General features: G+C 59.7%; 57 protein-coding genes (1 of these 57 running past the window's edge). 9 read left to right on the forward strand and 48 right to left on the reverse strand.

The window, feature by feature from the left end; translation table 11 throughout:
* Positions 1–112 precede the first annotated feature (112 nt).
* Positions 113–883: a hypothetical protein gene (locus DW925_RS03690; protein ID WP_055250124.1), complete on the reverse strand. Its 771-nt coding sequence runs from the start codon at positions 881–883 to the stop codon at positions 113–115.
* Positions 880–1608 carry a lantibiotic protection ABC transporter ATP-binding protein gene (locus DW925_RS03695; protein WP_055250122.1) on the reverse strand — a complete coding sequence of 243 codons (729 nt, stop codon included), beginning with the start codon at positions 1606–1608 and terminating at the stop codon, positions 880–882. Before DW925_RS03695 ends, DW925_RS03690 begins: the two co-directional genes overlap by 4 nt.
* Before the next feature lie 396 nt (positions 1609–2004).
* On the opposite strand from DW925_RS03695, the gene DW925_RS03700 reads away from it, so the two are divergent.
* From DW925_RS03700 to DW925_RS03725, 6 genes are all read left to right on the forward strand, one after another.
* Positions 2005–2709 (forward strand): CDP-alcohol phosphatidyltransferase family protein, encoded by a 705-nt coding sequence (locus DW925_RS03700; protein WP_089573364.1) that lies wholly within the window; start codon positions 2005–2007, stop codon positions 2707–2709.
* A 66-nt stretch (positions 2710–2775) separates the two neighbouring features.
* Entirely contained in the window at positions 2776–3210 is a 435-nt protein-coding gene (locus DW925_RS03705; protein WP_006236002.1) for an FHA domain-containing protein, read from the forward strand.
* A gap of 3 nt (positions 3211–3213) precedes the next feature.
* Positions 3214–4092: a MerR family transcriptional regulator gene (locus tag DW925_RS03710; RefSeq protein ID WP_117790394.1), complete on the forward strand. Its 879-nt coding sequence runs from the start codon at positions 3214–3216 to the stop codon at positions 4090–4092.
* A 40-nt stretch (positions 4093–4132) separates the two neighbouring features.
* Positions 4133–4663: an adenine phosphoribosyltransferase gene (locus DW925_RS03715; RefSeq protein ID WP_117790395.1), complete on the forward strand. Its 531-nt coding sequence runs from the start codon at positions 4133–4135 to the stop codon at positions 4661–4663.
* Positions 4664–4695: 32 nt separating this feature from the next.
* Positions 4696–5808 (forward strand): NlpC/P60 family protein, encoded by a 1113-nt coding sequence (locus DW925_RS03720; RefSeq protein ID WP_199577032.1) that lies wholly within the window; start codon positions 4696–4698, stop codon positions 5806–5808.
* 165 nt (positions 5809–5973) lie between these two features.
* Positions 5974–6840: a DegV family protein gene (locus DW925_RS03725; RefSeq protein ID WP_117790396.1), complete on the forward strand. Its 867-nt coding sequence runs from the start codon at positions 5974–5976 to the stop codon at positions 6838–6840.
* Positions 6841–6913: 73 nt separating this feature from the next.
* Here DW925_RS03725 and DW925_RS03730 read toward each other — a convergent pair whose 3' ends face one another.
* The gene (locus tag DW925_RS03730) at positions 6914–7525 is read right to left on the reverse strand and encodes a DUF1836 domain-containing protein (protein WP_199577033.1); all 612 of its coding nucleotides are present in this window, start codon (positions 7523–7525) and stop codon (positions 6914–6916) included.
* Positions 7526–7679: 154 nt separating this feature from the next.
* On the reverse strand, positions 7680–8618 hold the full coding sequence (locus DW925_RS03735) for an NAD(P)/FAD-dependent oxidoreductase (RefSeq protein ID WP_117639856.1): 939 nt from the start codon (positions 8616–8618) through the stop codon (positions 7680–7682).
* Between the two features lie 118 nt (positions 8619–8736).
* Between DW925_RS03735 and DW925_RS03740 the strand changes: the two genes are divergently transcribed.
* A complete protein-coding gene (locus DW925_RS03740) occupies positions 8737–10038 on the forward strand; it encodes a glycosyltransferase (protein WP_117790397.1) in 1302 nt (433 codons plus the stop codon).
* A gap of 392 nt (positions 10039–10430) precedes the next feature.
* On the opposite strand, the gene dut is transcribed toward DW925_RS03740, so the two are convergent.
* Genes dut through DW925_RS03755 form a run of 3 tightly spaced genes read right to left on the reverse strand, consistent with a single transcriptional unit; the run spans position 10431 to position 11823 of the window.
* Positions 10431–10874 (reverse strand): dUTP diphosphatase, encoded by a 444-nt coding sequence (gene dut, locus DW925_RS03745; RefSeq protein ID WP_117766605.1) that lies wholly within the window; start codon positions 10872–10874, stop codon positions 10431–10433.
* 4 nt (positions 10875–10878) lie between these two features.
* On the reverse strand, positions 10879–11322 hold the full coding sequence (gene nrdR, locus DW925_RS03750) for a transcriptional regulator NrdR (RefSeq protein ID WP_022093781.1): 444 nt from the start codon (positions 11320–11322) through the stop codon (positions 10879–10881).
* 51 nt (positions 11323–11373) lie between these two features.
* The gene (locus DW925_RS03755; RefSeq protein WP_158565735.1) at positions 11374–11823 is read right to left on the reverse strand and encodes a LysM peptidoglycan-binding domain-containing protein; all 450 of its coding nucleotides are present in this window, start codon (positions 11821–11823) and stop codon (positions 11374–11376) included.
* A 163-nt stretch (positions 11824–11986) separates the two neighbouring features.
* Here DW925_RS03755 and lexA point away from each other — a divergent pair, with 163 nt between their 5' ends.
* Positions 11987–12631, forward strand: coding sequence for a transcriptional repressor LexA (lexA, locus tag DW925_RS03760; protein ID WP_040359862.1), 645 nt, complete (start codon positions 11987–11989; stop codon positions 12629–12631).
* Positions 12631–13335, forward strand: coding sequence for a heparan-alpha-glucosaminide N-acetyltransferase (locus tag DW925_RS03765; RefSeq protein WP_117790399.1), 705 nt, complete (start codon positions 12631–12633; stop codon positions 13333–13335). The genes lexA and DW925_RS03765 overlap by 1 nt, the downstream gene beginning before the upstream one ends.
* On the opposite strand, the gene hflX is transcribed toward DW925_RS03765, so the two are convergent.
* The 41 genes from hflX to DW925_RS03970 form a co-directional block, all read right to left on the reverse strand.
* The gene (gene hflX / locus DW925_RS03770) at positions 13320–14609 is read right to left on the reverse strand and encodes a GTPase HflX (RefSeq protein ID WP_117766609.1); all 1290 of its coding nucleotides are present in this window, start codon (positions 14607–14609) and stop codon (positions 13320–13322) included. The two genes, DW925_RS03765 and hflX, sit on opposite strands and share 16 nt — an antisense overlap.
* Entirely contained in the window at positions 14609–15547 is a 939-nt protein-coding gene (gene miaA / locus DW925_RS03775) for a tRNA (adenosine(37)-N6)-dimethylallyltransferase MiaA (RefSeq protein ID WP_117639866.1), read from the reverse strand. Before miaA ends, hflX begins: the two co-directional genes overlap by 1 nt.
* Complete coding sequence (gene miaB, locus DW925_RS03780; protein ID WP_117639868.1) at positions 15547–16917, reverse strand: tRNA (N6-isopentenyl adenosine(37)-C2)-methylthiotransferase MiaB; 1371 nt, start codon at positions 16915–16917, stop codon at positions 15547–15549. Before miaB ends, miaA begins: the two co-directional genes overlap by 1 nt.
* A gap of 45 nt (positions 16918–16962) precedes the next feature.
* Complete coding sequence (locus DW925_RS03785; RefSeq protein ID WP_006235982.1) at positions 16963–17280, reverse strand: stage V sporulation protein S; 318 nt, start codon at positions 17278–17280, stop codon at positions 16963–16965.
* A gap of 74 nt (positions 17281–17354) precedes the next feature.
* Positions 17355–18440, reverse strand: coding sequence for an ATP-binding protein (locus DW925_RS03790; protein ID WP_117639870.1), 1086 nt, complete (start codon positions 18438–18440; stop codon positions 17355–17357).
* A gap of 1 nt (position 18441) precedes the next feature.
* Entirely contained in the window at positions 18442–19992 is a 1551-nt protein-coding gene (gene rny, locus DW925_RS03795) for a ribonuclease Y (RefSeq protein WP_117629182.1), read from the reverse strand.
* 257 nt (positions 19993–20249) lie between these two features.
* On the reverse strand, positions 20250–20942 hold the full coding sequence (locus DW925_RS03800) for a regulatory protein RecX (RefSeq protein ID WP_117790400.1): 693 nt from the start codon (positions 20940–20942) through the stop codon (positions 20250–20252).
* 11 nt (positions 20943–20953) lie between these two features.
* Positions 20954–22102: a recombinase RecA gene (recA, locus tag DW925_RS03805; RefSeq protein ID WP_022094695.1), complete on the reverse strand. Its 1149-nt coding sequence runs from the start codon at positions 22100–22102 to the stop codon at positions 20954–20956.
* 257 nt (positions 22103–22359) lie between these two features.
* On the reverse strand, positions 22360–22890 hold the full coding sequence (locus DW925_RS03810; protein ID WP_117639874.1) for a CinA family protein: 531 nt from the start codon (positions 22888–22890) through the stop codon (positions 22360–22362).
* Between the two features lie 12 nt (positions 22891–22902).
* Positions 22903–23451 carry a CDP-diacylglycerol--glycerol-3-phosphate 3-phosphatidyltransferase gene (gene pgsA / locus DW925_RS03815; RefSeq protein WP_231500751.1) on the reverse strand — a complete coding sequence of 183 codons (549 nt, stop codon included), beginning with the start codon at positions 23449–23451 and terminating at the stop codon, positions 22903–22905.
* A 99-nt stretch (positions 23452–23550) separates the two neighbouring features.
* A complete protein-coding gene (gene rimO / locus DW925_RS03820; RefSeq protein ID WP_117639878.1) occupies positions 23551–24900 on the reverse strand; it encodes a 30S ribosomal protein S12 methylthiotransferase RimO in 1350 nt (449 codons plus the stop codon).
* A 27-nt stretch (positions 24901–24927) separates the two neighbouring features.
* Positions 24928–25425: a YajQ family cyclic di-GMP-binding protein gene (locus tag DW925_RS03825; protein ID WP_022094699.1), complete on the reverse strand. Its 498-nt coding sequence runs from the start codon at positions 25423–25425 to the stop codon at positions 24928–24930.
* A 26-nt stretch (positions 25426–25451) separates the two neighbouring features.
* Entirely contained in the window at positions 25452–26963 is a 1512-nt protein-coding gene (locus DW925_RS03830) for a RodZ family helix-turn-helix domain-containing protein (protein WP_117790401.1), read from the reverse strand.
* Positions 26963–29743 carry a DNA translocase FtsK gene (locus DW925_RS03835; protein WP_233540223.1) on the reverse strand — a complete coding sequence of 927 codons (2781 nt, stop codon included), beginning with the start codon at positions 29741–29743 and terminating at the stop codon, positions 26963–26965. Before DW925_RS03835 ends, DW925_RS03830 begins: the two co-directional genes overlap by 1 nt.
* Before the next feature lies 1 nt (position 29744).
* Positions 29745–31415 (reverse strand): ribonuclease J, encoded by a 1671-nt coding sequence (locus DW925_RS03840; protein ID WP_006235967.1) that lies wholly within the window; start codon positions 31413–31415, stop codon positions 29745–29747.
* Between the two features lie 639 nt (positions 31416–32054).
* On the reverse strand, positions 32055–34301 hold the full coding sequence (locus tag DW925_RS03845; protein WP_117583200.1) for a polyribonucleotide nucleotidyltransferase: 2247 nt from the start codon (positions 34299–34301) through the stop codon (positions 32055–32057).
* Positions 34302–34450: 149 nt separating this feature from the next.
* Positions 34451–34729: a 30S ribosomal protein S15 gene (rpsO, locus tag DW925_RS03850; protein WP_035138510.1), complete on the reverse strand. Its 279-nt coding sequence runs from the start codon at positions 34727–34729 to the stop codon at positions 34451–34453.
* 138 nt (positions 34730–34867) lie between these two features.
* On the reverse strand, positions 34868–35617 hold the full coding sequence (gene recO / locus DW925_RS03855) for a DNA repair protein RecO (protein ID WP_117629181.1): 750 nt from the start codon (positions 35615–35617) through the stop codon (positions 34868–34870).
* A gap of 15 nt (positions 35618–35632) precedes the next feature.
* Positions 35633–36700, reverse strand: coding sequence for a GTPase Era (era, locus tag DW925_RS03860; protein WP_187362360.1), 1068 nt, complete (start codon positions 36698–36700; stop codon positions 35633–35635).
* A gap of 12 nt (positions 36701–36712) precedes the next feature.
* Positions 36713–37090 carry a diacylglycerol kinase family protein gene (locus tag DW925_RS03865; protein WP_099431794.1) on the reverse strand — a complete coding sequence of 126 codons (378 nt, stop codon included), beginning with the start codon at positions 37088–37090 and terminating at the stop codon, positions 36713–36715.
* Between the two features lie 9 nt (positions 37091–37099).
* The gene (gene ybeY / locus DW925_RS03870; protein ID WP_117564282.1) at positions 37100–37609 is read right to left on the reverse strand and encodes an rRNA maturation RNase YbeY; all 510 of its coding nucleotides are present in this window, start codon (positions 37607–37609) and stop codon (positions 37100–37102) included.
* Positions 37606–38592 carry a PhoH family protein gene (locus tag DW925_RS03875; protein ID WP_117583203.1) on the reverse strand — a complete coding sequence of 329 codons (987 nt, stop codon included), beginning with the start codon at positions 38590–38592 and terminating at the stop codon, positions 37606–37608. The genes ybeY and DW925_RS03875 overlap by 4 nt, the downstream gene beginning before the upstream one ends.
* The gene (locus DW925_RS03880) at positions 38573–39865 is read right to left on the reverse strand and encodes a MiaB/RimO family radical SAM methylthiotransferase (protein WP_117583204.1); all 1293 of its coding nucleotides are present in this window, start codon (positions 39863–39865) and stop codon (positions 38573–38575) included. The genes DW925_RS03875 and DW925_RS03880 overlap by 20 nt, the downstream gene beginning before the upstream one ends.
* Before the next feature lie 9 nt (positions 39866–39874).
* Entirely contained in the window at positions 39875–41023 is a 1149-nt protein-coding gene (gene dnaJ / locus DW925_RS03885) for a molecular chaperone DnaJ (protein ID WP_117583205.1), read from the reverse strand.
* Positions 41024–41104: 81 nt separating this feature from the next.
* A complete protein-coding gene (locus DW925_RS03890; RefSeq protein ID WP_195239268.1) occupies positions 41105–42208 on the reverse strand; it encodes a DnaJ domain-containing protein in 1104 nt (367 codons plus the stop codon).
* 58 nt (positions 42209–42266) lie between these two features.
* Positions 42267–43499: a radical SAM family heme chaperone HemW gene (gene hemW, locus DW925_RS03895; RefSeq protein ID WP_117583206.1), complete on the reverse strand. Its 1233-nt coding sequence runs from the start codon at positions 43497–43499 to the stop codon at positions 42267–42269.
* 2 nt (positions 43500–43501) lie between these two features.
* The gene (dusB, locus tag DW925_RS03900; protein WP_117583207.1) at positions 43502–44545 is read right to left on the reverse strand and encodes a tRNA dihydrouridine synthase DusB; all 1044 of its coding nucleotides are present in this window, start codon (positions 44543–44545) and stop codon (positions 43502–43504) included.
* A gap of 4 nt (positions 44546–44549) precedes the next feature.
* A complete protein-coding gene (gene lepA, locus DW925_RS03905) occupies positions 44550–46361 on the reverse strand; it encodes a translation elongation factor 4 (RefSeq protein ID WP_117583208.1) in 1812 nt (603 codons plus the stop codon).
* Positions 46362–46457: 96 nt separating this feature from the next.
* Entirely contained in the window at positions 46458–46724 is a 267-nt protein-coding gene (gene rpsT / locus DW925_RS03910) for a 30S ribosomal protein S20 (protein WP_022094714.1), read from the reverse strand.
* A gap of 133 nt (positions 46725–46857) precedes the next feature.
* Entirely contained in the window at positions 46858–47820 is a 963-nt protein-coding gene (gene holA, locus DW925_RS03915; protein ID WP_117583209.1) for a DNA polymerase III subunit delta, read from the reverse strand.
* A 78-nt stretch (positions 47821–47898) separates the two neighbouring features.
* On the reverse strand, positions 47899–50202 hold the full coding sequence (locus DW925_RS03920) for a DNA internalization-related competence protein ComEC/Rec2 (RefSeq protein WP_117583210.1): 2304 nt from the start codon (positions 50200–50202) through the stop codon (positions 47899–47901).
* The gene (locus DW925_RS03925; RefSeq protein ID WP_233540224.1) at positions 50199–50876 is read right to left on the reverse strand and encodes a ComEA family DNA-binding protein; all 678 of its coding nucleotides are present in this window, start codon (positions 50874–50876) and stop codon (positions 50199–50201) included. The genes DW925_RS03920 and DW925_RS03925 overlap by 4 nt, the downstream gene beginning before the upstream one ends.
* 249 nt (positions 50877–51125) lie before the next feature.
* Positions 51126–52370 (reverse strand): tRNA uracil 4-sulfurtransferase ThiI, encoded by a 1245-nt coding sequence (thiI, locus tag DW925_RS03930; protein ID WP_117583212.1) that lies wholly within the window; start codon positions 52368–52370, stop codon positions 51126–51128.
* On the reverse strand, positions 52371–52652 hold the full coding sequence (locus tag DW925_RS03935; protein WP_035138532.1) for a DNA-directed RNA polymerase subunit omega: 282 nt from the start codon (positions 52650–52652) through the stop codon (positions 52371–52373).
* A 5-nt stretch (positions 52653–52657) separates the two neighbouring features.
* Complete coding sequence (gene gmk / locus DW925_RS03940) at positions 52658–53227, reverse strand: guanylate kinase (protein ID WP_099431806.1); 570 nt, start codon at positions 53225–53227, stop codon at positions 52658–52660.
* Entirely contained in the window at positions 53228–53536 is a 309-nt protein-coding gene (mihF, locus tag DW925_RS03945) for an integration host factor, actinobacterial type (RefSeq protein WP_006236130.1), read from the reverse strand.
* Between the two features lie 239 nt (positions 53537–53775).
* Positions 53776–54492: an orotidine-5'-phosphate decarboxylase gene (gene pyrF / locus DW925_RS03950; protein ID WP_117583213.1), complete on the reverse strand. Its 717-nt coding sequence runs from the start codon at positions 54490–54492 to the stop codon at positions 53776–53778.
* Complete coding sequence (locus DW925_RS03955; RefSeq protein WP_199408852.1) at positions 54486–55394, reverse strand: dihydroorotate dehydrogenase; 909 nt, start codon at positions 55392–55394, stop codon at positions 54486–54488. The genes pyrF and DW925_RS03955 overlap by 7 nt, the downstream gene beginning before the upstream one ends.
* 14 nt (positions 55395–55408) lie before the next feature.
* Positions 55409–56176: a dihydroorotate dehydrogenase electron transfer subunit gene (locus tag DW925_RS03960; RefSeq protein WP_117583280.1), complete on the reverse strand. Its 768-nt coding sequence runs from the start codon at positions 56174–56176 to the stop codon at positions 55409–55411.
* Between the two features lie 116 nt (positions 56177–56292).
* A complete protein-coding gene (locus DW925_RS03965; protein WP_117583215.1) occupies positions 56293–57582 on the reverse strand; it encodes a dihydroorotase in 1290 nt (429 codons plus the stop codon).
* Positions 57566–57671, reverse strand: the end of a protein-coding gene (locus tag DW925_RS03970; RefSeq protein WP_035138537.1) for an aspartate carbamoyltransferase catalytic subunit. Its footprint extends 839 nt past the window's final position; 106 of the gene's 945 nt are visible here — the last part of the coding sequence; its start codon lies off the right edge, out of view; its stop codon occupies positions 57566–57568. Before DW925_RS03970 ends, DW925_RS03965 begins: the two co-directional genes overlap by 17 nt.

Raw genomic sequence — 57671 nt, forward strand, 5'->3', positions numbered from 1 at the left:
CAGGCGAGGTGCACCGCCGAGAGCGGGGAGCGCGCCAGGCGCAGGGCCTCGGAAAGCAGGGCCCGCGGGAGAGTCATGCGCGGCGTCGGATCGGAGAGTCGTGTCATGGCCATCACCTCTCCTCGGAGTGCGCAAACCAGGCCGCGCCCGCCGCCGTGAGCGCGGCGAACGCGAGCGCACTGACCGCAAGGCCCGCCAGCGTGAGCATGCCGTCCGCCGTGAGCGCCCCGCCGAGCGCCATGTCCGCCGCGAGCGGCTCGCCGCTCGGCAGCACGGGAATGAAGCTCGTGGGGATGACCATGCTCGCCGACGGCGGAAAGAGCTGCGGCAGCGGCATCAGCGACCAGGCGAACCCACCCACGAGCTGCGCGGCGAGCGGGCAGAAGATGCCCGCGAGCATGCCGAGCCGCGCCGTGAGGAAGAGCCCTGCGGGGATCATCCACGCCGCGGTCACCGTGTTGGCGAGCGCGCAGAGGAGCATCGTGAGCGTGCCCGCGGCCGTGAGACCCTGCGAGGAGAACGCCGATCCCGCGAGGTAGATGCCGAAGACCACGAGGTTCGAGAGCGTGCAAAGAGCAAGGCACCAGAGCGCCTTGGCCCACCAGGCGCGCCCGAGCGGGAAGCCCAGGCCCAGAAGCCCCCGCATCCGCGTGCGAGCGTCCGCCCGTGCGACGCACGCCACCACGAGCGATAGAGACACGGGCAGGAAGAGCGCGTACCAGTAGTTCCACGCACTAAAGATCTGCACGCCCCGGTAGGGCATCGCGCCGAGCAGCGGCATCGGCAGCGCCATGAGCACGGCCAGGCGAACCGGTGCCGCGTGGCGCGACTTCAGGGCCTCGGCGCGCAGGCCCGCGAGCAGGCCGCCTTTCTCGCCCGTCATGCCGCCACCTCCCCGCGTGCTCGTCGCCCTTCCCGACAGAAGCTCATGAAGAGTTCCTCGAGGTCCTGCCCGGGCCGAAGCGCATCCTCGTAGGCGAGGCGCCCCCCGCAGATGATGCCGATGGTGTCCGCCATCTGCTGCACCTCGGAGAGGATGTGGCTCGAAACGATCACCGTCGTACCCGCCGCCGCGAAGCCGCGGATCTGGTCGCGCAGCTCCTCGATGCCGATGGGGTCGAGGCCGTTGGTGGGCTCGTCGAGCACGAGCAGGCGTGGCCGGGCGATCAGCGCCAGCGCGAGCCCCAGGCGCTGCCGCATGCCCATCGAGAAGCGCCCGGCGCGCTTCTTCCCGGTGTCCGCGAGGTCCACGGCGGCGAGCACCTCATCTATGCGGCTCTCGGGAAGGCCCAGCAGCGTGGTGCGCACGCGCAGGTTCTCGCGCGCGGTGAGGTTGGGGTAGAGCGGCGCCTCCTCGATGAGGCTGCCGATTGCGTAGAGGTCCTCGCGGCGCCAGGCGTGCCCGGCAAAGAGGATCTCCCCGGCCGTCGGCCGCAGCATCCCGCAGATCATCTTGAGCGTTGTCGACTTGCCGGCGCCGTTGGGACCGAGCAGCCCGTACACCTCGCCCTCGCGGATATGAAGGCTCACGTCGGCCACGGCGTCCTGCGCCTGGTCGCCGCGGCCGAAGCGCTTGGTGAGCCCGCGCGTCTCGAGCATGTAACCCATGGGTTTATCCTTTCTCTTCCGGGCGCGCGGGCCGAGCCACCGTGCCCGCACGCTTTACCTTTCGGGTTCACCATCCATGGTGGGGCGCGTTTCTAACGAAGCCGTAACGGCCGTTGGGTTCTTTTAGCGCCAACCCTTCTCGACCCGCACATCATGATTAATTCGCTTAAGGCAACAACTTTCCCGATCGATGTAATCACCGAATCAAAACGTGTACATCAGCCATCAAAGATGCCGAAAAATGTCATATTTGGAGGCTGATGTACACAAATGCAGAATCCCGCACAACCCAGTAGCATCCTCCATATGTCTGGACTCTCTATGCTTACGCTGGATAGACATCGCCGGAACGGGTATAGTATCGAAAGTTTTGTCGTTAACCAGCGGGGGAGTCCTGTGGGCATCAAAAAGAAGATCAAAAAGGAGCTTATCGGCACTTCCGATTACCCGTCGAATAAGATCTTTACGATCTCCAATTTCATCACCTTTACGCGCCTGATCCTCACCCTGGTATTTCTGTACCTGTTTGTGACGGATAACAACCGCGTCATCGCCATCGTTATCTACGCCGTTGCCGCCTCTACCGACTGGATGGACGGTCAGATCGCCCGCATGACCAAGACGGTCTCGTGGCTCGGCAAGGTCATGGATCCCATCTGCGACCGAGCGCTGCTGTTCACCGGCGTACTTGGGCTGGTGGTTCGCGGAGAGCTGCCAATCTGGGTCTGCGTGCTCATTATTGGCCGCGACATCTATCTGGGCATCGGCACGCTTATCGTTCGTCATTATCACCGTCGCCCCATCGATGTCGTCTTTCCCGGAAAGATTGCCACTGCACTGCTCATGACCGGCTTCTCGCTCATGCTGCTCGGGTTCCCCGTTATTGACGGCCTGCATCTTTTACCTTCAACCCTTACGGCCTTCCCGGGCCTCAACGGAAGCTCGGTGCCCCTCGGCATCTTCTTTGTGTACGGCGGCGTGATCTTCTCCATGCTCACGGCTGTCATCTATTCCATTAAGGGCGGAGTGGCCATTAAACAGGCTCTCGCGCATCCCGAGGACGAGGACATCGACTTTCTGAACCCTGAAATCGAAGACTGATTCGTTGGGGTATGATTACGTACGGTTCATTATTTGCGGCACGTCCGCGATAAGTTAGGGGTTGTCATGGACAACATGGTTAATAATATGCCTCAGAATGATAAGACTGCTGACGCTACCTGCGTATTCCGCGTGCCTTCAAGCGACGTCACCGTTCCCGACCTCATGGCCAACGTGCGCATCACCGCCCCCGTTCTGTCCATCGTCAAGGGTCCGCAGACTGGTGCCGCCTTTGAGCTCGAGGACGACGTGACCACCATCGGCCGCGATCCTGCAAACGGCATCTTCCTCAATGACATGACCGTTTCGCGTAGCCACGCGCGCATTATTCGCGAGGGCCTCGGCGCTCGCATTGAGGACCTGGGCTCGCTCAATGGCACCTGGGTCGACGGCGCCATTGTCAACGCGGCCCCGCTGCACGATGGTTCTTCCGTCCAGATCGGTACGTTTACGCTCATCTACCACGAGAGCACGCCGGAGCGCATCGAAACCGGTGAGTAGGGCATGGCCGAACGCAACTATCTGAGTATCGGCCAAGTCGTCAACCTTCTTCGAGGCGCATACCCCGATCTTTCGAACTCAAAAATTAGATTTCTAGAAGATGAGGGGCTCATTACCCCTCATCGTACGCCTAAGGGATACCGTCAGTACTCTAAGGAGGACGTTGATCGCCTGGAGGTCATCCTGCATTTGCAGAAGACCCGCTACATGCCTCTCAACGTGATTAAGCAGCGCTTGGAAAACGCCACGGACCTGTCAACGCTCGCTTACGAGGTGGGCTTGCTGTCCGATGTTCCGCTCAAGACGGAGCCCAAGGAGACTAAGCAAAAGCTGCATCCCATTGAGACCATTCCCGATATGCTGGGCGTCGAGATTTCGTTTATCCGCTCGCTCGCCGAGAACGACCTCATTCGCATCATCAAGAGTCCGCAGAATCGTGAGCTCGTCGATGGTCGCGATTTTCCAATCATCCGCTACTGCTCCGAGCTGTCACGCTTCCATATCGAGCCCCGCAACCTGCGTCAGTACGTGTCTTCCGCCAACCGCGAGTCCTCGATGTTTGAGCAGGTGCTCGTGAGCATGCTCGGAATGGATACCTCCGATGACGAGCGCGACGCCAAGCTCGAGCGTGCGTTTAAGAAGCTTCATGACCTGACCGAGGGTGTGCACACTGCGTTGCTCAAGAACCGCGTTTTTGAGTCGCTCAATGCCGTGGTCGAGGACGCCGACATCGATGCACTCGATGAGGAAATCACTCGCTCCGAGTCCACCAAAGCCAAAAACGAAGAGATAGCCACGCCGGCTTCGCACGAGGATTCTCTCGTAAAGCCGCTCAAGGTCGTCGCCCCTTCGCACTCCGGCACCGCCACGGAGGGCAAATAACCGCTGCCGCTTATCCGGCAACCCATTGAAAGGTCATGCAATGTACGACTTCGAATCTCAAATCGTCGACATCCCCGACTATCCCGAGCCCGGAGTCATCTTTAAAGACATCACGCCGCTCTTTGGCAATCCCGAGGCGCTCAAAGCCATGACCGATACCCTCGCCGAGCACTTTGCCGGCATGGGAATCACCAAGGTCGTGGGTCCCGAGGCTCGCGGCTTTATGGTTGGCGTACCGGTGGCTGTAGCCCTTGGCGCCGGCTTTGTTCCCGCACGTAAACCGGGCAAGCTGCCGCGCGAGACCGTAAGCCAGAGCTACGAGCTCGAGTACGGCACCGATTCAATTGAGATCCATGCCGACGCTATCAGCTCTAAAGATACCGTGTTGATTCTGGACGACTTGGTCGCGACGGGCGGAACCGTCGAGGCAACAGGTAAACTGGTGCGAGATATGGGCGCAAAGCTTATCGGTTACGGTTGTATACTTGAGCTTGCGTTTCTCAACCCGCGCGAGAAGCTCACGCCGTCTGATGACGATGTGGAGCTCTTTAGCCTGGTGACGGTAGGCTAGCCGTTACCCTTAGTTACTGGAAAGGAAGCTACATGCGCACAGCAAACACGCACAAAAATATGGCACGCTGCGCTGCTACGGCAACCCTCGCTTGTGTTTTGGGCTTGGGCCTCGCGGCTCCTGCCTACGCCGATACCGCATCCGACCTTGCCGCTGCTCGTACGAAACTCGAGCAGATCGGCACCCAAACCCAGCAGATTTACGATGAGCTTGCCACGCAGACGCAGGCGCTCGATCAGACTGCCGGCGAGATCACGCAAAAGCAGCAGGAGATCGCCGATGGTCAGGCCAAGCTCTCGACCTATGTCGCCGGCGAGTACAAAACCGGCGGTCTGAGCCTGCTTCAGGTTTTGACGGGTGTCGATGATCTGAGCGATATGCTCAACCGTCTGTTCTACTACGGCAAAGTTTCCGATAAGCAAGCTCAGACCATTCAAGAGGTCAAGGAGCTTAAGCAGCAGCTCACCGATAAGCAGGCCGAGCAGGAGAAGAACGTCGCCGCGACGCAAAAGAAGGTCGACGAGCTCAATGCCCAGCAGGCTGAGGCTCAGAGTGTCGTGAACTCCCTGGATTCGCAGCTGCAGGCCGAGCTCGCTGCCGAGGCCGAGGCCAACGCTGCGCTGCAGGCTGGCATTAATGCTAGCACCGCCGAAAAGGCCACGGTGAGCAACGACACCGCCGGTACGACCGAGAACACCAACAATGGCGGCCAGACCAACAATAACAACAACCAGGGCGGCAACACGCCGGCTCCCGCACCGCAGCCTGCCCCCACGCCCGCTCCGGCTCCCACGCCTTCGGCACCGAGTCAGTCTGTTGATGGTGGCTCCGTTGTTTCGCGCGCCTACAGCAAGCTCGGCTATGCGTATTCTTGGGGCGGCATTGGACCGAACAGCTTTGACTGCTCCGGTTTTGTAAGCTATTGCCTCACGGGACGCTACTGCCGTCTGGGCACCACGGTCGACTTCATGGGTTGGACCCGTGTGTCCGATCCGCAACCCGGCGATGTTGTGGTTAACTCCTACCATACCGGCATTTATATCGGTAATGGTCAGATGATCCATGCTTCCGACTACAAAACGGGCGTCATCATCAGCTCCGTTGCCGCCGGCATGAACAACAACTATATCTTCGTGCGCTACTAAGTCATCTTACACAGCGTGTGAATGTGGACCTCGTGGCTTAAAGTCGCGAGGTCTATTCTTTTGTCTCTAATCTTGTACGGCTATCTAGTATTCAAAACTAGATAGCCGTACATTCGGTTTGCAAGAAGGCTATAATTGTTGAGGAACAATTAGAAAGGACCCTCTATGAGCTGGGCACTTATCTCAGATTCAAGCTGTAACCTCCGCGATTGGCAACCGACCGCGCCCCATACCACCTTTGCATTTGCGCCCCTCAAAATTCGAGTGGGGGAGCGTGAATTCGTCGATGACCTTTCGCTTGATGTACATGAGCTCAACTGCGCTGTTCAGGCGGAGACGAACGCTTCTTCGAGCGCTTGTCCCAGCGTAGGGGAGTGGGCCGAGCTCTTCAAATTGGCCGACAAGACCATCTGCATGCCGATCTCTGAGGGCGTGTCGGGCAGCTACAACGCGGCAGCCACGGCTCGCGATATGGTTCTTGCCGAGGAGCCCGACCGACAGATTCATCTAGTCAATTCACGCGCAGCTGGCGGCAAAATGGATCTCATTTTCTTGCTGTTCGACCGCTATCTTGTAAGCAACCCGGATGTCTCATTCGAGGATGCTTGCGCATACTTCGATAGCCTTGAACAGAACAGCAAAATCCTCTTCAGTTTGTGCAATTACGAAAACCTCGCCAAAGCCGGACGTATCCCTAAGGCAGCCGGCGTCATTGCCAACAAGCTCAATATCCGCATTTTGGGCACGGCGAGCGAGGCCGGTAAAATCGAACTCGTCGGGCACACGCGTGGCGAAAAGAAGATGCTCAACAAGATCATCGACACCATGGAAGCCGAGGGTTTTACGGGCGGCGAGGTCATCATCGATCACGTTGAGAACGAAGCTGGAGCCCAGGCGCTTACTGACCGCATAGTCGAGCATTGGCCCGGCTCCAAGACCATCATCATGCCCTGCAACGGCCTGGATTCCTATTACGCCGAGATGCACGGCCTCATCATCGGCTACGGCATGGGCGTAGCTTCGGGCAAGTAAAGTCCAACCAAGCAAAAATATGGGCGGGACAAAGCGACAGATGGCTCTTTGCCCCGCCCGTTTTACACGTCGGCTAGCTATTAAACCCATTAAACTTTAGATAGCTCATCAGGTACGCCTTCGAAACGAAGGATGAAACTGCACTGCGCACAAGCAGCGACTCACGCGTTACCTGATGCGCCGTATCGGGAACCGGCGTCTGCTCAACGGAAAACGCCGAACGAATCGATGCCTCGAGCTGATCGACCACATAATCGAAGGCAGTCGGGGCATCGTAGCTCAAACGCTGAATGTTGAAGAGTGCCTGCACCGCAGCAATAGGTAGCACCTGTTTAAAGAGGCAGATAGCGATCAGGCGGGCAATCTGCTCGCGGCCATATTGCTTTTTGACCGGAGCAGGCACCAGGCCGACCTTAACGTAGTTATTGATCATCGATGGCGTAATGACAGGGTGCTCAACGCAAATGGACAGCGGCTCCATCCACAGCGCAACATACTCAATGACCTGGTCGCGGTAGAGCGTCACATTGGGCAACTGGTCATAGCGCGACAGACTCAACGTATTGAGTTTGCACACGATTTCGGACTGAATAAATGCATCGGGCAGCACAGTGGGCTGAATATCCTCAGGCTTAATACTGACCGACGAATCGGACATCGGAATAACGTGTTTAACGTGGTTCATAAAGGTCCTCCGTTCATTTTCTATATTGTATTCTAGGTTATCTAGTTTTGCATACCACATAGCCGGCAAGTAAAAGTGGTTGGACAACACATTGATGCATCGTCCAACCACTTTGTTTGAATATAGCAACCTTACATAAGATATATTATCGTACTTATCCACGGAGAAACGCGTATGCGCTCGTTGCCGCTATGGCTCCATCAGAAACGGCGGTCACAACCTGGCGTAAGCGCTTGGAACGGATGTCGCCAGCGGCAAATAGACCAGGTGTACGGGTGGCCATGGATTCATCAGTCAGAATGCCGCCATCAGGCGCCAGATCGACTAGATGCTCAACAAGCTCGGTATGGGGCTGCGTTCCGGTAAAAACAAAGATGCCAAACGAGCCGGGCTCAAATGACTCGGTATGAGTCTCGCCGGATGCATTGTCCTTAAAGGTAATCCTCGTTGGCATGGCTTCGCCCGATAGCTCCACAATACTAGTTTGGTACCTAACTGCAATATTGTCCTTTGCGAGTACTTTCTGAACAACACCATCGGGCGCACGGAACTGGTCGCGGCGCAGCACGATGGTCACACTGTTGGCAATGTCGGACAGGAACAGAGCCTCTTCGCATGCCGAATTGCCACCACCGATTACAAAAACCTGCTTGCCGCGGAAAAACATGCCGTCACATGTTGCGCAATATGAAACGCCACGACCGCGATACGTATCCTCGCCTGCGAAACCTGCCGGACGCGGCGTGGCACCCATGCAAGCGATAACGCTCGGGGCCAGCGTATCGCCCATATCGTGATGCACCGTAAACAACGCTGCATCGGCATCGTAATCGATACCCGTAACCATGCTCCATGCAACCTGTGCTCCCAGGCCCTCTGCATGCTGCTGAAAACGCTCGCCGAGTTCGGCGCCACTCAGGAGCGGGAAACCCGGATAGTTCTCGACCTCATTGGTTGTGGCGATCTGCCCTCCCGACATGCCCTGCTCAATCACGGTCGTCGTCAGGTTGGCACGCGCAGCATAAATGGCGGCAGCATAGCCCGCGGGGCCGCCACCGATAATCGCAACATCGATCGGCTTATCGGTAGTCATGAAGCGTCCTTTCGTCGAAACGTTGTCGTTCTTTGCGCTCATACCCAAATTTACGTGAACGTGACACTCATGCACTACAATGATAAATCCGTATTACAAAGCTGAAGGGGAGTTATCGATGGACCAGGCGCAGACGAGTGACGACGCTCCCCTGCTCACGCACAGCACTCCCCAATCGGAGCAAACCACACTCCTGGCTCAGCAAAAACCCCTCGTGACCATCGTGCATGCCTCCGTTGGCTCGGGCCACAAGGCCGCCGCAAATGCGATTGCGCAGGCATTCGACCTCATCCGCGGCACCAATGGCATCCCCGAGGATATTGAGATTGAAGTGCTCGATATCCTTGATTTTGGACGTATTAAATTCGACGGCAATAAGACCGCGGCTTCTTTTACGGGAGCCACGCGCCCCATTTACGACCTGACCTGGCGATATACGCTTACGGGACATCTTCTCTGGGGTGGCGGAACGGCATGGTCGCGAATTATGTTCCCCGCCTTCAACGAATATATTCGTAGCCGCAGGCCCATAGCCGTGGTTGCGACGCACATCACAGCAGCCAATGTTGCCGTGGGCGCCCGCGTAATTACGGGTATCGATTATCCGGTCGTCTGCGTACCGACCGACTACGAAGTCGAGGGATGGTGGCCCCACAAGGACACCGATTTATTCTGTGTTGCCAACGAATTTATGGCCGAAACGCTGCGTCCGCGCAAGGTGCTCGAGACAAAGATTCGCATTACCGGCATTCCTATTCGCGCCGGATTCGACACGGATTACGATCGCGAGGAAGAGCTAGCTAAGTTCAACCTCCCCACCGACAAGACCGTCGTACTGGTAATGGCCGGTGCCAGCTTGCCTCAACCGTACGTTCGCTTTCGCGCGGAGATGGACCGCACCCTCCCCTTCCTACGCAGCTTCGAAGACATGCACTTTGTCTTTTTGCCGGGCAAGGATAAGGAATACGCCGCCCGCCTCAAGACACTCTTCGATGCCGTGAAGCTCGAAAATGTCACGGTGCTGGACTATGTCGACGACATGGCGGCCCTCATGCACGGCTGCGACCTGGCAATTCTCAAATCGGGCGGACTCACCGTCACCGAGTGCCTATGCGCACATCTGCCGATGATCCTGCTGGGCAAGTCCTATGGCCAGGAAAAGGCCAACACCACCATGCTCACCGGCATGGGCGCCAGCATGCATGTCACCACCGCACGAGAGCTCATCGTGACGTTGCGTCATCTCCACGATCATCCTGAGTCGCTCAAGGCACTGCTCATCAACGGCGAAGTACTACGCCGCCCCCACGCAGCCGAAGACATAGCCATCGCAACCATGGAGCTCGTAGGCAAACCCCAAAAGCGCAAAAGAGCCTTCTGCCGCTTCTACTGGGGCGGAAAACCCGCGCATATCCGCTAGCGTCTTTATGTCCGCTTACCCGCGGGAGGCCCCTATATATCATCCCATGCTCAAACATTCTCGCTTCGCTGCGAAACTGCGCGTGGGACGATATATAGGGGCCTCCCGCGGGTAAGCTGCGTTTACGTACTAGCAGCTATACCAGATTCCCCTCCAGTAGAATCTGCAAAGGGGAACCAGAAAATATAAATACAGTAAGTCGATGCGACAAAGGAGGCGTCCCTTTATCGCATCGACTTACTAGAAAAGTAAATATTGTTTCAAGCGAGTAGCCGCCCGCCGGGGCTTACCTATATCGTTCCACGCGCAGTTTCGCAGCGAGCGAAGCGACGCGAGAATGTTTGAGCATGGAATGATATAGGTAAGCCCCGGGCGGGAGGGATACGAGCGCCCTAGGCGATGCCGCTGGAGCCGAAGCCTCCTTTGCCTCGGTCGGTTTCGTCTAGTTCTTCTACTTCTATGAGATTGACCGTGGGGACTTCTTGGATGACGAGTTGGGCTATGCGGTCGCCTTTGTTGATTTGGATGTCGTTGGTGGGATCCAGGTTGATGAGGATAACCTTGAGTTCTCCTCGGTAGTGAGCGTCGATGAGGCCCGGCGTGTTGACTATAGACAAGCCCTGCTTGATGGCCAAGCCGCTGCGGGGCTGGACGAAGCCGGCGTAGCCATCGGGCAGGGCGATGGCCAGCCCCGTAGAGACCAGACGGCGTTCGAAGGGCTTCAGGACGCAGTCTTCGTTGGAGCGTAGATCCAAGCCGGCATCGGTGGGATGGGCGTATTTGGGAAGCTCGACGGTGGGGTCGAGACGCTTTATGTTGACGGTAATGTTGGACATGGAATCACCTTAGCTTGTCGAGCTCTTGCAGAAATTCATCGACGTCTTTGAAATCGCGGTAGACCGAGGCAAAACGGATGTACGCAACCTTGTCGATCTTGGCCAAGCGCTTGAGCACCATGTCACCCAACTCATGGGACGTGACGGCCGTCAGTGTGCGAGAGCGCAGCTCGACCTCGATGTCGTCGATAATCTCATTGAGCTTCTTAGTGTCGATATCGCGCTTGATGGTGGCGCGCATCAAGCCGACGAGCAGCTTATTGCGATCGAACCGCTGCTTGGTTCCGTCTGACTTAATGACCTCGATTGGGTCTTCGCATCGCTCGAACGTTGTAAAGCGATAGTTACACGAGCAACATTCGCGACGGCGCTTAATGGTGTTATTTGACTCCTGCATACGAGAATCAACGACGCGGGTATGTGCCTTGCCGCATTTGGGACAGCGCATGGTACCTCCTCTTAAACGATAACAAGGGTACCATGCGCAGCGCGATAATGATTACGAACGAGCAGGAACCTTAAGATGCGCACCGGCGGCGAGCGAACCATGCTCCAGATGATTGACGTTACGGATCATGTCGGAAGTCTCTTGCGTGGAAAGGCCTTCGATTGGATATTCCTCGGCAAGCGACCAAAGAGAATCGCCAGTCTGAACGCGAATGGTCTCGTATGTAACGTTGGAAACGGACTCGGCATACGCGGCATGACGAGCGCTAAAGACCGACGTAGCGAGGACAAAGAAGAGCGTAAGCGCAACGGCGACGGCGACAATCGTCGGAACCTTCAGGGCAACGCGGGCCGGCGCGACTACAGCCTGCTGATTGCGCGCAGGCTGTACGGTCAAAGGCTGAAAGCCGGAGCGGCCACCCTGAACAACCGTAAAAGTGGGTTCTGCAGGCGTCTCGAGCTTAAGGGCGAGGTTTCCCTGGACCATATTCGTTGCGTTCATCATGTTCTCCTCTCGCGTGTTTTGCTGAGAACAGTTTTATCAAGCCGCGCGGACAAAAATGTCTAGCGCGAGAACGAATGTTCGGTTATTATTATCTTCGAACAGTTGTTCCTGTCAAGCAAAATTCGAACATTTGTTTGACATGGGTAGAGAGGATGCCCTGATGGCTCGCAAAATTACCAAGCGTCAGCAGCAAATTTACGACTTCATCAAGGAATATCAGCAGGAGAAGGGTTATCCGCCCAGCGTGCGCGAGATGGCTTCTGCCGTGGGCCTTTCCTCCCCCAGCACCGTGCACGCCCATCTCTCTGCCCTGGAGGCGCGCGGGCTACTCAAGCGCGATGCCACCAAGCCGCGCGCCCTGGAACTCTTTAACGAGGATGGTTCCTCTGTCTCAATTTCCAAATCTGACGAGCCCACCGCACCTCGCGGAACGGTCTCGCTACCGCTCGTTGGTCGCGTCGCGGCTGGGATTCCCATTCTGGCCGAGCAGAATATCGAAGACACGTTTACTATCCCGACCGAAATCGCCACTGATCAGGGTTCCTTTATCCTTGAGGTGCATGGGAGCTCAATGATCAATGTCGGCATCTTCAATGGCGATTACATCATCGTCCGTGAACAAAAGAGTGCCATGAACGGCGAAATTGTCGTGGCCATGATTGATGGTTCGGCGACCGTCAAGACGTTCTACAAGGAGCAGGGGCGTGTGCGCTTGCAGCCCGAGAACGACACCATGGAACCTATCTATGCAACGAATCCCGTTATCCTGGGCAAAGTCGTCGGCTTGATGCGCCGGTTCTCGTAATGCAAAAACGCATAACCATCTTTGATACCGTCCGCGGGTTTACGATGATTTCTATGGCAGGTTTTCACGCTTGCTATGATCTCGCCTACCTGTACGGCTGGGATATGCCTTGGTTTACCCAGACTGTCTTTCAAGACGTCTGGCGCGCCAGCATCAGCTGGGTATTTTTGTTTATCGCGGGTTGGATGTGCACTCTTTCGCGCAACAATATCAAACGTGCCGCCAAATACGCCTTAGCAGCACTCGTTGTCTGGTTGGCAACAACACTTGTCTCATTCGACGATTCGGTTAATTTTGGCATCATCTACTGCATGGCCGCATGCACCGGCATCGTGGCGTTGACCGATCCCGTCCTTAAGAAGATAACGGCGAGATGGGGCATGCCCCTATGCCTTGTGTTGTTCGCCCTCACCTGGAGCATCCCCAAAACGATCTACCCTGTCCCCTACCTGGCGTGGCTGGGATTTCCGAGCCCTGGGTTTGTCTCAGGTGATTACTACCCCATCATCCCGTTTATCTTTATGTATCTTGCAGGATACTTCGCCGCACACATAGCGCAGGGAATCGATAAGACCGTCCCCAGCTGGGCCTACGCCAACCCCCTGCCGGTGCTCGCCGGCCTTGGACGTCACGCACTCCCCTTTTATCTGCTGCATCAGCCCATCATTCTGGGCATTTTGGAGCTCGTCTACTCGGTGCGATAACGCTCGAGCCGCGGTGCAATACGAGCCGGCAACTTCGCCACAATGCGAACACCGTCCTCGAGATATTCCTCATGCAGAAGGGTTCCCTGCTCATGCACCAGCGTGATGAGAGCGCCCTCGCGATACGGAATATCAGCGGAAAGCAACACATCGGTGGCAGCTGCCTCGCGAGCAATGCGATCAACGAGATCGTCGAGCCCCTCGCCCGTTTGGGCCGAGAACAGAACGGCTTCCGGATAGCGACGACGGAAACTCAATCGATCAACGCTATCGAGAAGATCGATTTTATTGAATACGGTCAGCGTTAAACGCTCTCCGGCGCCGATCTCATCAAGCACGCGGTCGACAGCCTCCAGCTGCCGCTCATAGTCCTCGTCAGACGCATCTACGACTTTGAGAATTAGATCGGCACCCAAAACCTCGGACAGCGTCGATTTAAAGGCATCGACCAGACCATGGGGCAGCTTTTGAATAAAGCCGACGGTATCGGTAATCGTCATGCCGCGACCGCCGGGCAGGCGATACGAACGCGTCGTCGGGTCGAGCGTAGCAAACAGCTTGTCCTGCGAAAGTACCGTAGAGCCGGTCAGACGATTGAGCAACGTCGATTTACCGGCATTGGTATAACCGGCTAACGCGACGCGAAACGCCGGGGACTCAATGCGACTCTTGGATTGAACATCGCGACGCTGTTCAACCTGCTTGAGCTCACGACGAAGCGCAGCGATCTTATTACGAATGAGGCGACGGTCGACCTCGAGCTGACTTTCGCCCTGACCAAAACGTGAGCCGATGCCGCCGCGCGTCTGCTCCTTAGCGAGATGGCTCCACATGCCACGCAGGCGAGGCAACAAATATTGAAGCTGTGCCAGCTGTACCTGCAGGCGTCCCTCACGCGTCTGAGCATGCAGGCCAAAGATATCCAGGATCAGTGCAGTACGATCGATAATCTTTACCGGCTCGCCCACGGCTTTCTCCAAATAGGATTGCTGCGAGGGGGTCAGGTCGTCGTCAAAAATAACGACATCGGCATCCATGCGATGCACCAGGCCGCACAGCTCTTCAACCTTACCGGAACCGATAAACGATTTAGGATACGGCTTTACCAAACGCTGCGACAAGCGTGCCACGCACTGGGCACCAGCTGTGTGGGCAAGACGCTCCAGCTCATCAAGCGAGCGATCGAGCGGCCATGCATTGTCGCGCCACTCAACACCAACTAAAATGGCACGCTCGGGCTCGGGTGCCGTGGGAACAAGGGGGAAACGGGGCATTAGGCAGCCTCAATACGATGCAGGATATCCTCAACGACCTCATCGATCGTACATTCATCCATATCAAACCACACGATACGGTCATCGCGCTTAAACCACGAAAGCTGACGCTTGGCATAACGACGCGAACGCATCTTAATGAGTTCGCGAGCCTCATCCATGCTCATCACGCCATTGAAAGCATCAATGATCTCTTTATAGCCAATTGCCTGCATCGACGTCAGGGCATCTCCCAGCCCCTGGCCCATAAGACCGCGGACCTCATCGACAAGACCCTGCTCAAACATCAGATCGACGCGCTGGTTAATGCGCTCGTAGAGCACCTCGCGATTACGCGTCAGACCAAACCAAAGGGCATGATAATGCTCGTGCGGAACACTAAACTGCGACTTTTGCTGCGCATAGGAGACGCCATCATCATGCATCTCGAGCGCACGAATCACACGGCGCACGTTATGGGGATGAATAACAGCAGCCGATTCTGGATCGCGCTCGGCAAGCAAGGCATGCAGTTCTTCCTCGCCAATACGCTCGGCAAGCTCCTGATAGCCCGCACGACGATCGTCCTCAAGTTCACCCGAGGGAAAGTCCATCTCATCGAGGGCGGCCTTGAGATACAGCCCCGTACCTCCGCAAAAAACCGGCAGGCAACCCGAACCAAGGAGACGTTCAACATGCGCGCGAGCGTCGGCCTGATAAAGCGCAGCAGAATATGCCACACCCGGCTCTACAATGTCGACGAGACGCAGCGGCGCCGTGCACTCATCGGGCGCCATCTTTGCGGTACCGATGTCCATGCCGCGATAGATTTGCATCGCATCGCACGACAGCACTTCGGACGAAAGACGAGCTGCCAAACGGTCGGCAACATCACTCTTACCAACCGCCGTCGGACCGACGATCGCAACGGCGGAAAGACCTGCCCCGGGAGAAACCATTAGCGCGGCTCGCCCACAACGGAGCCGGACAAATACCAGGTCTTGGCAACGTCAACGTCAACATCAACGATCTTACCAACAAGCTGATCGATGCTGTAACCCTCGGGGATAGGCGCATGCACGGTCTGATTCTTGGGACTCTTGCCCAGCAGGACCGCGTCGTTCTTTTTACTCGTTCCCTCAATGAGCGCCGGAACCACAGTATGAAGCTCACCCTGGTTATACTCGTGTGCCGTGGTCTCGATAACCTTAACCAGACGGTTGAAACGCTCGAGAATAACCTCATGCGGCGTAGGATCGTCAATCTCGGCGGCCGGGGTACCGGCGCGCTTGGAATAGATGAAGGTATAGGCCTGAGCATAGCGGACCGTCTCGGCAAGTGAGAGCGTCTGCTCAAAGTCTTCTTCAGTCTCACCCGGGAAGCCAACGATAATGTCGGTCGAGAGCGCGATATCGGGCATGCGGTTGCGAATGCGATCGACAAGGCCCAGATAGTCCTCGCGTGTATAACGGCGATTCATCTCTTTGAGGATCCGCGTCGAACCTGACTGGACGGCCAAGTGCAGCTGCGGCATAACGGCAGGCGTCTCGGCCATGGCGTCGATGGTCTCGGGCAACAGGTCCTTGGGATGCGAAGACGTAAAGAAGATGCGCTCCACGCCCGTATCGCCCACGGCACGCAGCAGATCGGCAAAACGCGGCTTGCCAAACAGATCGCGACCATATGAGTTAACGTTTTGGCCCAGCAGCGTAATCTCACGCACGCCCTGGCGCACCAAACCGGTCACCTCGTCGACAATCTCCTCGAAGGGGCGGCTCTTTTCGCGACCGCGCACGTACGGCACGATGCAATAGGTGCAGAAATTATTGCAGCCCGTCATGATGGGCACCCAGGCGTGATACTGAGTCTCGCGATGCCACGGCATGCTCATGGCATCCGTATCCTCATGCTCATTGGTGCGGATATGACGCTTACCATCACGGAACGCCTCGGCAATGAGCTCGGCCACATGTGCAATGGAATGCGTGCCAAAGATGACATTGACGTTATCGACGTTGGTGAGCAGGCCCTCGCCATCGCGCTGCGCGATGCAACCGCCAACGGCAACCACGCGCTTGCCCGAAGGCGAAGGCGGCAGGCTTTTGCAGGAATTGCACTGACCGTACAGGCGAGTATCGGCGGCCTCGCGCACGCAGCACGTCATGAAGACAACGATATCGGCATGCGCGGGATCGAGCGCCATGAGGCAGCCATACGAATCAAGCAGACCGCTCACACGCTCGGAGTCGTGCTGATTCATCTGGCAGCCAAAGGTGCGGATAAAGTAGGTTTTACCGGCAAGAATATCGCGTACGGAACGCTGGTCCATGTGCATAAGTCCTAACGATGGGGAGCGAAACAAGGCAAGCAGAAGCTATGCCACAGGCTTAACATCATCCATGACGACGTTATCCATAGCAGCTCGATTGATCTGGTGAACGTAGATAGAAAGGCGGATGGCCGTGCGCGACTCCCCGTTAATGAGGATGTCGGAGAACACGGGCGCGCAGGAAATATCAAAACCGGTTGGAATCAAAAAACCGCGCGCGATAGCAACGGCCTTAATAGCCTGGTTGACGGCACCGGCGCCGACACACTGGATGTTGACGGGTACACCATCCTTGACCATGCCGGCGATGGCGCCGGCAACGGACGCGGGCGATGATTTGCTTGATACCTTCAGGCAATCCATGAAGAAACTCCTGCATTTAAAAGTACGTTTTAACTGCAACAACTGTATCGTACCGAGTGGACTCGGTAAAGGCACTATTCCTCTTTGGCAAGATCAAAGGTCACGGTGATTCGATCACGCGAAACACGGATCTTTGGGTCGCCGCAAAGGTTGAGATAGTACCGGGCGGCAAGGTCATTAAAGTCGCGTTCCACAGCGCGCGAAAACTGTGCCATGTCATCCTTGGCAATACGTAGCCCGCGACGATCCTTCGCGAGATCGACAGGAGTCGGCGCATGCGAGGACGAATCACGCTCGCGCAGCAGACGCGCGGTCACACCGCGAACGGGCTTAATCTGCCCTGCCAAAATGCGATGGGCCGTGCGCTCGGACATCTCAAGACCCAAACCCGAACAAATACGGATAAAGTCCTCGGCATCAGAAGCAAGGCCTAAACGATCGACAACCGGAAGCTCGCTCTCGTCATCAATGAACAGGAGACGAGACGTATCGAGCCGACTTGACGCTTGAGCATAAAGGGTCGCGGCAATCTCAGACGGAGAACCGAGATAGACATCGCAACCACGCAACTCCTCGAGCGCAAACTCACAAGCAGCGCGAATAATATTATGTGGACCGCGAGCGCAGACATAACGTCCGTCCTCATCCTTGACGGCCTGGGGCCAGCTGGACTGATCGGCACGCTCACTGAGGCGGTCGGCCGCAACGCTCACCTTGAAGGCTGAACCAAGATCGACGCCGGACGTGACCACACGGGCCTCGTCGGCGTTCTGCTTAATCGAAAACAATGCCATGCCACGACCGTGAACGCCCCAACGGTCCATCTTCATACTCTCGAGCTTGGAGGTAACGCGGGCATCAAAGATTCGCTCTTGCATATCCTGCGGAACGCCAGAACCGTTATCCAGAAAGACAAGCGTGCGGACGCCATCTTCCTTGGTCGTGGCGAGATAGACCTTGTCGGCGCCGGCATCGCGAGCATTACGGAGCATTTCGATGACGATGTCCTCGACATGCTGAATGTCGTGCTTAGCCTGGCGCCGCTCGGCCTCCGAAACGCGGAGGCGGACATACCCCTCGCCAAGGTTCTCCTCGACGCGAAGGTTGCCCTCCCCCGACATCGACGCGATAAATGAGATGAGCTCGTTCGCGTCGCTCATGTTATTTAGCGATATCGACAGCGCGGCTCTCGCGAATCACGACGACGCGCACCTGACCGGGATACTCCATCTCTTCCTCGATCTGATGGGCGATATCGTGAGCCAGAACCGTGGACTGGGCATCGGAAATCTTGTCCGGCTGGACCATGACGTGGACCTCGCGACCGGCCTGCATGGCATAGGTACGTTCGACGCCGTCATGGGAGTTGGCGATCTCCTCAAGCTTCTCAAGACGCTTGATGTAGTTCTCGGCAGACTCGCGACGGGCACCGGGGCGAGAGGCAGAGACAGCATCGGCGGCCTGCACCAGGACATCGAGCACCGTGTTGGGGTCGACATCGGCATGGTGAGCCTCAATAGCGTGGACGATAACGGGCTTCTCGCCATAACGGCGGGCAAGCTCGGCGCCGATGACGGCATGCGGGCCCTCGACGTCGTGGTCGATTGCCTTGCCCAGGTCATGAAGCAGGCCGGCGCGCTTGGCGGTCACAACGTCCAGGCCAAGCTCGGAAGCCATCACGCCGCACAGATCAGAGACCTCGAGGGAATGCTGAAGCACGTTCTGACCAAACGAGGTACGGTAGCGCAGGGCACCAAGGGTCTTGACGATCTCGGGGTGCAGATCGTGGATGCCGGTATCGAAGGCAGCCTGCTCGCCAGCCTCGCGCACGCGCTGCTGAACCAGGTCGGCGGCCTTGTGATACATCTCCTCGATACGGGCAGGGTGAATGCGGCCGTCGGCGATGAGGTTCTCGAGGGCGACGCGGGCGGTCTCACGACGGACCGGGTCGAAGCTCGAAAGAACGACGGTCTCGGGCGTGTCGTCGATCACGAGGTTGACGCCGGAAACCTGCTCGAAGGTCCGGATGTTGCGACCCTCGCGACCGATGATACGGCCTTTGAGGTCATCAGAGGGAATGTGCACGGAGGTAACGGTGACCTCGGCAGTGTGATCGGCAGCGCAGCGCTGAATCGCCAGAGACAGAATCTCCTGGGCGGTCTTGTGGCACTCGGCGCGAACCTGCTGCTCAGACTCGCGAATGATCGTGGCGGCCTCGTGGGTGACCTCGCCGCGAACCTTATCAAGGAGCTCCTTGTGCGCGTCCTCGCGGGTAAGGTCGGCGATACGCTCGAGCTCGGAGGTCTGCTTTGCGCAGAGCTCCTCGAGCTCACGGGAGCGCTTCTCGACCTGACCGGCCTGGCTGGACAGCTGATGCTCGCGCTTGTCGAGAGCGTCGTTGCGGCGATCGAGAGATTCCTCGCGCTGCATCACGCGGTTCTCGAGCGTACGAATCTCGTTCTTACGCTGCTTGTCCTCGGCCTCAGCGGCCTGCTTGTTCTTGATGATCTCCTCTTTAGCCTCGAGCAGAGCCTCTTTTTTGAGGGTCTCGGCCTGACGCTTAGCATCACCGATCAGGGACTCAGCCTGTGCGTGTGCCGACTGGATTTTTTCGTCGGCCTCGTGAAGACTACCCTGCTTGGCGGTGCGCATGTAGGCAATGGCGGCGATGGCACCCAAAATGATGCCAACGAGCGCTGCGATGATAGGCATGCTCACTCCTTTTTATGGATTCGTTACACAACAAAGCGAACCGTCCTTACGAACGGCTCGCGACATTTGAGTAATATGGGCGCAGCTTATGCGGGTCGGATACAGATAAACATATAAACAAACTCATCACAGATGAGCACATATCACAAAGCAAATGACAGTGTTTATCGTACGTTGAACCACAACAACTGTCAAATAAATGGCCCCAGCACGGCGGCTAAAACGCGGTGAACGGCAGGGCCACAAAACGCATACGCCTAAACCGCACATTCCTCACGTTCGGCATCGAGACGTGCCTTAACGGCATCGGCGGCGATGTGATACGAGAAGCCCTTGCCCATCAAAAACCGAACCAGTTTTTCGAATCCGCGCGTCTCTGGAACACGCCGCTTGGCGAGCAGGGCTGACGCACGCGCCAAATCGTCTTCGACGGCAAAATAATCCTCGGGATAACCGGGAATGTCATCGAGCACGACATGACGGCGCTTGAGCTCGGTCTCGATTTTACGCTGTCCCCAACCGCGCCGCTTGCGTTCCTCGATAAAGTACGAGCAAAAGCGGTTCTCGTCTAAAAAGCGATACTCGGTGGCGCGCTCGACGGCGAAATCGATCGCGGGCTGGCGAAAGCCGTAGCGTGCCAACTTGTCACGGACCTCACCCGTCGCATGGTCGCGTCGCGATAGCATCTCGGTCACCATGGTAAGTGCACATTTACGCTCGATGAGCTGCACCGCTTCACGAAAGTTATCCCAATCACAGGGAAGATCGGGGCGATTTTTGATATACAGGCGCGCGACCCGCACGGGAATCCAAATGGACCGCTCAAAACCGCCCTCAAGCTCACAATCGATATGTGCGCAAGGCTTTTTGGACGCATACCCGCTCGAGAACGAGGAGGCCGCCTTCTTATCGGGAAGGACAACCGTGGCCTCGGTCACCGTATACGACATGAGCGTAACCGCTACTCGTCGTCATCATCGAGCATGGCGGAACCATCGATGGCGTAAAGCTCGTCAAACTCCTCAGGCGCAGGCTGATCGGTCAGCTCGACCTCGGACGGAGCATCGTCATCAAACTCAAGCCCGCAGGCAAGGCGGACCTTATGCTCAATCTCGTCGGCGCAATCGGGGTGTTCGCGCAGGAACGCCTTGGCGGCCTCGCGACCGTTGCCGAGCTTGTCCTCGCCATAGGCAAACCAGGAGCCCATCTTCTTGCAAATGCCGCACTCGACAGCCATGTCCAGAATCGAGCCCTCCTTAGAGATGCCCGTACCGTACATGATGTCGAACTCAGCAGAACGGAACGGAGCTGCCACCTTGTTCTTAACGACCTTGGCGCGCACGCGGTTACCGATAACCTCATCCTTAAGCTTAATGCTGTCGATGCGGCGAATGTCGATACGCACCGAAGAGAAGAACTTAAGGGCGCGGCCGCCCGTCGTGGTCTCAGGGTTGCCGAACATGACGCCGATCTTCTCTCGCAGCTGGTTAATGAAGATGCATGTCGTGTTGGACTTGGACAGCGAGCCGGCGAGCTTGCGGAGCGCCTGACTCATCAGACGAGCTTGCAATCCGACCGTGGTATCGCCGATCTCTCCCTCGATCTCGGCACGCGGGGTCAGCGCGGCGACGGAGTCGACGACGATGGCATCGATGGCGCCGGAACGCACGAGCATGTCAACAATCTCGAGCGCCTGCTCACCCGTATCAGGCTGGGAAATCAGTACCTCGTCGATATCCACGCCAATGCGCGCGGCATACGTGGGATCGAGCGCGTGCTCGGCATCGATAAATGCCACCACGCCACCCATTGCCTGGGCTTCGGCCAGGATCTCGAGCGAAAGCGTCGTCTTACCGGAGGACTCAGGACCGTAAATCTCGACGATACGGCCGCGCGGCACACCGCCGATACCCAGAGCGGCATCGAGTGCCAGAGCGCCCGTGGGGATGGCCTCAACCTCAAGCTCGGGGCCGCCGTCACCATACCTCATGATGGAGCCTTGACCGAACTTCTTCTCGATCTCGGCCTTGGTGGTGGCGATCATCTCATCGCGCTCTTTACCCGTCGTGCGAGCATGAACGGTACGTACGGGACCTGAATTCTTGGCCATGAATAGCCCTCCTCTTAACAACCTGCATCGATAATAAACGAACGGCTGTTCGTGGTCAACCGTTCAGGCCAATCATATGCAGGCAGTCTTTCCAAAACCCAACCAAACGCCGACCAAACACTGACCAAATGCTTGACCACAAAGGGGCAAATAAGAACAAGAAAGGCAAAAATACACCTATGACCAGCGCAAACGCTAAATTCGTCAGGGGTCCCTATCTCCACAATTAAGGGGCCCGAAGGCCCCTTAAAACACGTCTATTCCATAGAGTTGAGCACAAGGGCAATGCGTCCCAATGCCTCCGCGACCGCATGGGCACGAACACACGAACGGTCGCCCTCATAGTGGCAGCGCACAGAGTCCACGACCGGCACTTCCCCATCAGCCGCGCGATACGCCCAGCCAATATAGAAAGTGCCAGCCGGATCGTCCTCAGTGCCGCCGCCGGGGCCGGCATAACCCGTTGCGCTCACTGCAATATCGCTCTGGTACAGCTCCAGCGAACCCGCCGCCATCTCGCGCGCGGTCTGATGCGACACCGCGGTATAGCGGTCGAGCGTCTCCTGATCAACACCCAAAACGCGATGCTTGATCTCATCGCAGTAGGTCACCGCACCGCCACGCAGCACCGCCGAGGCGCCCGGGATATCGGCAATCGTCGAGGCGATCATACCTGCTGTCAGCGACTCAGCCGTCGAAACCGTCACGCCCCGAGCGCTCGCGCGCTCGACAATATGACGCGCCAGCTCCTCGTTATGTGCAGAGATCTGCTCAAAAGAGTCCGTCATACCCACCAGAACCTAGACCGAAAAGACGATCTTGCGGCAGTTCCAGAAGTACTGGGCGCCCGAGATAACGGTCAGGACAACGGCAACGGCGTACAGGAAGCGCGACACCGAGTAGATGCCGAGCGTCAGCGCCAGCGGGCCAAGGTGCAAGCCGGCCATAGCAAAGACGCACAGGTAACCGCAGATGGAGACCATCGTGGTCGCCGTCTTGTACTTGCCAAGCTTATCGGCGGCAACGACCACGCCGGCGGCACTCGCGACCATGCGAAGGGCGCTCACCAGAAGCTCACGGAACAGGATAATGAACACGGACCACACGGTCACAGCGCCAAAATCCAAGAACAGCAGCAGAGCCGAGAACACCAGCAGCTTATCGGCAATGGGGTCCAAGAATTTACCGAAGTCGGTAATCTCATTGCGCGAACGCGCCAGATAACCGTCGACCTTATCGGTGCACGACAGGATCACATACAGAATGAAGGCAGCGGCGGCGAGCGGGCCGTCGAAGGTGCTCCAATCTGTACCGGCAACACTCGTGTGAGAAAGCGCCGACACGATCATGAACACCGGGATAAAGACGATGCGAACGCACGTCACGATGTTGGCGGGCGTCCAAACACTCGTCAGTTCCTTATTGCTCTCGTTTGCCACGATGCTCTCCTACTCCACAACATGGCCGATAAGCTCATAGCAGAAGCTATCGGTAAACTCGACCGTCAGAATATCGCCCACGGACGCCTCACTGGCGTCCAAGTGCACCGCGCCATCCGAATCGGGCGCCTGGAACCAAGCATGGCCGATCAGCTCGGCGCCGTCCTCGGTCTCCTCGATGCCGTCGACAATCACCTGGGCGCGCTCGCCCACATGTGCGGCGGTGGCGGCAAAACCGAGCGACTCGGCCAGGTCCATGGCCTCCTGGGCGCGCTCGAGCTTGACCTCCTCATCGACCTGACCCTCCATCTTAGCGGCCAGGCTGCCCTCCTCCTGCGAGTAGGCAAAGACACTCGTGTAGTCAAAGCCGACGGTGTCCATAAAGTCGATAAGGTCGCGGAACTCGTCGTCGGTCTCGGTCGGGAAGCCGACCATGGCCGTGGAACGGATCACGATGCCGGGGATACGCTCACGCAGATCGCGGAACAGGTCCTCGAGCTCCTGGCGCGAACCAGAACGGCGCATAGCCTTGAGGATGCGCGCGTCGCAGTGCTGCACGGGGATATCGATATAGGGCAGCACCTCGGGCATATCGCGAATCGTATCGATAAGCTCGTCGGTCATGCCCTCGGGCTGCAGATAGAGCACGCGGACCCAGACGTTGTGCGGGCGCACGGCCTCGGCGACGGCATGCAGCAGCTGCGCCAGATTGCGCGGCGAGCCATCGGTGGCGTCTTCGTCGGCAAAGTCGGTGCCCCAAATACCCGTGTCCTGGCCGATCAGCACGATCTCGCGCACACCGCCGGCAACCAGGTCGCGTACCTCGGAGATAATGCTCTCGGCATTGCGCGAGTGATAACGACCGCGGATATACGGGATCATGCAGAAGCTGCAGAAGCGGTTGCAGCCATCGGAAATCTTGACGTAAGCAACGGCGCCCTCGACAGTGCGCTTGACTTGCGGAATATAGGCAGCGATCTCACGCTCGACACCCAGCACGCCATCGATGACCGCCACGACGCCGTCCTCCTCGTCGGCCTTCACAAAGGCAGCGACCTCGGGCAGCTCGTCAGGCAGGTCGTCGCCATAGCGCGACGGCACACAGCCGCACATGACGATGGGACAAGAACGAACGCCGTCCTGAACCTCGTTGGCGAGCTCGAGCGTGGTCTCGATGCTCTCGGACGTTGCGGAGGCGAGGAACGAGCATGTATTGACGATGGCGATATCGGCATCCTGTGGGTCGAATGCCTCCTCGTAGCCCGCGGCGGTCAAAAGAGAACGCATGCGGTCGGTGTCAACCTCGTTCTTAGCGCACCCGAGGGTGATGTAGAGCACGGAGCCCAACGGTGTATCCATGTTGGAGAGCAGTCCTTTCGAATGATATTAGCGGTAGTTGGTGAACTGCAGCGGCTGGCCGTAGTCCTGGTCGCGCAGGAACTGGATCACGGTCTGCAACGCGTCCTTCGAAGCAGAGGAAACACGCAGCTTATCGGCCTCGATAGTCACCTTGACCTTGAGCTTTTGGTCCTTGATGTCCTTGTTGATCTTCTTGGCGGTCGCCTGGTCGATACCCTCGACGATATGGCCGAGCACGCGCACGGTGCCGCCCGAGGCAGCCTGAGGCGCATCCCAGGAGACAGCCTTGAGGTCGATGCCGCGCTTGATGAGCTTGGAGCTCAGCACGTCGATAATCTGCTTGGAGACAAAGTCGGCCGGGGCGTTGATCGTAAAGAGCTTGTCGCCCTTCGAAAGCTCGATCGTGGCGCCGGAATCCTTCAGGTCATAGCGCTGGGAAATCTCGCGCGTGGTTTGCTGGAAGGCGTTGTCGACCTCTTGCATGTTGACCTCGGACACGACGTCGAAGCTGGAATCTTTAGCCATGATGTTTCCTTTCGCGTACGAGCGACTTAGTAGCTATCGTACGAATAGTCGGTAGAATCGGTGGACGTCTGGCCGTCAGTTGCGGTATCGGCGCCATCCGTGGACTGGGCATCGGTGCCGTCGGTGGTGTCGGTACCATCGGTGGTGTCGGTACCATCAGAACTTTCACCATTCTCGGAACCAGTCGTCTCCTTCTTGGGAACGGTGATCGTCACACGCGCCACGCCCGAGGTCTTGGTATCGTAACGGACCTTTTCGCCGTTCTTGGTAACGGTGACATCGGAAGGCTTGGACGTGGTGATCTCGATCGAGGACTCAGGCGTGTACTCCTGCTCAAAGGGGCCAGTCGCCTGGGCGCCATAGACCGACTTGCCATCGACCTTGACCTCAATCCACGCGGTCTTTCCCTTGGCAACGGAGACCTTGACCTTCGTTGCCTCGTTCTCTTCCTTTTTAGCCGTCGTCTTGGTGGCGTCCGAACCGGTCGACTCATCCGTCGCCTCATCGGTGTCTTCGTCCTCGTCGACCGTTTCGGTCTTCTTAGAAGACTTCTTGGTCGTCGTCTTGGTAGCAGCAGGCGTCTCGGGCGTGGTTTCGGGCGTCGAAGATGCGCAGCCGCGCAGAAGTACCACGATGAGCACGATCAGCAGCAGCGCCACGGCACCGATGCCAGCGTAGACGATACGCGGATCGAGCCCGTTGTTTTGAGGAGTACGAGATCCGCCGCGTCCACGACTGGAACTGCTGCGGCCGCCTCCCTGAGGCATACGACCACGATTGCTATCGGAACGGCCACGATAGCCACCCTGGCCCTGAAGGCCGCGCTGACCCGAGCGGGGCGCAAGTTCACCGCGGCCTTGATAGCCACGCTGGCCCGAACGCGGAGCCGAAGGGCGCTGGCCACACGGCTGAGATTGAGAGCGAAGACGCGGCGTCACCTGCGTGGTATCGGCATCCGCATAGCCACCGCGAGAGCGTCCCGTAGAGGCACCACGGTAACCGCGATCGGAATAGCCGCCGTCGCCGTAGCCGGCACGAGGGTCACGCGCCACGCCGCGGGCAGCGGGAAGTGCACGGTCCTCGGGCATCGGCGTACTGCGGAACCGGTCACGCTGTGAGCGAATTTCCTCGCCAGAACCCGTCTCGGTAATATAACCGGCCTGCTGAGGACGCTGTCCATAACGGGTCGAACGACCGCCCTGAACCATCAGGAAGCGCCCGTTATCGACCGAGGAACGCGAATTGACGTAGCCGGCGGCGTCCTGAAAACGACCGCCCTGCTGCGACGTCTCGCGTTCGTATGCCATCAGGTCGTCAAAGTAGGCATTGACGACCTCGCGCGGATTGAGGCCCAAAAAGCGAGCATAGCTCGAAATCATGCCCTGCGCATAGCCGCGCGGCGGCATCGAAGCAAAGTTACCGGTCTCGAAAAACTCGATGATCTGCGGCCTGATTTTGATGGTGTTGGCGACCTGCTGAATAGAAAGGCCCATTCGGCGACGCTGCTCAAGCAGCATGTCACCAAAGCGTGCAGCCATCAGAATCCTCCAAACTCACGATCTTCACGTGCCATCTCGGCGTCGATAGATTCCAGCGCGGCAAGCCCCTCCTCGTCCAACAGGACCTCACGCGGCTTGGAACCGTCGGGCGGACCGACGACACCCTTTTCTTCCAGCATGTCCATAATACGCCCGGCACGCGCATAGCCAACCTTCAGGCGGCGTTGCAGGCCAGATGTGGAGCCAAGCTGCGAATCCACCACAATATGGGCGGCTTCCCAGATGAGTGGATCATCGTCTTGTGGCTCGGCGACTCCGGTGCGGACAATGCCGCCGCTACCCGCCATGGACATGGAAGCGGGCGCCACGGCAGACAGGATCTCCTCGTGGTAGTCGGGCTCGCTCTGCGACTTGACGAACTCGACAATCTCGTTGATCTCGTCGTCCGAGACAAAGCAGCCCTGGATACGGCGGGGCTTGCCCCAGTCGACCTTTGAGAACAGCATATCGCCCAAACCGGTGAGCTTCTCGGCGCCCATCTGGTCGATGATGACGCGCGAGTCGATGCCCGTGGCGACGTTAAAGGCAATGCGGTTGGTGATGTTGGCCTTGATGAGACCGGTCACCACGTTGGAGCTAGGGCGCTGCGTGGCCACGATAAGGTGGATACCGGCGGCACGGCCCAGCTGAGCAATACGCACGATCGAGGCCTCGACATCCTTACCGGCGACCATCATCAGGTCCGAGAGCTCGTCAATGATGATGACCAGGTAGGGCATCTTTTGCGGCGGGTTGTCGTAATGCTCAAACTCGCCGGCGGCCTGCTTTTCGTTGTAGGTCGAGATCTTACGCACGTTAAGGCGTTCGAAGACCTTCAGACGACGCTCCATCTCGGACACGGCCCATTGCAGAGCGCTCGCGGCCTGCTTGGGCTCGGTCACTACAGGCACGTAAAGATGCGGCAGACCGTTATAGCCCGCAAGCTCGACGCGCTTGGGGTCGACCATGATCAGGCGAACGTCCTCGGGAAGGGCGCGCATGAGCAAGGTCGTGATGATGGAGTTGATCATGACCGACTTACCGGAACCCGTGGTACCGGCGATCAGCAGGTGGGGCATCTTGGCAAGGTCGGCGACGACCGGCGTACCCTCGGCATCTCGACCGATGGCGAGCTCGAGCGGACCGCCCTTCACATAGGGAAGCACGTCGCCCAGGTTGACGTTCTGGCGCTTGCGATTGGGGATCTCGATACCCACAAGCGAGGTGCCGGGGATCGGGGCAAAGATACGCACCGACTGGGCAGCAAGCGATAGCGCGATATCGTCCTCGAGGCTCGAAATCTTGCTCACGCGCTCGCCCTCGCCAGGTTGCAGCTTAAAGGTCGTCACCGTGGGGCCGGCGATCCAGCCGACTACGCGGGCACTACGACCAAACTCCAGCAAGGTGGACTGAAGCGACTCGGCAGTCTGTTCCAGCTCCTTGTCCGAAGATGCGGCAGAAGCGGACTGAGGGTTTGCATGCAGGATTTCGAGCGGCGGAAGCTTAAGGCCGTCCTCTTCTTCGCCCTCGTTATCCGCGGGGGCATTGTCCGCTCCCCCATCGCTCGAAGTAGACGCCTCGGCAGCGCTCGCAACAGACGCATCGGCAACCTTGGGATGCTTGAGGAAATCAGGAATTTGAGGGGCGGCCGAGACGGGATTCACGGCAAACGGCGGCTCGGACTCGTCGACCTTGTCCGGATCGTCCTCCATCGAAAGCTGGCCGGTCACCTGGCCGCGCCTGGCATGGCGACGCGGCAGCAAGGTCGTCTTGGCAGTCTCGATCGGAGCCTCGTCGTCCTCGTCATCGCCCTCGGTAAGCTCAATCTCGCTCTCGGACCAAGACGGGTCGGGTTCACTCGTATTGAGCTTGGGAGCCGTCTTGCTCTTCTTGGCATGACGGCGCGGCAGCAGCGTCGTCTTGGCGCGCTCGGCCTCCACGGCATCGGACACGTCGACAAACGGATCCTCGTCCTCGTCGTCATCGTCCAAAACCAGGTCATCATCGTTGCCCATCACCGTGGTCACGGCCATATCGGAGCCCTTTTGACGAAGAATGCTCAGGTGCGGACGGGCAACGCCGGGCACCGACAGGGCTTCGTCGTCACCCCACGGACTCGCGTTGACGTCGGCACGACGGCGCTCGGCAAAATCGGCCGCACGGTCGCGGGCAGAGCGCAAAACGCCGCCCACCGAAAAGCCGATGATGACAAAGCCAACGACGGCCAGACCCAATAGGACCACCATTGCGATAGGCTTACCCAGGGCATTCTGCAATGCACTCGCAATAAACGCACCGATGTAGCCACCCGAGGCGGACAGGTTTTGCAGCGTGAACATAAGGTCGCACGAGTCGCTCGTACCCGGCACCATCAGCGAAAGAATGGAGACGACGGCGATAAAGACCACGGCACCGCCCGCAACAGAGCGCACGTTGAGCGGCGAATCCTCGCCTAAAAAGAGCGTGGCGGCAAACAGCAAAATGACAATCGGCAGCACGTAGGCGCCCAGACCAAAGCCCAGGTGGTAGAAACCGGCAACCGCAGCCGTAACGGGTGCGGTCGCCGGCGAAATCACGGCAATGAAGGACGCAATCGCCAAAACGGCAATGACCACGCCGGCGATATCGCGGTTGGCCGAAGGCTCGACCAGGGGCTCAAAATCGTCGAAGTCGGCCTCGTGACCTTTATTGGCACGAAGATGGGAACCGGCACCCTTAGCAGATGCCGGTTGGTTGTTGGCTTTATTGCCTTTGGCGTTTTGTGCAGATCCGCGCGCCAAACTAAACCTCCATGACGACCGGGATGATCATCGGACGAGTGCGCGTACGGCTCCAGATAAAGTTAGAGAGTGAGTCGCGCACGGCCTTGCGAATGGCATCGGAACCGCTGCTCGTAAAGCTGAACTTGCCCTTCTCGATCGTCTTCATGATGGACGCGGAGGCATCCTCAGAGAACTGGTCGTCGATGGCAAACGAGACGCCGCGGCCCGAGAACTCGATGGCCTCGATCTTCTTGTGTTTAAGCGAGACGATGGCAACAGCGGTAACCATACCGTCATTGGCGAGCTTCTGACGATCGCGCAAGACGATGGGGTCGGTATCGCCGATACGAAGGCCGTCGACGTAGACGACGCCGGACTCGACGGGCGTACCGCGCTTGACGATACCGCCGCGCATCTCGAGCGTGTCGCCGTTATCGAGGATAAAGATATGATCGTCCTTGATGCCCATCTTGCGGGCAAGCTGGGCATGGGCGCGCAGATGCACGGCCTCACCGTGAACCGGCATAAAGTACGTGGGCTTGGCCATGGCCATCAGGAGCTTGAGCTCCTCCTGGCTACCGTGGCCCGAGACGTGGACAAGAGCGCGGTTCTTATCCCACACGTCGCAGCCGAGCTTGGCCAGGCTGTTGACGACCTGCTGGACGGCTTTCTCGTTGCCGGGAACGGGAGTTGCCGAGAGGATGACGGTATCGCCCTCGTGGATAGAGAGCGTCTTGTGCTCGCCATTGGCCATGCGGGACAGGGCCGACAGCGGCTCGCCCTGCGAACCGGTGCACATGACGACGATCTTGTCGTCGGGCAGGTTATCGATATCGAAGGCATCGATGATATCGGCATCGTCGATGTTGAGGTAGCCCAGCTCGCGCGCGACGCGGGTGTTGGTGAGCATGGAACGACCGGTCACAACGACCTTACGACCGCACTTGCGGGCGGCATCGCAGATCTGCTGCAAACGATGGATATGGCTCGAGAACGAAGCGACGAACACGCGACCCGGGGCGTTCTTGATGGCATGTAGCAGGTTGGGACCAACCTCGGCCTCGGACTTGGTAAAGCCGGGAACCGTGGCATTGGTGGAGTCGGACAGCAACAGGTCGATGCCCTGCTTGGCAAAGCGGCTGATAGCGGCATAGTCGGGCGTGACGCCGTCGATGGGCGTCTGGTCGAGCTTAAAGTCGCCGGTGTGCATAACGGTGCCCTGATTGGTGCGGATGAACACGCCCAGAGCGCCGGGGATGGAGTGCGTCATCGAGAAGAAGTCGAGCGAGATGCCGCCGAGGTTGACATGGCTGCCGCCCTTGACCTCGCGGAACTTGGGTGCGCGGATGCGGAACTCAGAAAGCTTACCCTCGATAAAGCCAAGCGTCAGCTTGCTCGAAAAGATGGGCACCTTGTTGTTGAGGTCCTGCAGCAGATACGGAAGCGAACCGGTGTGGTCCTCGTGGCCGTGGGTGACGACGATACCGCGGAGCTTTTCCTCGTTCTCCAAAACATAGGTGTAGTCGGGAAGCACCAGGTCGATACCGGGCTGGGAGTCATCCGGGAACATGAGGCCGGCGTCGACGAGCACCATGTCGTCGCCGCACTCGAAGACCGTCATGTTCTTGCCGATGCCGTCAAGGCCGCCGAGCGGGATGATCTTCAAGGGAGATGATTTTTTAGCTGCCATAGGTTAGTGTTGTTTCCTTTCTTCGAAACGGGTCTGAAACAACCGACGGGGCGCTTCTGGCAAACCGACCGTCGGGAACGTACAAATATGCATCGCAGAGTCGATGCAATAACCACAGTATGATACCCATTTGCACAACAACAGACCACCCATGCATCAAAGCCCCATCTGAACTGGTCTATCCCGCCGGTTTCCCGTGGGGCGGGCGCTGATGAAGTTTCCTGCTCTACAGTCCTGCTCACGACGGAGGCCACATTAAGTGGCCTCCTGTTCGTGCGGAACTCGCGATAAACTTCATCAGCGCCCGCCCCACGGGAAACCTGCCAAAAAGGGACAGGTTTGTTTTGGTCGGTTTTATCTGGGAAGATGCTGCTGCGGCTATCTACAGATCTGAAATCTGACTACTGAATAGACTGTCTAGCTAAATAGCGAGCGGCACTAACCAGCCCTTTTGCTTGCGACCGGGAGGGGCGCATATGAAGTTTATCGCGAGTTCCGCACGCAAAGGAAAGCACTTAATGTGCTTTCCGTCTTGCGCAGGACTGTAGAGCAGGAAACTTCATATGCGGCCCTCCCGGGCGCAAACAAAAGGGCGACCCCTTAGGAGTCGCCCTTGCATGAGCTGCTTATGTACGGCTGTTACTCGGCGTCGTGGTGACGGCGGGGCTTGCGGCCTCCGTTGTCACCGGGACGGCGCGGACGGTCGCTGCGCTCGGAACGCTCGCGACGCGGACGCTCACGGCGCTGGAAGTGCTCGCCGTCGCCCTCGGAGGAACCCTCGGCGCGAGCCGGGGCCTCGGGCTTATCCAGACGATCGAGCGAAATCTTGCCGCGGTCATCGACTTCGATGACGACGACCTTGACCTCGTCGCCCACATTGAGGACGTCCTCGACCTTCTCCACGCGGCCCTTGGCGACGCGGGAGATGTGCAGCAGGCCGTCCTTACCGGGCAGCAGGTTGACGAAGGCGCCGAAGGGCTGGATGGAGACCACGCGACCGGTGTACTCCTCGCCCGGCTCGGGAACCTTGATGATGAGCTTGATGCGCTCGACGGCCTGGTCCACGGACTCGCCGGTGCCGCCGACAAAGACGGTGCCGTCCTCCTGGATGTCGACCGAAGCGCCGGTCTCGTCCTGAATACCGCGGATGACCTTACCGCCGGAACCGATGACGTCGCGGATCTTGTCGGTCGGGACCTGGATGGAGACGATGCGCGGAGCGGTGCTGCGTGTGGTGTGGCGCGGCTCGGGGATCACATCGAGCATCTTCTGCAGGATGAAGGCGCGACCCTCCTTGGCCTGCTGCAGGGCGCGGGCCAGGATGTCGAAGGTGAGGCCGGTGGCCTTGTTGTCCATCTGCAGGGCGGTGATGCCCTCGGTGGTGCCGGTGACCTTAAAGTCCATGTCGCCCAGGAAGTCCTCGAGACCCTGGATGTCGGACAGGACCACGGTCTTACCCTCCTCCTGGATCAGGCCCATGGCGATACCGGAGACCGGGCGCTTAATGGGCACGCCGCCGTCCATAAGGGCGAGCGTGGAGCCGCAGGTCGAAGCCATCGAAGAGGAGCCGTTGGACTCCATGACCTCGGAGACGACGCGGATGGCGTAGGGGAACTCGTTCTCGTCGGGAAGCACCGGAAGCAGAGCGCGCTCTGCCAGATTGCCGTGACCGATCTCGCGACGCTTGGGGCTGCCCATGCGGCCGGTCTCGCCGGTGCAGAACGGCGGGAAGTTGTAGTGGTGCATGTAGCGCTTACCCTCGGTGGGCTCGATGGTATCCAGACGCTGGCCCTCGTTGAGCATGCCGAGCGACAGGACGGAGAGCACCTGGGTCTGGCCGCGCTGGAACAGACCGGAGCCGTGAACGAGCGGCAGGTAGTTGTCCTTCACCATGATGGGACGGATCTCGTCGGCGGCACGGCCGTCGACGCGCTCGCCGGTCTCGACGACCATAGTGCGCATGGCCTTCTTCTCGAGCTTCTTGAGCGCCACGGGGATCTCGCGCTCCCAAGCAGCCTGCTCCTCCTCGGTGAACTCGGCGCGGATGGACTCCTTCAGAGCCTCGACCTTGCCGATACGGGAGAGCTTGTCGGCGTCGCGCAAGGCGGCTGCCATCTCGTCGTAGTGGGCGAAGATGCGCTCCTGGACCTCCTCGACGGGCTGGTCGAGCGGGTACTCCTTCTTGACGATGGGGCCGTTGACCTGCTCCCACTCGGCGACGAACTCATCCTGAGCCTGGCAGAAAGCAGCGAGGGCCTCCTGGCCAAACTTCATAGCGGCGAGCATGTCGTCCTCGGAGATCTCCTCGGCGCCGGCCTCGACCATCGAGATGAAGTCGGCAGAGCCGCCCAGCTCCAGGTCCAGGTCGGAGTTCTCGCGCTCCTCATAAGTGGGGTTGACGATAAACTCGCCGGTCTCCACGTTGCGGCCGATGCGTACACAGGCAAGCGGACCCTCGAAGGGCACGCCGCCGAGCGTCATGGCCAGGGAAGCACCCATGACGTTGATGACGTCAAAGGGGTTGACCTGGTCGGCGACAAGCGAGGTAGCGACGATGTGCACCTCGTTGCGGAAGCCGTCCGGGAAGCTCGGGCGAATCGGACGGTCGATCATGCGCGCGGTGAGCGTGGCCTTCTCGCTGGGACGGCCCTCACGCTTGAGGTAGCCACCCGGGATGCGGCCGGCAGCGTACATCTTCTCGTTGAAGTCGACGGTCAGCGGGAAGAAGTCATAGTTCTTGCGCTCCTTGGAGACGACCACGGTATCGAGCATCGTGGTGTCGCCCTGCTTGACCAGGCAGGCGCCGGTGGCCTGCTTGGCAAGCTCGCCCGACTCAAAGGTGTAGGTCTTGCCGTACAGCTCAAAGGTCTTGGATACGAGTGTCATTGTTCTCCTTTACCCCACAGGCCCCTTGCCTGCGGGCTTCTCATGTGACGCGGACCCCCTGCCCCCGCCACGCTTCAGAGCGTGATTGTTCGCGCCCTTACACAAAAAGAGCGCCCCGCTGCGCAGGACGCTCTTAGCATGTACAAATCCTACTGGATGTTGTCGCGGATGCCCAGAGCCTTGATGAGCTCACGGTACTCGACGATGTCGTTCTTCTTGATGTAGGAGAGAAGACGACGACGACGACCGACGAGCATGAGCAGACCACGACGGGTGTGGAAGTCCTTCTGATGGGACTTCATATGCTCGGTCAGCTCCTTGATGCGCTCGGACAGGATGGCGACCTGAACCTTGGGGTTGCCGGTGTCGACCGGGGTGTTACCGAACTGGGCAGTCAGCTCCGCCTTGCGCTCTTTGGAAACAGTCATTGTTTCACCTTTCTTTTTGCGTCGCCATCGGGCGACTCGATTCGCCTCGGACTGGGAAGCCGCCGGTGGAGCGAGCAACCAAGGTCGAGGTACCAACAGGTCGGTATGTTACCACAAGCAGCCCGCGCCTGCGCATCATCACCGACCCAACATGAATTCCATCGCACGGAGGCGCTGATCGGTGTGCGTCGCAGCCCAAACATGCGAAAGCCCCAGCAAAAAGGCTGCGGTATGCGGGTCGATTCGCTCGGCCAAAAGCGCATCGAAGGTCATGGACATGAGGGCGCGCAGCCATGCGGCCTCACCGGTCGACACCAGTTCGGCACCTGGAACGCTCGACGCGCACGACCCGCACATGAGGCCGCCCGCCTGGGGCGAAAAATACGACAGCATGGGGTCTCCGCACAGCACGCAGGCCGAAAAATCGGGTCGATAGCCAACGTGCGACAGCAGCTTAAAGACATATGCCGCCACAAGTAGATCCATATGCGCCGTGTCGAGCCCGCTGCCCACCAGGGCAAGCGCTCGCTGCGTTATAGCAAAGGTAAACGGGTCCTCGGCGTCCTCGAACGAGCACACGCGCGCGACCTCGGCGATCGCGCTTGCGGCGCAGGTCGTCTCGTAATCGGGCGCAACGCCGAGCGGCGCCTCCATAAGCTCGGCCTGGGAAACCACGTCGAGTGACCGTCCATGTGCGAGCAGCATATCTACCGTACAGAACAGCTCGCAGCGCGCAGCCAGGCGTCCGCCGGGTTTGCGGGCGCCCTTTGCCACGGCACGAACCTGCCGCCCCCGCTCGTCAAGCATCGTCAAGATCAGGTCGGTCTCTTTGAGCTTGGTCTTGTCGAGCACGAGCACCTTCGTGCGATATGTCCGGGAGCCTGCCATGCGCGCTGCGCGTCCTTAGTCCTCGGCGTTGTAGCCAAAACGGCGAATCTGAGCCTCGTCGTCGCGCCAACCGGCCTTGACCTTCACGTCCAACTCCAAAAAGACCTGCGTGCCAAAGATGCGCTCAAGATCGCGACGGGCGTCGATACCGATATGCTTGATCATCTCGCCGCCCTTGCCGATGATGATGCCCTTTTGGCCCTCACGCTCGACATAAATGGTGGCGTGCACACGCAGCACCTTCTTGGTCTGCTCGAGCGCATCGCAAATAACGCCAACGGAGTGCGGAATCTCATCACGGGTGCGGCGCAAGACCTTTTCGCGCACAAACTCGGCAACGAGCGTCTCGTCGGAAGCGTCGGTACCCATGTCCTCGGGGAACCAACGCGGACCCTCGGGCAAAAAGTGCGCAACGGTCTCGATGAAGGCATCGACGTTAAAGTTCTTGACCGACGACGTCACGATCTCGTCGTCATATTCCATAAGCTCGTGGGCGGCCTTAAGCTGCTCCATGACCTGTGCGGGGTCGGCTTCATCGGCCTTGGTGAGCACCAGGACCTTCTTGGAACGGGCATTCTTGACACGCTCGGCAACCCAGGCGTCTCCCCTGCCGATCGGTTTGGTGGCATCAATCAAAAACGCGACAACATCGACATCGTTCAGCTCGAACAGCGCGCTCTTGTTCAGCTCGGACCCTAGACCGTCCTTGGGCTTGTGGATACCCGGGGTATCGACAAAGACCAGCTGGTAGCCGGGTCGGTTGACGACGGCGCGCATGCGGCGGCGGGTCGTCTGGGCCACCGGCGAGGTGATGGCGACCTTTTTGCCATAGCAGGCGTTGAGCAGCGTTGACTTACCGGCGTTGGGGCGGCCGACCAAGGCCACGAAGCCACTGCGGAAACCGGGCTCAACGTCGCCAAAGCCCGCGAGGCTGTCGTCCTCATCGCACAGGGCGTCGAGCTCCTCGTCGCTCATGCCCTCAAACGGGTCGAACTCCTCGACTTCCTCATAGGCCTCGGTCGCCTTAGCATCCGGGGACTCGTCGTCCAAAATCTCATCGGTAGACTGCATATTGTCGGACATGGGAATCCCTTTCTAAATAAAGCCGAGCGCGTGGGCAAATACCAGCAAGCCCACAATCGCGGCGGTGATGGAAAGAACGTATACGGAGGCGGCGGCGATGTCCTTCGCACGCTTGGCCAGCGGATGGAGCTCCTGGGTCGCCAGGTCGACGATGGCCTCCATGGCGGTATTGCAAAGCTCGCCGTGGATCACCAGGCCGCAACAGATGATAATCGTGGCCCACTCGGCAATGTCGAGCCCCACGATGCAGCCTGCAATGACGGTGCACACGCCCGCCACGAGCATGACCTTAATGTTGCGCTCGGTCTTGACGGCGGTGACGAAGCCCTCCATAGCGTAAGAAAACGACTTTAAGAAGGACGGATGGTCCTTGTTCGATCCGGGAATCATAGACGGCTCCTAGTCGTGGGCGTGGTTGGTGATGGGGCCGACGTGGACTAGCTTGGGGTCCTCGCCGCGCTCGAGCGCCAGATCGCGCAGGATGGCGTCCTCGCGGGCCTCCATGACCTCGGCCTCGTCGTCCTCGATATGGTCATAGCCCAGCAGGTGCAGCATGCCGTGTACGAGCATCAGACGACACTCGTCAGCGGGGCTATTGCCAAAACCGGGGGCCTGACGGGCAATAACCTGCGGGGCCAAGATGATATCGCCGAGCTCGAGCGTCTCGTCGGCGGGAATATCCTCGTCAAAGGCCGAGTCGCATTCAAACGAGAGCACATCGGTGGTGCGGTCGATACCGCGCCACTCGTGGTTGAGCTCGTGCATCTCGTCCTCGTCGACATACGAAAGGGAAATCTCGACTTCACGCTCAACGCCCTCGGCGGCAAGCACAACCTCGCAGATGTGCTCCACCTCCTGCGCGTCGAGCAGCGTATCGAGCTCGGCATCGTTGCTGATCAATACACTCAACGGGACTCCTTTCGGTCACGTACGCGCTTCTCGCGCACATCATCATAAGTATCGTATGCCTCGACGATACGTCCCACCAAGGCATGGCGCACCACGTCGGCACGCTCGAGGTGCGAAAATGCGACATCATCGACACGGCCCAAAATCTTCTCGACATCCGCCAAGCCACCACGACGACCCACCAGGTCACGCTGGCTCAGGTCGCCGGTAATCACGAACTTGGAGTTGAAGCCCAGGCGCGTCAGGAACATCTTCATCTGCTCGGGCGTGGTATTTTGTGCCTCGTCGAGCACCACGAAGGCATCACTCAGCGTGCGGCCGCGCATGTAGGCAAGCGGGGCGATCTCGATCACGCCGCGCTCCATAAGCTCATCGGTGCGCTCGCGATCCATCATGTCAAAAAGGGCGTCGTAAAGCGGACGCATGTAGGGATCGATCTTTTCCTCGAGGGTGCCGGGCAAAAAGCCCAGATTCTCCCCCGCCTCGACAACCGGACGCGTCAAGATCAGACGGCCCACCTCGTGACGCTTGAGCGCGGCAACGGCGAGCGCCATGGCCAGATAGGTCTTACCGGTGCCGGCAGGACCCAGGCCAAACGTGATGGTATGCGTGCGGATGGCATCCACATAGCGCTTTTGGCCGAGCGTCTTGGGGCGAATGACGCGGCCGCGATACGAAAGCAGCACGTCATCGCGAAGCGACGTAGCCTCGTGCTCACCGTCGCGCAAGACGGCCAGGCAGCGAGAGACATCGTCGGCAGACAGCGTGCGCCCGGCGGCCGCCTCGCAAAAAGCGTGCTCGAAAAAGCGCGCCACGAGTTCGACCTCGTCCGGGTCGCCGCTCACGGAGATGCTATCGCCACGGGCGACCACATGAGCGCGAACCAAGCTCTCGAGCGCACGAAGGACGCCGTCGCCGGCGCCCAAAACGCGCGAGGGATCAATCCCCTCGGGAACGGTAAGTCTAATCTTCGAGGCTTCCATGAACCTCCCTGCGTGCATGGACCAAGCCGGAATCATCGACTCCGATGATAGCAACATCGAGCAGGCACGGGGCTGTAAGTCCACAGGTATCGTCAAGACGGGCATGATGGAACGAGCCGAGCGTCAGGTTGTCGCCATACTCGAGCACGGCACGCTCGACCGTGCCCACGCGACGGCGAGCGTCGGCAATAGCGAGCTCCTGTGCAGCGGCCCGCATACGGCGGCTGCGCTCGGCCATAACCTCGGGCGGAACCTGGTCGGGCATGTCGGCAGCAAGGGTACCGGGACGCTTGCTGTAGCGGAACACGTGCATACGCGAGAAACCCACACGGCGGCACAGCGCCAGCGACTCCTCGAACTCCTCGTCCGTCTCACCGGGAAAACCGACGATGACGTCGCACGAAAGGGACGCCTGCGGCAGATTGGCGCGAATCATACGCACCGTGTCCTCAAAGGCCTCCGCACTATAGGGACGGCCCATGCGATGCAGGGTCGCCGTGCAGCCGGACTGCACGGGCAGGTGCAAAAACGGGGCGATACGCTGCGGAAAGCGCGCCATAACCTTAAGCAGGCGCTCGGAGATATCCATGGGCTCGACCGAGGAAATGCGCACATGCGCAATAGTCGTGCGCTCCATGATGGCCTCGAGCAGCTCATCGATTTCGACGTGCTCGTCGGTCGCGCTCTTGCCATCGTAGGCACCCAGGTTCACACCGGTCAGCACCACCTCGGGCACGCCGGCCTCCTGGGCCTCGCGAACTTGCTCGAGCACGGACTCGACGGGCACGGAGCGCTCGGGGCCGCGCGCCTTCCACACAATGCAATAGGTGCAGCGATGGTTGCAGCCATCCTGAATCTTCACGCCCAGGCGAGAGCGACCGAGCGCATCGACCACCTCGCCATCGCTGCAGGCGGGAACGCTATCGGACTCAACACCCAGCACCTCGCATACACGTTCGGCGACATCTATCTTGGACGGCTCGGCAATCACGCGATCCGAAAGCTCCGACAGCTCCTCGGGATGCAAATTGACCACGCATCCGGTCACGACCACATAGGGCTCGTTTGGATGGGCCAGCGCATGACGGACGGCCTTACGGGTCTTGGCCTCGGCCTCGCCCGTAACGGCGCAAGTGTTAATGACGATCAGATCGGCATCCTGGGGCTCCACAATAGCGAAGCCCAGGCGCATAAGATCGGCAGTGATACGGTCGGACTCAACCCGGTTGACACGGCAGCCGAGGTTGACGACGGAAATATGGGGTGCGAGCACGCGGGCTCCTTAATCGAGGATATCGTCGAGGGCGCTCTTGATGCGGTCGGTCACCGACTTCTTACCGGAAGCGACGTCATCGCCCATATCATCGGCAAAAGCACGGAGCAGCTCGCGCTGCTTATTGGAAAGATTGGTGGGAACGACCACGCGCAGTTGCACGATCAGGCGGCCACGCGAACCGCCACCGCCAATGCGAGGCATGCCGTAATTATTGACGCTCACGGTATCACCGTACTGGGCGCCGGCGGGAACCGTCACCTTAACGACCTCGTCGGGCATAATGCCCCCGACCTCGATCTCGCAGCCGAGCGCAGCCTGCGCAATCGAGATATCGCTCACCAGGTACAGGTCGTCACCGTTGCGCTTAAAGCGCTCGTGGTCGGCAACGCGCACGTTGACAATCAGGTCGCCCGAAGGCTCGCCGCGAAGGCCGGCCTCGCCAAAGCCGCTCACACGCAGCTGGCGACCGGTCGAAACGCCGGCGGGAATATCGATGTCAATCTTTTCATGCGAAGGCGTGCGGCCCTGACCGTCGCAGGTCTCGCAGGGATGGTCGATAACCGTGCCCTCGCCATGGCAGTCAGGGCAAGGCGAGGAAGACTGAACCTGGCCCAAAAACGAACGCTGAACCGTCGTGACGTAGCCCGTACCGTGGCAGCGGCCGCACTGCTTTTCCTGTGCGCCCTCTGCCCTACCGGTGCCATTGCAGTCCTCGCAAGGAGCAAGGCGGTCATAGCTGATTGTCTTTTTGCAGCCGAGCGCCGCCTCCTCGAGCGTCACCGAAAGCGAGATGGCCATGTCTCGTCCGCGACGACGCTCACGACGGCTGCGGGCGCCACCGCCGGCACCGCCGCCAAAGAACGACGAGAACAAGTCGTCCATGCCCATGCCACCAAAGATATCGTTGATATCGACGTAGCCCGAACCACCAGGGCCGTCGGCAGTGCCGTAACGGTCGTAGTTAGCACGCTTCTGCTCATCGGAAAGAACGGAATAGGCCTCGTTGAGCTCCTTGAACTTGGCCTCGGCCTCGGGGTCGTCCGAAACATCCGGATGTACGGTACGGGCCTTCTTTAGAAACGCACGCTTAATCGTCCGCGCGTCGGCATCCCTGTCGACGCCAAGCACCTCGTAGTAATCCCTATTTTCCGACACGACCGAATCCTTCCGACTTTCATTATTGTCACAGTGCGTCCTATACCCAAGCAGGGCCGACCGCAAACAGAGGGTTTGATGTTATTGCATTTGGTACGGCGAAAGCATGGCCCGTTGCGAGCAGCTCGCGAACCAAACCGACACGAGCGCGAACATGAAGCCGTTGGCAAAACCGTTGGCAAACTGCATCGCGCCGCGCTTCCACCACAGCAGGCTGCGATGAAGCACGCCGTCCGAAAGCACCATGAACAGGCCCATGGCAAACGGAATAAAGCACATCACGGCAAAGGCCGAGAACACGCCCGAGATGGCCGAGAGTACCAAAAACGGCGCCACGATGCCCATCAGGTAAAAACCGGTACGAGCTTTGCCTTCCAAGCGCTCGGCCTCAACATGGGCGCGGCCGACCAGATCGCCGCCCGCGGCACCGTTGGTGCCAGCATGACCCATGCCGCCAATGCGGACCTCGTCGCCATCGTGCGTGCCGGCAGGAAACTCAATCGTCTGCTCGGAGGTTACGCGAGTACGACCGCTGCCGCCGCAATCAGGGCAGGGGTCGGCCACGACCTTACCGGAACCGCCGCACTCGGGGCAGACCGACTGGAACGTGCCCGCACCAAACAGGAAGGACAGGTCGACGTCGATATGGCCGCGGCCGCCACAGCTTGGGCAGGTATGGGCATGCTCGGAGGAGACAGAGCCCGAACCGCCGCAGTTGTTACAGGTATCGAAGCGCGTGTAGCGGACGGTCTTGCGGGCACCGCCCTTTGCCTCCTTGGCGTCGAGTTTGATATCGACGACCACGTTGGCGCCGTTCTCGGGATTGTAGGCAGCCTGCCCGCGACGCGGCTGGCCCCAGGCTCCACCAAAGGGAAAACCGCCCTCAAAGGGATTGCCATAGCCCGCGCTGCCGGCGTAGCCGCCGCCATAGGGCGAAGCCGTAGGAGCGCCGGCGAAGGGGTTGCCCGAACGCATGGCGTCGTAGCGCGAACGCTTCTGCTCGTCCGAAAGCACGGCGTAGGCCTCGGAAACCTCTTTAAACTTTTCCTCGGCATCCGGCTCTTTGTTGACGTCCGGATGGAGCTTGCGGGCCTTTTGCTGGAAGGCCTTTTGAATATCACGCGAGGTGGCGTCCTTGGAGACACCCAGAATCTCGTAGTAATCTTTTTCGTTCATCGTCGCCATGCGCGGCAACCTCCTGCTCAAAGCAGCGTATATATTGCGGTAATTCTACCCGAGCGGTCTATGCTAGACCCCAAAACAGCTCGAACAGAACATTTCCATCGAGCCAACCTAGGTGTGTCGGCGCTAAACGGGCGCGGGCGCGGCCTGCGACGACATCTGCCGAAGTGAAGGATCCCTCATGGGCCCCGAGCGCCTCGGGCACCCACGTGGCAAGTCCCAATTCGAGCGCGTGATCGCAGGCAGCTGCCAACTCGCCCGTTGGGATGACGAAAGCTGCACGAACCAACAGGTCGGACGCGACACCGCGCGTCATGCGACAAGCGAGCATCAGGTCTTCAGCCGCAGCCTCGCGCTGCGACAGATATTCGGTCTCGAACGCCATCGCGTCATCGTCACGTTGCACCAGACGCACGCGGTACGCATCGCCTCGAGAAGACACGCCGGGGAACAAACCTGCGAGACGGTCGAAATCCTCGGCGTCGAGCATGCCCGCGGCAGAACGACCCAGGCCCAGATAGCCCCGTCCGGTCCAGTAGGCAATGTTATGGGCGCACTCATGGCCGTCGAGCGCGTAGCTCGCCACCTCATACGGGTGATAGCCGGCGGCACCCAGGAGCTCGCGTGCCAAGTCCATGCACGAAGCCTGAAAATCCTCGTCGGGCTCGAGCGACTCGTCGCGGCGCGCCATGCGATAAAGGGGCGTCCCCTCCTCAAGCGTGAGCGGGTAGACCGACACATGATGCGGGGCCGCCACCAGCACGCCATCGAGCGTGCGCTTCCAACTCGCTGCGGTCTGCCCGGGAAGTCCGCACATAAGGTCGCACGACACATCAAGCCCAGCGTTCTTGACCGTCGCGATGGCGGCGAGCGCCCGATCGGCATCGTGAATACGGCCGATGGCAGTAAGTTCGGCGTTATCGAGCGTTTGCACGCCCAGAGAGACGCGTGTGACACCAACCTTGACAAGTGCAGTGGCAAGCTCGGCGGTCAGCGACTCGGGATTGGCCTCGCAGGTAAACTCAACGGGGGCACACCACGCACGAATACGCCGCGCCAGCTCCACCAGGCGCTCCCCCGCCAGCGACGGCGTACCGCCGCCAACATAGACGGTGCGGATCTGGTCAAGGGCATCAGCCTTGCCAAAAGCATCGAGACGCGCGAACAACTGCTCAAAATAGGCATCGAGCGCAGCGCTCAGGTCGCACGGAGCAAAACTGCGCGAGTCAAAGTCGCAGTACCGGCACTTTTGGGCGCAAAACGGCACGTGCACGTACAGTGCGGTAACGGCCACCCTTAAGCCTCCAGAGGATGAGGGGGCACCGATTCGCCGGCGGCAAGGGCGGCCTCGCAGGCCACCACATCGCGCTCGATCTCATCGACCAGTGCCATAAACTCCTCGTAAGTGGAACAGCGCACCACATGGGCACGCCAAGCGGCGGCATGGGGCATGCCTTTTAAGTACCAGCTTGCATACGTGCGGGCACGCGACATGAGCGGCAGGAGCTCATGCGTCAGCGTTAGGTGCTCACGCAGGGCGTCCAGGCGCTCGACCGAGCTGCGCGGCGGCACCGGTATGCCATCGAGCGCAAGAGCGCGAGCATCACCAAAGACCCAGGGATTACCGTAGATACCGCGCGCGATAAACACCGCGCTGGCACCCGAGTTGCGCAGATGCTCCGCGGCATCCTCGGCCGAGAACACATCGCCCGAACCAATCACGGGAATCTCAACGGCGTCGGCAACCTCATCGACGACCGACCAATCGGCCTGGCCCGTATAGAGCTGCGTGGCGCAACGACCATGCACGGCGACTGCGGCAGCCCCTGCGCCCTCAAGCATCTGGGCAAATGTCGCGGCATTGCGGTCCTCGGCATAAAAACCTTTGCGAATCTTGACGGTCACGGGCACGTGCGCCGCGCCCACCGTGGCCTCGACGATCTTCTCCGCCAGGTCGGGCGTGCGCATGAGCGCCGAGCCCTCGCCCTTGGTAACGACCTTGCGGGCGGGGCATGCCATATTGATATCGATGAGCGACAGGCGATCGCCAACGCGCTCCTCGACGGCAGCGACGGCGCTCGCAAACTGATCGGGCTTGGAGCCAAAGAGTTGCACGCAAATCTGCTGCTCCTCGTCGGCCGGTAGCACCAGGCGCCAGGTCTTGTTGCTGGCATAGGCAAGGCCCGCCACGCTCACCATCTCGCTGTAGGCAAGGTTGGCACCGCGACGGCGGCACATGATGCGGTAGGCAGGGTCGGTCACGCCCGCCATGGGAGCCATAAGGAACGGCTGCTCGGCATAGGCGCCCAGCAGCCGCAGACTATATTCGGAAAGCGCCATAGACCTACTCGTCCACCTTGAGGATCGCCATAAAGGCCTCCTGCGGGACCTCTACCGAGCCGATGGCCTTCATGCGCTTCTTGCCCTCTTTCTGCTTCTCGAGCAGTTTGCGCTTACGAGAAATATCGCCGCCGTAGCACTTGGCAAGCACGTCCTTGCGGCGCGCCTTGACGGTGGAGCGGGCAATGATCTTGTTGCCGATAGCACCCTGGATGGGCACCTCGAACAGCTGACGCGGAATAATCTCCTTGAGCTTGTCGCATAGGCCGCGGGCAAGACCGTAGGCCTTGTCCTTGTGGACGATAAACGACAGCGCGTCCACCTCGTCGCCCGAAAGCAAAATATCGAGCTTAACGAGCTCGGAGGGACGGTACTCGTTGAACTCGTAGTCCAGGGAGGCGTAGCCCTTGGTACGGCTCTTGAGCTGATCAAAGAAGTCCAAGATGAGCTCGGCGAGCGGCATGTCAAAGCGCATCTCGACCGATTTGCTCGTGAGATGGATCATGTCGGTTGTAATGCCACGGTGCTCGATAGCGAGCTGCATGACGGCACCCGTATACTCGGGCGGGCAGATGATCTTAGCCTTGAGGTAGGGTTCCTCGATACGCTCGATGCGCGTGGCCTCGGGAAGATCCTGCGGGCTACGGACATCAATCATCTCGCCGTCAGTCTTGTAGACGTGATAGTCCACCGAGGGGCTCGTGGCAATGAGGTCCAAGTTGAACTCGCGCTCCAGGCGTTCCTTGACGACCTCCATGTGCAGCAGGCCCAGGAAGCCCACGCGGAAGCCAAAGCCGAGCGCCACCGAGGTCTCGGGCTCCCACACCAACGACGGGTCGTTGACGTGCAACTTATCGAGCGCGTCACGCAGGTTCTCGTAGTCCTTGTTATCGATCGGGAACAGACCCGTATAGACCATGGGTTTAGCCTCGCGGTAGCCGGGAAGCGGCTCGGGGCAGGGATTCGACGCCCACGTGAGGGTATCGCCCACGCGCACGGCCTCGGGGTCCTTCAGGCCCGTGACCACGTAGCCGACCTCGCCAACCGTCAGCGCGTCAACCGGGGTCTCGGCAGGACGCTTGACACCCACGCCATCGACCAAAAAGTCGCCCTTTGCCTGCATCATGCGCAAGGTATCGCCTTTTTTGATGGAGCCGTCAAAGACGCGCACCGTGGCGACGACGCCACGATACTCGTCGAAGTACGAATCCAGAATGAGTGCCTTGAGCGGCGCGTTCGCATCGCCCTTGGGCGGAGAGATCAAAAAGACAATGGACTCCAGCAGATCGTGGATGCCCTCGCCGGTCTTGCCCGAGACACACACGGCATCATCGGCAGGGATCGCCAGGTCATCCTCGATCTCGGTCTTAACCTCGTCGGGGTGTGCCGAGGGCAGGTCGATCTTGTTGATGGCCGGCACAATGTCCAGATTGGCGTTCATGGCGAGCGTCGCGTTGGAGACGGTCTGCGCCTCGACGCCCTGCGTGGCGTCGACAACGAGCACCGCGCCCTCGCAGGCTGCCAGCGAGCGCGAGACCTCATAGGTAAAGTCCACGTGGCCCGGCGTATCGATCAGGTTGAACTGATACGTCTCGCCATCGTCGGCGTCATAGGACACGCGAACGGCATTGGACTTGATCGTAATGCCGCGCTCGCGCTCGATATCCATGGTGTCGAGCAGCTGCGACTCCATGTCGCGCTCGTCGACGGTATGGGTGAGCTCGAGGATGCGGTCACTGATCGTTGACTTGCCATGGTCGATGTGCGCAACAATCGAGAAGTTGCGGATGTGGGAAATGTCATTTGAAGTATTCATGCGGACTATCTTACCCGAGCGATACAAAAAATGGAGCCTGTTCCATAAAACAGGCTCCATTTATGCGCGTAAACTGTGTGGTGTGAAATTTACAACTTAGGCGTTGATGCTGTTCACGAGCTTGGCAAGACCGGACTTGCGGTTGGAAGCCTGGTTCTTGTGGATAACATGCTTGGCGGCAGCCATGTCGAGACGCTTGGTGACGGTCTTGAGGGCGGCCTGGGCCTTCTCGGCGTCGCCCTCGGCGACGGCGGACTGGACGTGCTTGGTCAGCGTCTTGAGCTCGGACTTGACAGCCTTGTTACGCATGCGAGCTGCCTCATTGGTGCGGATACGCTTCTTCTGAGACTTGATGTTTGCCACTTCTGGAGTTCCTTTCGAGTTCCTTGCAAAAAATGTATGACACCTCTGAGACACGGTGAGGTCATGCAAGCGCCTACTATAGCACGCTCCCCCTCAAAGGGATAGAACGAATTTGCCAAATAGGCAGGTATCATCACGATTTTCTCAAGATGTTCGTAATCCAGAGCAAAAGCGCGGTCTCAGAATCGGCCGAACCCTTGAGCGCGAGCTCCACATCGACCGCTCCCTCGAGCGCTGCGACGAGCTCTGTCATCGAAAAGCGGCGAGCCCAGGTCAGGTGATTCTTGACCTGCCAGGACTGGAGCTTAAGCGTTGCGGCCAGCTCACGACCCTGTCCGCGCGCATCGAGCGCCTTGGCAACGATAAGCTCGCGAATACGGCCGCACAGCAATGTGTAAGTCCACACGTAGCTCTTGGCGGGCAGTAGATTGAAGAGCTCGAGCGAGCGGCGCATGTCACGGGCCGAGACCGCATTGAGAAAGTCCCAGGGCTGAACCTCGGCCGTACGTACAATCCAGCGCTCAACGTCGGCAAGCTCAATCTGGGGCGCCTCGACCATCTGGGCAAGCTTAGCCAAATCGTTATCGAGCATGCGAGTGTTTTCACCCGAACGCGAGACGAGTTCCTCGGCGGCCGCCGTCGAGATCGACTTGCCATGCTGCGTCGCCATCTGCTGAACGCGGCGCGGTAGCTCCCAGCGCTTGGTGCCGGAGCAATCGATCACGGCCTTCTTGTCGATCTTGGCGATCGCCTTATACAGGCGCGTGTTCTTGGCAAGCGAGTCGGCGATGATGAGGCAGACCGTTGTGGGGCTGGGACTTGCGAGGTACTCGACGAGCGGCTCCGAGACAGCCTTAGCGAGCTTTGAGCAGCCATCAAGGATTACCAGGCGAAACTCGCTGCCCATCGGAAAGGTGTTAAGCGATCCGATAATGGACTCGATATCGGGGTCCTTAGTCATGTCGCGCTCGTCGAGGTTAAACTCGACCATACCCGACTTTTCCAGACGCGCTTTCATACGCGAGACGGCGTGATCGCGCTTGACTCCGTCGGTACCGACGATCAGATATGCCGGCAGCAGACCGGTTTCGGACATTGCGCTCCCCTCCCGCAGGCCTTCGTATTCGTTCCGTGCCATTCTAGCCCAGGGGCCCACCACACGCCAACGACGTCGTCACGGTCGCTGGCATCGCATCGCAAAGCCATTCTCAGTCGGCGTGACGGTAATGTCGCCGTGTTCGATGGTGCACGCGAACATGCCACCCGCTTCCTTCACGGCATCGATGCAGGCATCGGACGGATGACCGTATCGATTCCCCTCGCCCGCGCTCGCGAGGGAAAGCTCGGGTCTCAGAATCTCCAGCAGCGCGGCATCGACCGAAACCTTGGAGCCGTGATGCCCGAGTTTAAGGACATCGATATCCCCCACCTCCTGCACGAATTCCCGTTCCTGGTCGAGCTCGGCATCACCGGTGAGGAGCATGCGCAGGCCCTTGTCTTCCTGAACATAAGAGAGCAGCAGGACAAGCGAGTCCTCATTGCCCTCGCCATCCACGGACTCGAATGGCCACATCACGCGGGCGCAAAATGAGCCGATGTCGACCGTATCCCCATGGCGCACCTGCCGATACTCCACGCCAGGTCGGTTCAATACCTCGGCAGGAGCATCCTCCAGCGCATCTGCCGCCACGGCAATCGTTCCGACCGAAAACTGTTCGAGCACGGCAGGCAGACCACCCCAGTGATCCTCATCCCAATGCGTCACAAAGACGGCATCGATATGGTGCACGTTATTGCGAACCAACGCCGCCACCACGCGCTCGTCGAGCCCGCAGTCGACGAGCGCTACTGTGCCGCCCTGGCGGATAAGAATCGCATCGGCCTGGCCCACATCGAGCACCGTCACCGAAGGCGGAGCGAACCGATCCCAGTAGGCGTACGGAATCGCAGCCAAGAACACCAGGCACGTAAGCCCCACCGCCATAGGACGTGCACGGGGACGCGGCCACCAGACCAGCAGAACCGCCAGCAAACACGGCACTAGGTAAATCCACATGCTATCGGGCGGCACACTCACGGATGCACCCGGCACGGCGGCAAACAGCTGCTCGAAGAACAACGCGCAACGGGCGGCAACCATGGGCACAATGAGCGCCCAAATCCGCAATGGTGCCACGAGCGAATAGGGAACCAGTACGATCGACACAGCGAGCAGTACGCTCACCACCGGACCGATGACCGCATTTGCCAGCGGAGCAATGAGCGAGAACGTACCGAAGGCAGGAATGGTAATGGGGAGCGTCGCCAACTGCGAGCACAGCGTGACGGAAAGCATGCTGGCAACGCCCGACGGCACACCCAACTCACCCAAAGCGTAGGTCGCATAGGGGCAAAAGCACAGAATGGCTAAGACGCTGGCACATGAAAGCTGAAAGCCCATCTCGAACAGCACCGTCGGCCGCAGTAGCACAAAGATGGACATGGTTACGAAGAGCGCCGATGCGCCGTGCCGGCGACGCCCTGCGCCGTTTACGACAAGCGTCGCGAACACCATGCAGCACGCGCGCACGGCCGAGGGAGACGCGCCCGTAAAGGCAGCGTAGCCCACAAGCGTTATCGCCAATATCACCCGCCGAAGACCACGTGAACACCGAGTCTTTTGCAATACGCCCTCAATTACAAACCCCACGATAGACAAATGGCTGCCGGAGACGGCGATAAGATGCGCCGTACCCGTCACCGAAAACCAGTCGCCCGCCGACTGGGCGCGCAGCTCGGCCGAACGACCGCAGACGACACCGGCTATGAGTGCACGCGCCGGGTCGGTCGCAGGCGCGATGGACGCAAGCAGCCCATTTCGTAGCCGAAGCAGCGGCCCCGGAGAGCCCTCATCGACCGACACAATCCGAACGGCTTTTACCTTGCATACCTCGCCTCGGAGCACGCGCGATCGTCCATACGCATCGTTCTCAAAACGCGAAACGCGACCGATAACACGCACGTGCGCCCCGACCTTGAGCTCGCGGTCGCACGATAGGCGAACCGTTGCCAAGTTCTTACCGTCCGCGCGTGCCTCGCAGGTATAGGAATACACGTCGTCGTTTATTGATGGATCGCCCTGCACGACAAACTCGAGGCTGCTTGCCGCTCGACCGTCGAGCGCCTTCGAGGCGCTTAGCGCACCCACAGCCCACCAGGCCGAGACGACCGCTCCCGCCACGAGACCGACGGACGCGGCATACAGCCACCGCTTCAAAGGGGCAAGCCGCGCACATGATTGAGCCAGCATAACAAATACCGCCGCCGCAACGGGAATGGTCCATAGCGGCCCGACCGCTGGCGCCCGCTCCCTCAACAGCGCATCAGCGGCCATGTTGAGCACCAAGACGCAGCTCATGCACATGCCGGCACACAGGGTCATCGTCCACGGAAGCAGGGGCCGCGGAGGCATAACACGCTCGCGCTCGGTCGCACTCATACGCAGATGCAATCTTTGATTTTGGCAAGCTTCTTCTCGCCGATTCCCGACACACGCATCAGGTCGTCAACCGAGGCAAAAGCACCGTTCTTTGTCCGCTCATCGATAATCGACTGGGCCATGGAGGGACCGATGCCCGAGAGCGTCTGCAGCTCTGCCGCGCTTGCCGTATTGATGTTTACCAGGCCTGTTGCGCCGCTCACGCCCGATGATGCGGAAGCCCCACCATCAACACCGGCTTCCGCAATAGACGCCTGCTGCTCCCCTACCGTTGGAACGTGGATTTTTTGTCCATCAGTGACCTTAGATGCCCGATTGAGCCCCGTAACGTCTGCCTCGGGCGCCAGCCCGCCGGCGGCATCAATCGCCTGAGCCACCCGCGCGCCGTCCTTGAGACGATATACACCGGGCGACACAACGGCGCCATCGACATCGACATAGACCTCTGCCGCGGCAGAAGCCTTAGTCGAAGAACCTTCGGATGTCTTTCCGCTCGAGGCATCACCGGATCCCGGCTCCACCAACGAGCCCGAACCGTCAGTGCGCTCAAACGACACGGCGCCGGCACCGCCGCCAAGGTTCGCCATCGCCAAGCCGCTCGCCATCGCAATGACGCCCAGCATCGCCACCACCACAGCCTTATGACCGAGCAGCTTGCCTGCCCAGCGGTCCATCTTTTTGACCCGTTCGTGTTGTTCGCGCTGCGCCATAACAAAACCTCCCAACAACATCGTGTCAGGAAAAGAGCCCTGCAACGGCCATGCTTCAAAACCGGTTTTCGCGGTCAAACCAAAAGCCGACCAAAACCTTGCACAAATCTGTCCATTTATTCAGGCACACGTCAGCAAATGAACACTTAGCCGCAAAATGCCCAGATAGCAAAAGACCGACGATGCAAGAGCATCGTCGGTCTATGCACAAATTTACTCGTGATCTTGGTAAATCTCACGCGGAGCAAGCTCCGAATGTTTGCATTTTAAGGTCTTAGGGGCCTTATACGTGTTGCTTTCGAAGTCGATGTACTCGGTCTGCTTGAGTAGGCGCTCGATCATCTCCTCGTGATCGAACAACTCCCAGGCCTCATGCACGGCATCGAGTTTAGCGTGCGTCTCGGGACGACGCGGCATAAACAGCGTGCAGCAGTCGGGAGCGGCCTCAGTCGAGATATCGAACGTACCAATCTCCTCGGCGCGCGCGATAATCTCCTGCTTGTCCGAACCGATGAGCGGACGGAACACGGGGATCTTCACGGCCTCGTTAACGGCCATGATATTCTCAAGCGTTTGGGAGGCAACCTGTCCAAGCGATTCGCCCGTCACGATGGCCTTGGCGCCCTCGATGTGTGCAATGCGCTCGGCAACCGAATACATAATGCGGCGATACATGATCACGCGCAGGTTGCTGGGACAGGTGACCGAAATCTCACGCTGGCAGTCGCCAAACGGCACCACGTACAGGCGGCCGATCTGGACACCCGGCTCAAGCGCACGGATGATGTCCTGCACCAAATACTCGCTCGTGTCGGGCGTCTGCGGACGACCTGAGAAATGCACCGGCACGCACACCGCGCCACGACGCGCGAGCATCCAGGTCGCCACCGGAGAATCAATACCCGACGACAGCAGCGTCACGACCTTGCCGGCAGAACCCACCGGCAGACCGCCCACGCCGCGCTCGGAGCGTGCGTACACGTAAACGCTACCCTGGACCACCAGTACGTGCACCATCGCGTCGGGGTCGTGCATTTGAACCTTTTTATCGGGGAAGGCCTCACACAGTACCTCGCCCACCTGTCGATTGATATCAATCGAGGTGAGCTCGTAGTCGGTGTTAGAGCGCTTGGCATGCACCTTAAACGACTCAAAGGGACCAAACTCGCGCAGCGCCTTCACGGCGGCGGCGCAGTACTCCTGCGGGTCGCGGTTCGTGTGATATGCCAGGGACACGCGGGCAACGCCGGGTACGGTGCGAATGACGCGCGCCGCCTCGTCGGCCTGATGCTCATTAAAGGTCACGAGGATATAACCGGAAATTCGAGACACGGCATTCACGGAAAAGGCGGCCAAGGCCGCCTTGATGTTATCCATGAGGATATGCTCAAAATGTGCGCGGTTCTTGCCCTTCAGTCCAACCTCGTGATAGTGGACCAGGCAGACGCGAGCCGCCATTTAGGCTTCAGCAACCTTGTGGCCGAGCGCCTTCTCGTAACGAGCCTCGTCGTAAGAGATGTCACCGTCGACAATCTCGTCCATAGCCATCGAGATGGTATCGGCACCGGAAAGCCCGATGGTGATGTCATCGACATCCTGGACGGCAAGCACGCGGTTGTGCTGGCCACGCAGCATGCTATTGATGTCGCAGGCGCGCTTGGAGGCAAGCGAAGCGAGCAGGAAGCGGTTGTGATCGGTCTTCTCCAGAAGATCGTCAATGCAAGGCTTTACAACGGACACGGACCTCAGATCCTTTCATGCATATCGAGAACGCGAACGAGTTCATCGGTCGCGCGGTCGAGATCGTCATTCACCACGACGTCGTCGTAGCGGTCGGCAAGGGCAAGCTCATCGGCGGCGTTTGCCATACGCAGCTCAATCGTCTCGGGCGTCTCGGTACCGCGACCGACTAGACGCTCGCGGAGCACCTCAAGCGAAGGCGGCTTGATAAAGATCAGCACGGCCTCGGGGAAACGCTCCTTCACCTGCAGGGCGCCCTGGACATCGATCTCCAAAATCAGAGACGAGCCCGAGGCGAGCTTGGATGTGACCTCGCTCACCAACGTGCCGTAGCAGTTACCGTGGACCTCGGCCCACTCAACAAACTCACCGTTTGCCACGCGGCGGTCGAACTCCTCGCGCGTCAGAAAAAAGTAGTTGACGCCGTCGACCTCACCTTTGCGTGGTGCTCGCGTGGTAGCCGAAACCGTCAAACCCAGGTTCGAGCGGCGCTCGCGCACACGAGTGACGAGCGTACCCTTGCCTGCGCCTGACGGTCCAGAAATCACAAAGAGCTTGGAATCCTGAGCGCTCACTTATTTGGTCAGCTGCTCGAGGAGCTGCTCGCGCTGACGGACGCCGAGGCCCTGGACGCGACGAGTAGCGGAGATACCGAGCTCCTCCATGATCTTGGCGGCCTTGGCCTTGCCATAACCAGGGAGAGACTCGATGAGGGTGGAAACCTTCATGCGGGAAGCGATGGGGTCATCGGAGTTGAGCACGGACTCGAGGGACTTCTCGCCCTTCTTGATCTGCTCGCGAAGCTCAGCGCGGGCGTGACGTGCGGCGGCAGCCTTCTCAAGAGCCTGCTTGCGCTGCTCGTCGGTAAGCTGAGGGAGTGCCATTCGTACCTCCAAATAGTTGGGTTATATCTGATTCAATAATTGGCATTTTAGCACGTAGAACGTACAAAATGCCTAATCGCGGCTCCATAGGTTAGACGATACCCGCAAAAAGTGCAATATACTGCGCCCAAAGTTAAGCCCCTGACCTGCGATTCCACACAAAGGATGGGAAAGTTTACGCAGGCACAGGGGCTATTTTGTGCTAATGAGACCCAAAAGTGGTGACTTAGGGGAATCTTTTACGCGACGTTTTCGACCAGCTCGGCGACGATGGCGTCAAAGGCGGCAACCGGATCGTCGGCACCGGTGATGGGACGGCCCACCACAATGTGGCTTGCGCCACGCTCGATAGCCTGGGAAGGCGTCGCCACGCGGGACTGGTCACCAAGGGCGGCACCCACCGGACGCACACCCGGAGTCACGATCAGGGCATCAGGACCCAGCAGCTCACGCATGTCGTGAGCCTCCATCGGCGAGCACACGATGCCGTCGATGCCGTTGGTCTGGGCAAGCTTTGCCAGACGGGCGGCTTCCTCGGCCACGGGAGACTCGACGCCGATCTCGCTCAAGGCATCCTGATTCATACTCGTGAGCACGGTAATGGCGACGAGCTTGGCGCGGTCCTCGCGCGCCTCCTCGGCACCCTCACGGCACGCGGCGAGCATAGCGCCCGAACCCAAGCCGTGGACCGAGAGCAGGTCGGCACCGGCAAGCGAGGCCGAACGGGCGGCACCGCGCACCTGATGCGGAATGTCATGGAACTTAAGGTCGAGGAAGACCTTGAAGCCCAAGTCCTTGAACGTCTTGACGATCTCGGGACCCTCGGCGTAATAGAGCGTCATGCCCACCTTGAGCCAGACGGCGTGGCCCGAAAGCTCATGGGCGAGCTCGAGCGCACGCTCACGATCGCAGTCGAGGGCGACGATAACACGGTCGCGGGCATCATTCTCTAGCATTCGAAAGCACCTACCAGCTCGTTGATATCCTTCACGCCCTGGGACTCTGCCCAAGCCTCGAGCTCGCGCGCGATCTTAATCGAAGCGCACGGATCGACAAAGTTGGCCATACCGACCGACACGCAGGTGGCGCCGGCCAGGATAAACTCGGCAGCATCCTCGCCGGTCATGACACCGCCGACGCCGTTGATGGGGATATCGACGGCCTGAGCGACCTCCCAGACCATGCGAACGGCGATGTGGTGGCACAGCGGGCCCGAAAGGCCGCCCTTGGGCTTGGCAACACGGGACTTGCGGGTGTGCACGTCAATGGCCATGCCCTGGATGGAATTGATGACCGAAAGGCCGTCGGCGCCGGCAGCCTCGAGAGCCTTGGCAATCTCGGCGACATTAACCGGAGCCATCTTTACGAACAGCGGCTTATCGGTCACCTTGCGGCAGGCAGCCATAACGGAAGAGGCGCCCTCGGGCGTGGAGCCCATGGCGGCACCGCCGGCGGCGATATTAGGGCAGCTCACGTTGATCTCGTAGCCGGCAGCCCAGGGGCACAGCTCGACATACATCTCGAGCGCGCGGACAAACTCGTCAACGGAGTGGCCGGCAACCTGACAGATGACCTGGCAGCCGTCCTTGGACAGCTGTTCGAGCCACGGACCGGACTCGCGGGCAAAGGCGGCCACGCCGGGGTTCTGAAGGCCCACGGAGTTGATCATACCGCCGGGAATTTCGGCCATGCGGGGCGCGGGGTTGCCGGGCCAGGGCTCGGCAGCGCAACCCTTGGTGGTGATGGCGCCCAGCTGGGAAACATCAAAGAAGTTCTGGAACTGCCAACCGTAGCCAAAGGTACCGGCTGCGGTGTTGATGGGGTTCTGCATCTTGACGCCGCCGAAATCGACGGCCATGTTAACGGTACCCACTAGAAGACCACCACCTTGGAAGCATCGAACACGGGGCCGCACATGCAAGCACCCTTCATACCGTCGACCGTCTCGACATTGCAGGTGTTGCAGGCGCCAAAGCCACAGCTCATCATGCGCTCGAGGGACACCTCGCAGTACGCACCGGCCTCGGCGGCAGCGGCGGCGACTTTCTTCATCATGACAGCGGGGCCGCAGCTGGCGACGTAGTCGTAGCCGCCCTCGCCAAGCAGCTCAGCGGCAGGATCGGTGCAAAAACCGTGCGTGCCGAGCGAGCCGTCGTCGGTGCACACGTTGACCGTATCGCACAGCGCGCGGAACTCATCGACTCCCACGGCCTTGGACGCGGTGCCAAAACCCAGGCACACGTCGACGGCCACACCCTGCTCGACGAGCATGCCGGCAAGGCACAGCACGGGCGGAACACCGATGCCGCCCGCAACGAGCAGCGCCTTCCTGGTGCCCTCGGGCACAAGCCAGCCGCGGCCGCCAGGGCCCAGCAGATTAGAGGTGGAACCGGGGGCCATCTGCGACAGACGACGGGTGTCATCGCCCACGACGGCGTACCACAGCTCGACGGTGCCGGTCTGGGCGTCGGCGCGATAGAAGCTCAGGGGCACGCGAAGCAGCGAGGACGCATCGCCGGGCACGGCAATGTTCACAAACTGGCCGGGCTTGAGCGCACTTGCAAGCTTGGGGGCCGAGATAACGAGCGAGAAGATACCGTCGGCGATCTCCTGGTTCGAGACGACCTCGAAGTCGTGCATGCGTGCAGTGGAAGGTGTGGGCATAGACGCTCCAATCCCCCATGCGGTTGCATGGTTCAGGCGAACAGAAAGCGCGGCACCGCAAGGGCACCGCGCACAAAAGCGATAAGGCTATGCTAGCAGATGCAGCCGTCGGCGAGCGTCTGCTTGCCGCCGACAAACACATCGGTGGCACGACCGGTGAGCGTGCGGCCGGCAAAACCGGAGTTCTCGGCACGCGACTCGTAACCGTCCTCGCCGACCGTCCAGGTAGCAGCGGGATCGAACACGGTCAGGTCGGCAACGGAGCCCGCCTTGACCTGAACCTGGTCGAGGCCCAGGATCTCACGAGGCTTGATGGCCATGAGCTCGACCATGCGACCCATGCTCATCTTGCCCGTGTTGACCAGCTCGGTGAGCACGAGCGACAGCGAAGTCTCGAGGCCGATCATGCCGAAGGGCGCAAGCTCGAACTCGCGGGCCTTCTCCCACGGGGTGTGGGGAGCGTGATCGGTGACGATAGCGTCGACGGTACCGTCGATGACGCCCTGGCGAATGGCCTCGGCGTCCGCCTCGGTACGCAGCGGCGGGTTGACCTTGAGCGAGGTGTTGTAGGTCTCGTCCAGGTCGTTCTCGGTCAGGAACATGTGATGCGGCGTGGCCTCGCAGGTAACCTGAACGCCAGCGGCCTTGCCGGCACGCACGAGCTCCAGGCCATGGGCGGTGGAGATATGCTGGATGTGTAGTTTGGCGCCGGTCAGCTTGGCGATCTCGATGTCGCGGGCGATCTGAAGCTCCTCGCCGGCAGCCGGCCAACCCTCGAGGGCCAGACGGGTCGAGACCCTGCCCTCGTTGATCTGGCCGTGACCGACCAGGTCCTCGTCCTGGCAATGGCTCATGAAGACCTTGCCGAATATCTTGCCGTAGTCCATGCAGCGACGGAGCATGCCCGCGCCCTGCACGCCGCGACCGTCGTCGGTGAAGGCGACGGCGCCGTGGGCGACCATATCGCCCATCTCGGACATAGCCTCGCCCTTAAGACCGCGGGTCATGGCGCCCGACGGATAGACGCGGCAGTGACCGACCTCGGCAGCACGGGACTTGACGAACTCCACGACGGTGCCGTTATCGGTGACGGGATCGGTGTTGGGCATGGAGCACACGCCGGTAAAGCCGCCCTTGGCAGCTGCGCGGGTGCCGCTCTCGATGTCCTCTTTGACCTCGTAGCCGGGCTCGCGAAGGTGAACGTGCATATCAACCAGGCCGGGGACGAGGTACTTGCCGGAAAGGTCGCGGACCTCGGCTCCCTCGACGGCGAGATTCTCGCCGACCTCGGCGATCTTGTCGCCGTCAATCAGGACGTCAACGACACCGTCAAGCTCGACGGACGGGTCGACGACGTGGGCATTCTTAAGAAGCAAGGCCATTATCGGCACCTCCAAGCAGCAGATACAGGATAGCCATACGCACGCAGATACCGGCGTAGACCTGCTCCAGGATGACGGAGCGTTGCGGG

The sequence above is a fragment of the Collinsella sp. AM43-1 genome (assembly GCF_003467925.1).
Classification (GTDB): Bacteria; Actinomycetota; Coriobacteriia; order Coriobacteriales; family Coriobacteriaceae; genus Collinsella.

What these genes read in the sequence shown, in the direction of transcription:
- hflX (WP_117766609.1), bottom strand. Translation starts at nt 14,609, where the DNA reads ATGCCCCGTTTCCCCCTTGTTCCCACGGCACCCGAGCCCGAGCGTGCC.
- DW925_RS03800 (WP_117790400.1), bottom strand. Translation starts at nt 20,942, where the DNA reads ATGTCGTATACGGTGACCGAGGCCACGGTTGTCCTTCCCGATAAGAAG.
- DW925_RS03725 (WP_117790396.1), top strand. Translation starts at nt 5,974, where the DNA reads ATGAGCTGGGCACTTATCTCAGATTCAAGCTGTAACCTCCGCGATTGG.
- DW925_RS03720 (WP_199577032.1), top strand. Translation starts at nt 4,696, where the DNA reads ATGCGCACAGCAAACACGCACAAAAATATGGCACGCTGCGCTGCTACG.
- DW925_RS03715 (WP_117790395.1), top strand. Translation starts at nt 4,133, where the DNA reads ATGTACGACTTCGAATCTCAAATCGTCGACATCCCCGACTATCCCGAG.
- DW925_RS03845 (WP_117583200.1), bottom strand. Translation starts at nt 34,301, where the DNA reads ATGACACTCGTATCCAAGACCTTTGAGCTGTACGGCAAGACCTACACC.
- DW925_RS03890 (WP_195239268.1), bottom strand. Translation starts at nt 42,208, where the DNA reads ATGGCGACGATGAACGAAAAAGATTACTACGAGATTCTGGGTGTCTCC.
- holA (WP_117583209.1), bottom strand. Translation starts at nt 47,820, where the DNA reads ATGTCCGAAACCGGTCTGCTGCCGGCATATCTGATCGTCGGTACCGAC.
- DW925_RS03920 (WP_117583210.1), bottom strand. Translation starts at nt 50,202, where the DNA reads ATGAGTGCGACCGAGCGCGAGCGTGTTATGCCTCCGCGGCCCCTGCTT.
- mihF (WP_006236130.1), bottom strand. Translation starts at nt 53,536, where the DNA reads ATGGCACTCCCTCAGCTTACCGACGAGCAGCGCAAGCAGGCTCTTGAG.
- miaA (WP_117639866.1), bottom strand. Translation starts at nt 15,547, where the DNA reads ATGGTTTCTCCCGGGGCAGGTCTTTCCGCCGTTGCGATCGTCGGTCCG.
- era (WP_187362360.1), bottom strand. Translation starts at nt 36,700, where the DNA reads ATGTCCGACAATATGCAGTCTACCGATGAGATTTTGGACGACGAGTCC.
- DW925_RS03865 (WP_099431794.1), bottom strand. Translation starts at nt 37,090, where the DNA reads ATGATTCCCGGATCGAACAAGGACCATCCGTCCTTCTTAAAGTCGTTT.
- DW925_RS03955 (WP_199408852.1), bottom strand. Translation starts at nt 55,394, where the DNA reads ATGGCCGTCGATTTCGGCGGCGTCAAGATGCAGAACCCCATCAACACC.
- DW925_RS03875 (WP_117583203.1), bottom strand. Translation starts at nt 38,592, where the DNA reads ATGGAAGCCTCGAAGATTAGACTTACCGTTCCCGAGGGGATTGATCCC.
- thiI (WP_117583212.1), bottom strand. Translation starts at nt 52,370, where the DNA reads ATGGCGGCTCGCGTCTGCCTGGTCCACTATCACGAGGTTGGACTGAAG.
- DW925_RS03840 (WP_006235967.1), bottom strand. Translation starts at nt 31,415, where the DNA reads ATGGCAGCTAAAAAATCATCTCCCTTGAAGATCATCCCGCTCGGCGGC.
- DW925_RS03785 (WP_006235982.1), bottom strand. Translation starts at nt 17,280, where the DNA reads ATGGATTGCCTGAAGGTATCAAGCAAATCATCGCCCGCGTCCGTTGCC.
- DW925_RS03765 (WP_117790399.1), top strand. Translation starts at nt 12,631, where the DNA reads ATGCAAAAACGCATAACCATCTTTGATACCGTCCGCGGGTTTACGATG.
- DW925_RS03810 (WP_117639874.1), bottom strand. Translation starts at nt 22,890, where the DNA reads ATGACGGACTCTTTTGAGCAGATCTCTGCACATAACGAGGAGCTGGCG.
- nrdR (WP_022093781.1), bottom strand. Translation starts at nt 11,322, where the DNA reads ATGCGCTGTCCCAAATGCGGCAAGGCACATACCCGCGTCGTTGATTCT.
- DW925_RS03710 (WP_117790394.1), top strand. Translation starts at nt 3,214, where the DNA reads ATGGCCGAACGCAACTATCTGAGTATCGGCCAAGTCGTCAACCTTCTT.
- DW925_RS03960 (WP_117583280.1), bottom strand. Translation starts at nt 56,176, where the DNA reads ATGCACGACTTCGAGGTCGTCTCGAACCAGGAGATCGCCGACGGTATC.
- DW925_RS03730 (WP_199577033.1), bottom strand. Translation starts at nt 7,525, where the DNA reads ATGAACCACGTTAAACACGTTATTCCGATGTCCGATTCGTCGGTCAGT.
- DW925_RS03925 (WP_233540224.1), bottom strand. Translation starts at nt 50,876, where the DNA reads ATGGACCGCTGGGCAGGCAAGCTGCTCGGTCATAAGGCTGTGGTGGTG.
- lexA (WP_040359862.1), top strand. Translation starts at nt 11,987, where the DNA reads ATGGCTCGCAAAATTACCAAGCGTCAGCAGCAAATTTACGACTTCATC.
- rny (WP_117629182.1), bottom strand. Translation starts at nt 19,992, where the DNA reads ATGCCTATCATCGCAGCGCTCGTTGGCATCATTTTGGGTGCCATCGCC.
- rimO (WP_117639878.1), bottom strand. Translation starts at nt 24,900, where the DNA reads ATGGATACACCGTTGGGCTCCGTGCTCTACATCACCCTCGGGTGCGCT.
- pyrF (WP_117583213.1), bottom strand. Translation starts at nt 54,492, where the DNA reads ATGCTAGAGAATGATGCCCGCGACCGTGTTATCGTCGCCCTCGACTGC.
- DW925_RS03825 (WP_022094699.1), bottom strand. Translation starts at nt 25,425, where the DNA reads ATGGCTAAAGATTCCAGCTTCGACGTCGTGTCCGAGGTCAACATGCAA.
- pgsA (WP_231500751.1), bottom strand. Translation starts at nt 23,451, where the DNA reads ATGATCGTGTCGGCGCTTTCTCACACGAGTGTTGCCGGTACAGATTGG.
- DW925_RS03705 (WP_006236002.1), top strand. Translation starts at nt 2,776, where the DNA reads ATGGACAACATGGTTAATAATATGCCTCAGAATGATAAGACTGCTGAC.
- DW925_RS03690 (WP_055250124.1), bottom strand. Translation starts at nt 883, where the DNA reads ATGACGGGCGAGAAAGGCGGCCTGCTCGCGGGCCTGCGCGCCGAGGCC.
- DW925_RS03735 (WP_117639856.1), bottom strand. Translation starts at nt 8,618, where the DNA reads ATGACTACCGATAAGCCGATCGATGTTGCGATTATCGGTGGCGGCCCC.
- DW925_RS03755 (WP_158565735.1), bottom strand. Translation starts at nt 11,823, where the DNA reads ATGAACGCAACGAATATGGTCCAGGGAAACCTCGCCCTTAAGCTCGAG.
- recA (WP_022094695.1), bottom strand. Translation starts at nt 22,102, where the DNA reads ATGGCCAAGAATTCAGGTCCCGTACGTACCGTTCATGCTCGCACGACG.
- DW925_RS03695 (WP_055250122.1), bottom strand. Translation starts at nt 1,608, where the DNA reads ATGGGTTACATGCTCGAGACGCGCGGGCTCACCAAGCGCTTCGGCCGC.
- lepA (WP_117583208.1), bottom strand. Translation starts at nt 46,361, where the DNA reads ATGAATACTTCAAATGACATTTCCCACATCCGCAACTTCTCGATTGTT.
- rpsO (WP_035138510.1), bottom strand. Translation starts at nt 34,729, where the DNA reads ATGACTGTTTCCAAAGAGCGCAAGGCGGAGCTGACTGCCCAGTTCGGT.
- miaB (WP_117639868.1), bottom strand. Translation starts at nt 16,917, where the DNA reads ATGGACCAGCGTTCCGTACGCGATATTCTTGCCGGTAAAACCTACTTT.
- DW925_RS03790 (WP_117639870.1), bottom strand. Translation starts at nt 18,440, where the DNA reads ATGAGCGACGCGAACGAGCTCATCTCATTTATCGCGTCGATGTCGGGG.
- dut (WP_117766605.1), bottom strand. Translation starts at nt 10,874, where the DNA reads ATGTCCAACATTACCGTCAACATAAAGCGTCTCGACCCCACCGTCGAG.
- recO (WP_117629181.1), bottom strand. Translation starts at nt 35,617, where the DNA reads ATGGCAGGCTCCCGGACATATCGCACGAAGGTGCTCGTGCTCGACAAG.
- DW925_RS03965 (WP_117583215.1), bottom strand. Translation starts at nt 57,582, where the DNA reads ATGGCCTTGCTTCTTAAGAATGCCCACGTCGTCGACCCGTCCGTCGAG.
- DW925_RS03740 (WP_117790397.1), top strand. Translation starts at nt 8,737, where the DNA reads ATGGACCAGGCGCAGACGAGTGACGACGCTCCCCTGCTCACGCACAGC.
- DW925_RS03830 (WP_117790401.1), bottom strand. Translation starts at nt 26,963, where the DNA reads ATGGCTGCACGCTTTGGTGACATGCTGCTTGAGCAGCGTCGCCGAATG.
- dusB (WP_117583207.1), bottom strand. Translation starts at nt 44,545, where the DNA reads ATGGCGCTTTCCGAATATAGTCTGCGGCTGCTGGGCGCCTATGCCGAG.